We start from the raw sequence: 57,671 nt of genomic DNA on the forward strand, positions 1-57,671 counted from the left end.
TTCTGGTAAAGGTTTATAAGTATGATAAATGGCTGAAGCGAAGTACCCTACAGCCATCAAGGCTATAATCGTAGCGATATAACGGCGGCCTGACCAGTTCAGTTTATGATGAATTCGATGAAAGATACGCATATGATAAAACCTAACCCAATCGGTTCAGGCTAGGTTTTATCAGCTGATTTTTCAAGAGCTTTTTCGTGAGCCATTTTTATTTAAATAGCTCAAGCCTTTTATCTAAAAATTAAAATCCAGCCCGACAGTAAAGTTACGGCCAACCTGTGGAATATTTGAAAGGAAAGAAGCGTGGTTATAAACCGTTTCATCCAGCAGATTATTGGCTTTCACATAGATGCGGTAATCGGTTTTATCTGTCGCTCGTGCCGAATAGGCCAAGCCCAGATTGACCATGTTATAGCCTTCTGTTTCAGTTTCATACGCAGCAATTTTGTCTTGGGTAAAGACATGGTAATACTCAGCCATACCAGAGAAACCATCACCAAAGTCCGCATCAAGCTTGCTACCTAGACGTCCGCCCGGAATCCGTGGTGCATTACCTTCTGTTTCAATCTTGCCACGAACATAATCACCAAACAGACTGGCTTTATAGCGTGGCGACAGCTGATAGGATACTTCACCTTCAGCACCATAAAAACGTGCTTTATCTTGTGTATATTCAACCAGGCGGAAGTTTTCGAAGCGGTCCAGTGTCTGAGCATAAATATAGTCATCAAACCAGTTATGGTAAGCATGAACATGATAATTCAGCTTGTCGCCCTCATAATGAAAACCCAGTTCGATGTTATTTGATTTTTCTGTGTCCAGATTCTCATTACCGATTTCATAGGTATTAGTAGCCAAATGCTTGCCTTTGGCATAAAGTTCCTGAGCCAGAGGTAAACGCTCCTGATGCGAGGCAACCAGTGACAGTTTATAATCAGGCAAGAATTCCCAGTTAGCAGCGCCCGAATAAGAAAAGGCATGATCATCATAATTTTTTTGTGGTGAATCAATCTCAATCTTTTGCTGATCAAAACGTGCTGCCAGCTCAAAATGTACATCATTCCACTGGGTGTGTTCTAAAGCAAACAGGCTCCACTTATCTGTTGTGGTTGGCCCGGCAAATAAAGATTCTTCACCGGTAATATCCAGCTTCTGACGACCAAATTGCGTCCCGATGACGCCTTCCCATGCTGCGACCGGCTGATGCACCAGTTCCAGACGCGCATCATAACCCATACTTTTAAATGTGGTAGCGGCTTCACCCTCTTCAATTTCATCATGTTTATAGTCGGTATAGCTGGCTTGAGCACGTAATTTTTTAAATCCTGCAAAAGGATCATCCAGCTCGGTTCTAAAATCATAACGCTCAGATTTTAAATCAACCCAAGGACCGGCATGATCATGATCCTCTTCATGACTGTGCTCGTGTTNNTCACAGCTTTCATATTCATGACTATGTCCAGGTAAACCATACTGGTCCTGGCGGTTCGTATAGGAAAGGCCGGTAAACCCGCGATCATGAATCCAGGAAAGTCCGACGCTGGCTGTATCGGATTGTGCGAAGGTATTATCAACCCTGCGTTCTTTTACCAGATGGCTGTGGTCGCCATGACTATGCTCATGATAATAGTCTGGCGCAATATAATTGTTGGCATCACGTTTTAGCCCTTCAACCCGAAGTGCCACCTGTTCTCCCAAAGCCAATGTCACACCTGCTGTTCCAAGCTTCTCATCATTACCACTGTTGTAACGCAGCCCTGCACGGCCTTCATAACCATTATCAGGTATGCGTGTCGGAATTTTACTATCTGTAACATTAACCAGCCCTCCCACTGTACCGGCACCATACAGCAAGGTAGATGGCCCACGCACGATCTCTACCTGCTTGGCAAGCGCAGGGTCAACCATAACAGCATGATCAGGCGACAAGGTTGAAACATCCATAGTTTCTGAGGCATTTTGCAGTACCTTCACTCGTGCTCCCTCCTGACCGCGAATTACAGGGCGGCTAGCACCGGGCCCGAACTGGTTGGAATATACCCCCGCCTGATCACTTAAAGCTTCACCAATTGTTGTACCGCCCTGGACCAGTTGCTCTTTTTCAATAATATTATCTGCCGCCGCGTAATCTACAGCGCTTTGTACCAGCAGATGAGCTGTTACCTGTATTGTTTCCAGCTGCTGAACAGAGCTATTTTCTTCAGCAAAAATTACCGGAGAAACCACCGCCATAATCGATAAAGTTAGAAAGTTCTTAGAAAACTGCATCTTGTTGACTCAAGTGTACTTTTAATAGGATGTTATGTTATAACATTTCATTATTTTTGCAATAAAAAACATTCTAATAAAAAGTTTTAAGTAAACTGTAGTTCATTATTTTTAGTCTTTATCAGTTTTCATGCCTTTTACGCTCTCTCATGCAGTTTTGGCGCCACCACTAGCAAAACTTAGTGGTAACCGCCTGCCTCTGGCTGCATTAGCCATTGGCTGCATGGTACCTGACCTGATCCGTTTATTTGTTGCAGATGCTGCGGGTTATACTCACCAGTGGGCCTCAATACCGCATCCTAATTTATGGATTGGCCTAGCTTTCACACTGGTTTGGTATCTGATTTACCGGCCTGCGTTATACCGTTTTTTAGGTATCCATAAACCTCTAAATATTCATACCCCTTTGCAAGCTCTTATTTTTTTAATAAGCTGTAGTATTGCCATTTTACTGGGCACAGCAACGCATATCCTTTGGGACGGGCTAACTCATGTAGACAGTAGGACTTTTGCATTTCATAATTTTTTAAGCCAAAACATTGTCTTATTAGGCAGTAGCTATCCTCTACATATGGTGCTACAGATTGGTACTTCAATATTGGCATTACCTGTTCTGTTTTGGTTTTCCTGGCGTTATTACCTGCATTATCGGCAGCACTTGAAAGTGTCTTCTAAAATTAAAAATTATTTTTGGATATTATTTGGTTTGGCATTCCTAGCTGGTGCATGGTCTGTTTATGACTACCTGAGCTATTTCAAGCCAGAGTTAATCTCATCTGAGCTTTATTTTTTTACCGGTAAATCTATTAACGAGTTCAGTCAGGCCTCACTGGCTATTTTCAGCTTAGGATGTATCCTGTTTTTAATTTTAGATCGGCAACATCTTATGGATTAGTCATATTTTTTCTCTTAAATATTACTAATCTGACCAGAACCGATCCAAGATATTTCTCTTGCAAGCTATAAGCACAATTTATCAGGGTTTTTTGATCTAGTTCTTGTGACAGAATCTTCTAAGAGGCATAATCTCCCATTACCTTAAGGCGGTACGCTGTTTACGTATACGCTTTCACTAACCCATATAGTTGGATTTTAGACGCTATGATGCGAACTCATTACTGCGGTTCTTTAACCGAAGCTCAAATTGACCAAACCGTAACTCTGTGTGGCTGGGTACACCGTCGCCGTGACCACGGTGGTGTGATCTTCCTTGATATGCGAGACCGCGACGGTCTAGTTCAAGTGGTTATTGACCCAGATACACCTGAAGCGTTTGCAACAGCGGACAAAGCTCGTTCTGAATATGTATTGAAAATTACTGGTCGTGTACGTCGCCGCTATGCGGGTACAGAAAATGCCAATATGATCAGTGGCCAGATTGAAGTATTAGGTAAAGAAATTGAAGTTTTGGCTCAGTCTGAAACACCTCCATTCCCGTTGAATGATGAAAATACGAATATCTCTGAAGAAATTCGTTTGAAATACCGTTTCTTGGACATTCGCCGTCCGGAAATGCTGGACCGTTTACGTTTCCGTTCTAAAGTTACCAATCTGATCCGTAATTATCTTGATGAGAATGGCTTTCTTGATGTTGAAACTCCAATTTTAACTCGTGCAACGCCTGAAGGTGCACGTGATTACCTGGTACCAAGCCGTGTTTCAAATGGCAGCTTCTATGCCTTGCCACAATCTCCACAGCTATTCAAACAGTTATTGATGGTGGGCGGTATTGACCGTTACTACCAAATCGCAAAATGTTTCCGTGATGAAGACTTGCGTGCAGACCGCCAGCCTGAATTTACTCAAATCGATATTGAAACATCGTTCATGAGTGACGATGACATCATGGATTTGATGGAAGGTATGACTGTTAAGATGTTCGACGAACTTCTGGGCATTAAATTCGACAAATTCCAGCGTATGCCGTATAGCGAGGCAATGCGTGACTACGCGTCTGATAAACCAGACTTGCGTATTTCCTTGAAACTCGTTGACGTTGCAGATTTAATGCAAGACGTTGAGTTCAAGGTATTCGCAGGTCCTGCAAAAGATCCGAAAGGCCGTATTGTCGCACTTCGCGTCCCAGGCGCAGGCTCACTTCCACGTAGCGCAATTGATGAATATACCAAGTTTGTTGGCATCTACGGTGCAAAAGGCTTGGCTTATATCAAGGTCAATGAACTTGAAAAAGGTATTGAAGGCCTTCAATCTCCAATCGTAAAATTCATTGAGCCAATCGTGCTGGATCTGTTGAAACGTGTTGGTGCTGAAAATGGCGACATCGTATTCTTCGGTGCAGATAAAGCGAAAGTCGTTAATGATGCAATGGGTGCACTTCGGGTGAAAATTGGTCATGACTTGAATCTTGCGACATGCGAGTGGGCTCCGCTTTGGGTGGTTGATTTCCCAATGTTCGAAGAAACAGATGATGGCAAATGGACTTCTGTTCACCATCCATTCACGCTGCCTAAATCAAGCGTTGAGGAAGTGAAGAACAATCCAGGTGAAGCATTATCTGTTGCTTATGATATGGTATTGAACGGTACTGAAATCGGTGGCGGTTCACTTCGTATTTATACTTTAGAAATGCAAAAAGCAATCTTCGAAGCACTTGGTATTAATGAAGAAGAAGCAGAAGAGAAATTCAGCTTCCTGCTCAATGCCCTTCGTTATGGAGCTCCTCCACATGGCGGTTTGGCATTTGGTCTGGATCGTCTGGTCATGCTGATGACTGGTGCATCTTCAATTCGTGATGTGATTGCGTTCCCTAAAACTAAAACTGCCGAATGTCCACTGACTCAGGCACCTGCGCCGGTTGAGGCAAATCAACTACGTGATTTAGGTATCCGTTTACGTGAAAAACCAAAAGCTGAATCTCAAGAATAATATCTTGAAGATTTAAATAAGCCCCGCGACTTGCGGGGCTTTTTCTTGGATTGTGAACATACCTGAGCAATGGCATAATAAAGGCCATTCAAATTNNGAGGTTATTGCTCATGGCTATGCGTCCTGAAGTCCGTCGTCGTGCAATTGTGATTATTGTATTTTCATTTGTGCAGTGGCTTTTCATGCGTTATATCTTGGCCAATGATTTATGGTCTCTTGATACTAATCAGCGAATTCTTTATTTCTGTGTCAGCAGTTTAGGTGGCGCTCTTCTAATCTTTGTTTCACTGATTTATATGGTATTGAAAGGAAATTCGGATAAATAACTTTATTTATCTATTGGGGTCGTTATGGGCTTACGAAAATCTACAAGAAAATTATTCCGTTTTTTATTATTCAATTTAAGATTTTATAAAAATGTAAGATATAAAAATTTAGATTCAGAAAATTTTGCAGATCCTATTATTTTAAATCCTATAGATAATCATCAAGTTGATATTCCTAAAATAATATGGATGTACTGGGATTCAGAAGTACCCAAGCTGGTTAATAATTGTTTCAGACAAGTACAGCAGTTAAATCCTGAGTATCAGATTTATATATTAAATTCAGATCTTATCTCTGATTTCTGCGATCTGGACTTTTCTATATATGAAAACTTAACCCCACAGCAACGATCTGACCTATTAAGATTTTATCTTCTTTATCATTACGGCGGTATTTGGCTGGATGCCAGTGTGATTACCTATACAAATCTTGATTGGATAATTGATTACTGTATAGAGAATAAGACCTCTACTTTTGCTTATTATAGAGCAGCAAACGTTACTGTAAAAGAGTATCCTGTTATAGAAAACTGGCTTCTAGCATCAGAGAAGGGCAATATTTTTTTTAAACACTGGCTAGATGAGTTATCTTATGCCTTACAGTTGGGAGTTAGAAACTATATTGCAGAGATAAAAAATACAAGAAAAAACTATTCAGATTATTTCCAAAATATAGGATTATTAGAATATTTAGTTGCTTATGTAGCTTGTCAAAAAGTGTTACGTGAGACACCTGTTAGTATTTCTCTTATTAACTGTGATAAGAATGCATTTCTATACCAAAATATAGATTTAAAATGTAATATCTATTTTATTGAATCTTTAGTTTTAAAATACAGGCCAGAACGAATGCCTCATTTAATTAAATTAATTGGTTCAGATCGAAATCTATTAACACCCTATGTACTTAAAAATAAATTTAAAAATAATTCTTTCTTAGATTTCTGAAATTAAGAGGCAGTTAAACCGACTACCTCCTGTCCATTTCTAAAATTTATTTATTAAGAGGATATTTTTTATAGAATAGTTTAGACAAATTATAGTTCATAGATTCACCGTAGCGGCTTTTAGGTAAATCAGATGATTTTGCCCGCTCACCTTCAATTGTACTTAATTGAGTATTTTGCTCTCCAACATTAATTATAGGATGATCAATTAAATATGTCATTAAGATATTAGATTGATTATTAAAATCGTATAAATAACTCCAATCATCTGCTTTTCTAATTGGCTGATGGTAATTAATAAGATTTTCTGCCATTTCACGATCAACTATATACGCGACTGCATAATTTACCCGATTATAAAAATGAGGATGGACTTTCAATACTTCTCTTTCTAAAAACTTATCACTTCTCAATATTCCTCTAACTTTTAAACTTTCTTTCATTTGTATTCCCCCTAAACTAAATAATGTATTTTTAGGCAGATTTAATTTTTTAAGTTCTGTTTCTAACTTTTTTAAATCTAGATCATTTGGCAAAATAGCATCATCTTCAAGAATTAATGTGAACTGTTGATCCGTTTCCAGGAATTTTTTTAGAGCCAGAAGATGAGATAAGGTACAACCTAATTCTGCTGGGGTTAAAGGTTTAGCCCGTCCTTTTACTGCTTTTTCAAAATACTCTTTTGCTGATAGCTCTCCCCCTTTAACTCCTACTCTAGTTATAGGTAATTGCCCTTGCTCAAAAAAGTTTTGGGCAAGAAACTTATTCAAACGAGGTGAGTTCTCATTTTCAATACTGACAATATAAATATTCATTAATAAAACCCCTTTAACAGCAAATCAGATATCTAATGTAAAATAGAGCTAATATAGCTTTATTATTTTCTTGTATTGTCATGATTCGTTCAATTCAAAAAAAATGGTACAAGTACCAACAAGCAAAAAAAGCAAAAACTTTTGACTCCCATTGGTATATGCGTTTTGGCTGGTTAGAACAACCTTTTACTACACTTGAGCAATTAGATTCACTCTTTGAGATCCATTCCCCTAGAAAGTTTACATTTGCAGATAGCTTTCATGCTTATGAAAATGGCCGCCATTTCATTTTTTTTGAAGAAGTCGATGATCAGCATCCGGTAGGCTTTCTTTCGGTTTTAGAAGTCTTTAAGGATGGCACTTACACACCACCTGAAAGCATATTAAAACTCGATTATCATCTCTCCTATCCTTGCGTATTTAAAATAGATCACACTTGGTACATGATCCCAGAGTCTTCTGCCAATAAAACTATTGAGCTTTGGAAATGTACTGAGTTTCCGCTGAAATGGGAAAAACATTCGAACCTTATTGAAAATATTGAAGCAGTCGACAGTACCCCTTTTTATCATGAGGGCTTATGGTATCTTTTTACCTCAACGCGTCGTGATTGCAAGAAGTTTGGTGACCGTTTAGACCTGTTCTTTACCGAGAATATTTTAAATCCTAACTGGCAAGAGCACCCAATGAATCCGGTATGTCGTGGCAGTCAGCAGTTCCGTATGGCAGGCAAACCTTTTATTTATAAAGGGCAACTGGTTCGACCAAGCCAAGATTCTTTAAAACGTTATGGCGGCAATATCGAATTAAAGGCCATTATTCAACTTAGCCCGACAGCTTATGAAGAAAAATTACTAGAAGTGGTTTTACCCGAATGGAATCAGGCAGATGATGGTTGCCATACCATTAATGTCGAAGATAACTTCATGGTACTGGATGCCATCCGCCTGACGCCAAAAAATAATTAAGTTTTTAGCAGAGCTTTATAAATATTAAGCGTCTGCTCTGCCATGGCTGGTACAGTCAATTCAGCCTTGGCTTTTGCATATAAAGGGCCAAAGTCACTTTGCGCCTCAGGTCGAAGTGCACATTGAATCGCTTTTGCTAAACCTTGGGCATCTCCAATTTGTGCCAAATATTGTTCTGGCAGCCACTCAATTACACCATTTACTTTAGTTGAAGCCATCGCTTTATCGGCCTGTAAAGCTTCGACCATAACAAGTGGAAAACCTTCACGATCTGATGACAAAACCACGATATCTGCTAGTTGCACCAGATCTCGAGCATCGGTTCTCAATCCCAGAAAAGCGACCCGATTTTGCATGTTCAATACGCTGACTTGTTTTTCTAAACTTGCTCGAAGTGAGCCATCGCCAACAATCCATAAATTGGCATTGATCTGTTGCATCGACTCAATCAATAAACTGATATTTTTTACTGGTTCTAAACGCCCAATACACATAACAACTTTTTTGCTTGTATCTAGCTTAGCAAAATCTTTTTGAATCGATTGGAGTAACTTTTCTTTATTTTCAACTGTAAGTACGGGTTGAGGATATACACCGTTATAAACCACGTGTGCTTTAGACTCAGGAATACCTTTCGTGAGCGCTTGGCTTACTGCAATAACCGCATCACCAGCTAAATAAGCAGATTTATTCTTTTTAGTACCATGAACAGTCGTTACAAACTTTGGGCCAGATAAAAATGGCTTAATACGGGCAATCAGTTCAGCCGCTTTTCCTGCTTGTGCATGAACAATGGGGGGTTGGATTTGTTGAATTAGATTTTTAAGTTGCCAAAGTAAAAAAATATTCCAACGGCTACGTGCAAAATCGACAGCATGAAAATGTACTTGTTGGCTAAACTTGTCTACATAGCAAGGATGTGCAATCACATGTACTTCATGATTTAAAGCAAGCTCATTAACAAGATTAAAAGTGTGCTGCTCTAATCCACCAACTCCACCACTTGTTGCCAATACCTGAACAATTTTCATAGCTTGCCTACTTATTTTTATCTTTATTCATGGTCTGTTCAAACAGTTTGGCTTCTTTTAGAAATGCATAAAATGCGTTAATCATACTATTTACGAAACCACGCCAACCATTTAAGCAACTACGGCGAATAAAATAAGACTTCATAAAAGTCATAGGCATCACTAAAACCAATTTAGCAACGCTTGGAGACTTTCCTTTTTGGTATTTCTCTAATGCTTTTAAGTTGGAATATTGGTTATTTTTTTCGACCTTAACGAAAATACTCGACTCACCATAATGATAAATGTCGTGTTGGGCACGCTGAGATTGACCATCTACAACTACATTTTCATGAACTTTATTAGCAAGGTCATAATGCCCCTTGGACTTGCGGAAAAAACGCACCTTTGCATGTTTTTTAGTATGTTTACTGTTGGGAACACCTAAGAACACATCATTAATTGGTGTGATTAATGCATCAAACTTGTTTTGCTGAATGGTCTCAACAATCTCTTGTTTTAATTCCTTAGATAAGACTTCGTCGCCATCTAGGTTAAGCACCCAATCATTTCTGCATTTAGCTAAAGCTAAACTCTTTTGCCCGGCATAACCCTGCCAGTCTTGGTGAGAAATCTGCGTATTCTCAAAACGCTGAGCAATTTCATAAGTATTATCAGTACTGCCCGAGTCTAAAATAATAACTTCATCAAACTCACTGACACTTTGCAAAGTTCGCTCTAACCAAGCACCACAGTTTAAAGTGACGATATAGACACTACATGGAATTTTATTCATAACTTATAACGTCCTTTAGCAAGGGCGATACGCATCTGTAAAGCATTCATGGCACCATGCGTGCTGACACGTGGAATATTAAATTGGTTATTTGCTTCATACGCTTCGATTTTTTTACGAGTCGATACTGCGTTTTTAAAGCCAATCTCTTGAGCCATTTTCTGGTGTTTTTCGTTAAATCGACCAAATGGATAAGCAAAACTCGGGCACTTGCCAACTAATGCTTCAACATCACGCTTAGACTGAAGCATCTCGTCATAAGCAGTTTGATCATCAAGTTTAAGTAAGTTCACATGATGCTGGGTATGCGCACCAAACTCAATCAAACCAGAATTCGCCATTTCATGAATTTGCTCATGAGTCAGCTTTTCGATACCTTCAATTTGAGTTGCCAAATAAATAGTTGCTTTCGCGTTATATTTTTTAAGTAATGGATAAGCATAAAGATAATTATCCATAAACCCATCATCGAAACTTAAAGCCACCACATTTTTTTGATGACGATATTGTTCAAGCTCAGAGACAAAACAAAAAATAGCTTTTTTACGCGTCAACAACTGTAAGAGTTGCTCAAACTTTTCAGGAGGCATGTTCATGCCAGAGGCTGCATCTTTAGGGGTAACCTGATGTAGCATCACAATGCGTGGTAATTTGTTCGAACGGAACGGAAGCCAGAATGTATAATTACCCAGCATATATAACAATGCAGCAAGTACTAATAGGCCTACCGCAACATACAAAAACCACATCATGCATAAACCTCATGTGACCATTCATAATCTTCTGAAAGGGGCTGCTTAAATGTCACTTCAACCATAAATTGGGTGATACGTTTAGCATTGAAAGAATTGCGGGTCTTCTGCCATCCCTCTTTCGCTATTTTTTCAGCCTGCTCAGGATTTTGATCAAAGAATTGGATTTTCTTGGCCAAGTCAAACTGGTCATCAAAGTAAACCACTTCCTGCTCGGTGTAGAGTTTATCAAAACCTGGAATTCTTGGGCTAAAGGTGAGTAAACCATTACCTGTCAGCTGCACAATACGGTCAGAGCTATATAAAGTGACATCATTACGGCGTGAATAATTCAGTCCCATTTTAGTTTCAGACAGAACCTTATAATACGCTTTGCCATAAACACCTTGCTGTGCAAAACAACTATAGTATTGATAGTTGACCCGAGCCTGCTGTAATGCATCAGCTAAGTCTTTTAAAAACTTTTCACGCTCGGGCTCTTTATAAACCACACCGCAAAAAATAAAAGTTTTGTCAGTTTTAGAATTTGAAAACTGTTGCAGCGTTTCTACATTATGATGGCCAATATTTGGCATATAGGCTACGCTTAAATGGGGTTGCTTTAACTTTTGAAGATATTCGCCACCCGTCGTACAAAAAATAGCATCAAGATAGGGTGAAAATAATTTTACAAAGTCGAGTTTGCTTTCAAGATAAAGTGGATCGACATACCAAAATGCGATTTTAGTATTTGGATAAGATTCTTTAATTTGTCTTAAAACTTCTGGACTCATCAAGTCACTATGTCCAACCAAAACTAAATCAGGTTCAATATTATTAACAACTTTTAGGACTTCTTTATTAGCCCAATTAGCCCCCAGTTTTTTTGTCTTAAAAATCGTCCCCATTCGGGCCATATCCCGAAAACTGAAATCATAAACGAAATGGCCATTTTCAATTAATCCAGCCGAAATCTTGCGATCAGTACAATAAAAGTGCGCACCCTGTTTATTAAAACCAAAATTTGCAATATGCAATATTTTCATTTATTTACTCAGATATAAAATTTAATTCTTTGCTAAAAGGTATGTTGCCACACGCTCAGCCTCTTTAAAAGTATTCTGTACAGGTAGCTGTTGCAAAGTGGTAGTGGTACTGATGATGTGCTGTTGCAGTAAATTATCTACAGATCGGGTAATCCGGTCATGTTTTAAGCGGTCAAGCATCATTACACCCACCCGGCATCCGGCAGTTAATGCTTCATAGATCATAGAGACGCTATCTTCGGTTACCCAGACTGCCTGCGCTTTTTGCATTTCTTCAAAGATCCAGCCTTGTGGTGTCTGTTCTACCGGAAAAATCTGTATTTTCTTGGAAAAATCTTGCTCGCTCAAATAATTCAAAAAGTTTGAGGGCGTACGGCGGGAGGTCGTTAAAATAATTTCAGAGGCCGGATTATACTCTACAACGTCATGAATGGCTGTGAGAACTTTCTGTTCATTCCACTGATGACGTTTTGATGTGCCTCCCAGTGCAATCAAAATACGATCCGTCTGGTGTCGTTGTTCATTCACAATTGGGTTTAATGCACCTTGAGTGAGAATAATATTGTTTCGTTTAGCTAGCCCATCATGCTGTGGCACCACTACATAATCAAACCATATATATGGATAATTAGGTTTCATTAGAATAACAGTTTTAGCTTTTGGGTAAATTTTTCCTAAAAGCAGCACTCGAAGCTGGGTATGACTTCCCACCCCGACAATATAATTAGGCATCTGTTTTAAAAAAGGAGATTGTTTTTTGAGAATAGAAAGAAATAAGCTGATTAATGGCAGCTGTTCAATTGAAATTTCTTCAAAACTGACTTTATGCACAGATTGCCTTTCTATAGCGCGGTAAAGTCCCAGCGCCTGTGAACGGTGCCCCGCCTTTCCATCACTAACATAAAGAATATGCATAACCCAATTCCATAATAAAAAAAGGCGAAATAAAATTTCGCCTTTTAATCATATCGGCTTTACTTATTTTACGTAAGTTAACCAGTGTGCATATTTCGGATCTTTACCCTGCACTGCATTAAAGAATGTAGTCTGGATCTGTTCAGTGATTGGCCCACGTGCACCACAACCAATCTCACGGTCATCATATTCACGGATTGGTGTAACTTCAGCTGCAGTACCGGTGAAGAATGCTTCATCAGCAATATAGAATTCATCACGGGTAATACGACGTTCTACCACGTCATAGCCTAAATCCTTAGCAATTGTAATGACGGTCTGACGGGTAATACCATCCAATGCTCCACCCGCAATATCCGGAGTGTGCAGCACACCATCTTTAACCAGGAAAACATTTTCTCCTGAACCCTGACATACATAGCCTTGCGGGTCCATCAGCATAGCTTCATCATAGCCTGAATGTGCTACTTCCTGGTGCGCAAGAATAGACAGCGTATAGTTACCCGAAGCCTTGGCCTTACACATGGTCACATTCGGATGATGGTGAGTAAAGGAAGAAGTTTTTACACGAATACCCTTAGCCATTGCCTCTTCACCCAGGTAAGCACCCCAGCCCCAAGCTGCAACTGCCGCATGAATCGTATTATTGGTTGCAGCAATACCAAGTTTTTCAGAACCAATCCAGATTAATGGGCGTAAATAGCAAGACGCCAGCTTATTTTCACGAACCACATCGATTTGCGCCTGCTCTAATGTTGCCTGATCAAATGGAACTTTCATCTGATAAATTTTTGCAGAGTTTAGCAAGCGCTTGGTGTGGTCCTGTAGACGAAAAATGGCGGTGCCTTGTGGAGTTTCATATGCCCGGACACCCTCAAACACGCCCATACTATAGTGTAAAGTATGAGTCAGGACGTGAATTTTTGCATCACGCCAGTCAACCAGTTGTCCATCTTGCCAAATAAAACCATCACGATCAGCCAAGTTCATGGCACACACTCCAAATTTTTACACAGTCAGTCACTATCCAAAGCAAGTATTGCTGTGGGATCTATTAATCTTTGCCATAACTTGCAAACGATCTCGCGGGTATCGTGCCAGTCCGCAGCATTGACTTGCATGGATTGATTTGCAAGTGCTAAACGGTGGCTCTCGGCTCGTTCACTGAGATAAGCCTGAATCAGTGCTGTTGCATCGTCACTGGATAAGTAACCGGCTTTCGCAGCATCTTCTAGGATTCTTACATTGTCGGAATAGTGAGCGAGATCCGGTTTCGCCCCACCCCATGCCAACACAATATACTGTGCCATAAATTCGATATCAACGATACCACCCGCATCCTGTTTTAAATGAAAAATTCCACCTTTTTTCTGTTCTTTGGAAGAACCCAGGTGGGCTTTCATCTTCTGACGCATTTTTAAAACTTCAGTACGCACAAATTTTTCATCACGCGGCAGAGTTAAAATACGGCAGCGTAACGTTTCAAATTTTTGGCGTAAACTGTCATCCCCAGCAATCGAACGGGCCCGAACCAGTGCCTGATGCTCCCAAAGCCAAGCATTTTTTAATTGATATTGTTCAAAGGCTTTTAAACTGGTCACCAGCAGACCAGCTTCTCCAGAAGGGCGTAACCGTGTATCTACTTCATATACTCGTCCATCTAGGGTCTGAGTCGTCATAAGAGATATAAATTTTTGCCCTACCCGCATGGCAAACTCGAAACCGCTGATAGGTCTCAGGCCATCTGTATCCGCCTGTTCGCTCATATAATGAATAAACACCAGATCCAGATCTGAGCCATAACCCAGCTCAATACCACCGACTTTACCATAACCCACTACAGAAAATCCGAGATAGTCCAAGGAGCAGCGTCGTCCGTCAGCATCTAGTGGATAACCATGTTTTTTTGCCACGATCTGATAGGCCAGATTCAACGCAGCAATAATAGAAACTTCGGCAATGTCTGTCAGGGCATCAGATACTTTCATAAGCGGACTTTCTGCCAGTACATCGCTGGCTGCTACAGCCAAGACATTAGATTTTTTAAACAGGCGCAAGGCCCGCATCTGGTCTTCAACCTGCTCAAGCTCAATGCGTATGAGCTGCTGCCGTAGTGAATCTTCAAGATCACGGCGTTTGGGCAACTCGAAGTCCATTGTGAGAAACTCATCCAGCAATACCGGGTAATGAGTCAGCTCCTCCAGTATCCATGGACTCACTGTGGCCATCTTTACCAAACGCTGTAATGCTCCCTTACTTTCAATCAGCATTACCAGATAAACCGTACGGCGCATTACAGATTCAATTAAAGGCATTAAACGTAGTAATGCAACTTGTGGTTTATCCGACTGTAATACTGCATCGACCAGATAAGGCCAAAAGGTCTTTAAACGTTGAACGGCCTTAGCTGGTAACTTATTCAAGGCGTGGCCATGCCAAAACTCATGAATCAGTTTTTGTGCATTGGAATCAAGCACACTTTCCAGTTCTTCTTCGAGATGCTGAAAGTTCTCTACTGGTGTTTCCCTGTCACGCTCCTGAATCAGATGTGCAAACTGGTAAGAGACTTTAGACCGTTTCTGATTAAGGACTTCCAGAAAACTCTCCCAGCTATCAAAGCCCAAGGTATCAATCAATCGCTGCCGCAGCTCCGGCTCAGTCGGCAGGGACTGGGTCTGCTGATCATTCAGTGCCTGAATGGCGTGTTCCAGACGACGCAGAAACAGATAGGCATCTTCCAGATCCGCTACAGCTTCTGGCTCAAGCAGACCTGATTCGCTCAGATGCGTCAAATTTGCCAGACACTGGCGTTCCTGTAGTTCAAGTTTGGAACCACCATAAATCAGCTGAAAAACCTGCACAATAAATTCAACTTCACGGATACCGCCGGCACCGAGTTTAATATCGTCTTCAATATTGCGGCGCATAACTTCACGTTCAATCATGACCTTCATTTCACGCATGGCCTGAAACGCAGTGTAATCGACATAACGTCGAAACACGAAAGGACGGGTCATTTCCAGTAACTCTTCGCCCGCCCTTCCACCAGACACAATACGGGCCTTGATCCAGGCATAGCGCTCCCACTCACGCCCATGCTGGCTTAAATATTTTTCTAATCCTGCATGGCTAATAGCCAGTGCCGAACCATCTCCCCAAGGACGTAAGCGCATATCTACACGAAAGACGAAACCCTCAGCAGTGATATGCTCCAGCAAATAAATAATTTTCTGGCCCCACGCAATACAGAACTGTTGTACATCAATACATTTACGGCCATTGGTCTCGCCTTGCTCATCAAAGGCAAAAATCAGGTCAATATCGCTCGACAGATTAAGTTCCTGTGCTCCCAGTTTTCCCATAGCAATAATAATCAGGTCCTGGACTTGGCCCGAATAACCGATTGGTTCGCCATGCTTTAATACCAGTGGAATACGAGCAAAGGCCTTTGCTGCACAAATACAGGCATCAGCAAAATCTGAGAGTTCTTGTGTAAGTGTAACTACATCAGTCAGGTGGTTAGCATCTTGCCAGATCCAGCGAAACATGAGACGAGCACGAAGTATTCGGATTGCTCGCATCCATGCGTGCTCATCCTGAATTGAGTCAAGTACAGAAGACACCCGATCTTTAATCTGTTCATGTGATAGCGGGGTTGCAAACTGATCTAGAGTATAATCCTGTTCAAGTTCGTTTTGATAAAGACCTAGTATCTGTTCAGCATATTGACTGGCTCTTAAAGTCTTTTGCAACTGCTCCGCGTTCATAAACCACCCTTCACCTGTATTTATATGTAGTTATAACAGGTGAATTTGGCTTTAGGAAAATAATTATACTAAATTTGTAGTGCTGTCTGACTTCGCCACATCAAGTGGCAAAACCGTATGCTGGTCAGTTGCTTCCGGCAAAGTAACTTTGAAAGTAGTACCTTCACCTTCCTTAGACATGACACAAATTTCACCTTTATTCAGGTCTACAAACCGCTTACAGAGTGTCAATCCCAGACCTGTTCCTTTTTCACCCGCCGTACCTTTAAGGCTGACAGTAATCCGCGGCTGAAAAATATTCGCTATTTGTGCTTCAGACATACCTAGGCCGGTATCCCGGATATAAATTTCCACCCCATCTGGGCCGGGCTGTGCTTGAATGGTCACTTTACCCGTACCGTCCATTGGCGTGAATTTTAATGCATTTGATACCAGGTTCTGGATAATCGAAGTCAGCATATTAATATCTGCATATACCTTGAGATCATCCGGCACTTCATCAATTAACTGAATGTTTTTCTTAATCGCTAGTGTATTAAGTACATCACGAACAATTTTGGTGACCTGCTTTAAATTGAAGTTGATCGGATGATAGACAAACCGGCCGCCTTCTGCCATTGCCCAGTTGAGCAGGCTTTCTAAAAGGTTATAAGTCGACTGTGCAGTATCATAAAGATAATCTGCAATATTCTGGATACTGGAGTCGTCAAGCGTATTGCGCTCTTGTGACAATACTTCAGAGAAACCGAGCAACCCATGAAAAGGTGCACGCAGGTCATGTGCAATAATCTGGAAAAACTTGGTTTTACTAAAATTTAATGCCGATTGCTGTTCATATAATTCCTTAAGTTCAGCATGCTCGAATTTTAACTCTAAATAGCGAACCAGACGTTCACAGTAATCTTTAACTATCTCAATATCTTCATTTTCAAAAGGCTCAGAGCTGTCATCAAAAAACAGAATCTGTCCAATTGATTCTTTATCAGTCTTGAGCATATCAAAAGCAACCATGCGCTGATGCTCTACACCCAAGTGACGAATATGCTGACAAAAGCCATGATAATCAGAATGTTGCTGGTCTATATAAGGTTGACTATTGAAATAAGGTCCTAAATCTGCATCAGGATGGCTATGAAAAAGTCTCATACCCTTTGAAGAAAGATACCAGATATAAGGCTCTGCCTTAAAAGTTAAAATAGCGTTTTTACTTCTTAAAATACGTCGAGCAAAACGTAAACAGGATTCCACCTGGTTATGCGGTTCGAAGATACCCAGTAATAACGATAATTTACAAGCACTGAGCTGATCAGCCTGATCTAACTCTAATAATTGTAATGTCATGCTCGCCTCATTAAAAATATTGTAGGTAATAACCGCAACTTCAGTAAAAATCAGTTAAAAATAAATCTTTATTAAACAATTAGCAAACTTTAGACATAGATACAACGGCAATAATAACAATTAAGAAACAAAACATGTTATATACTGGTAAATATTTGAAATAAAGGAAATTATAATAATAGATATTTGGATCTAATTATAGTGGTCCCGAGGGTCGGACTCGAACCGACACGTCATCTCTGACAGCGGATTTTGAGTCCGCCGCGTCTACCAATTTCACCACCTCGGGAAGAAGAGTGGGTGTGTGTATAATAGCGTCTTTCCACATGTTGTCAATGTAAAGTACTGACTGTTTGCCTATTTTTAAATCACAATAAAAGCAATAGCTGAACAAAACCGTATTTTTTCCATCATTAATCAAAAAGCACTATACTAGGTACAATTTTTTAATTGTTTTGTGTCATGCAACTTTCTGACTTTTCTTTTAACCTCCCCGATGAATTAATTGCACGTTACCCTCTAGCACAGCGTAGTGCTTCAAGGCTTTTACACTTAAATAGTGAGGGCCAATATAGCGATCGTCACTTTACCGATATTCTGGAATTGTTTGAACCCGGTGATCTGCTGGTCCTGAATGATACCAAAGTTATGAAGGCTCGACTTAAAGGCAGGCGTGCAACTGGTGGAGCAGTTGAAATACTGGTAGAACGTATTTTTGATCAGACTATTGCCCACTGTCATATTAAAGCCAGTAATTCACCTAAAGCTGGTGCAGAGCTGTTTATTGGTGCAGATGAGGTTAAAGTCACTGTACAAGGCCGCCATGAGAACCTGTTCGTTGTCGAGTTTTCACAACCGATTTTGCAGGTCCTGGATCAGCACGGGCAATTACCCATTCCGCCTTATTTTAACCGTGAAGCAGAGGCGATTGACAGCGAGCGTTATCAGACGGTATTTCACGATCCAGAGAAAATTGCCAGTGTTGCTGCACCTACTGCCAGTCTGCATTTTGATGAAGTACTTTTAAACAAATTATCAGAAAAAGGTGTACAGCAAGCATTTGTTACCCTGCATGTAGGCGCTGGTACTTTTTTACCTGTTCGTAGTATAGACATTGAAAATCATATTATGCACAGTGAATGGTGTGAAGTGCCCGAGAATACGGTAGAGCTGATTAAACAGGTACAGGCTCGCGGTAATAAAGTTATTGCAGTAGGTACCACTGCTACACGTGCACTTGAAAGCGCAGCGCAGGCTCATAACGGTAAAATTGAGGCATGGACTGGAGATACCCAGATCTTTATTTATCCGGGCTATCAATTCTGTGTAGTAGACCGGCTGATTACCAACTTTCATTTACCGGAGTCTACCCTGCTGATGCTGGTTTCAGCACTTTCAACACGTGATCATATTCTGGCAGCGTATGAACATGCCGTAAGAAAACATTACCGTTTCTTCAGTTATGGTGATGCCATGCTAATCGATAAAACAGTGAACAGGTAAATAGTTATGCCGGTTGAAACTGTTAAATATACGCTACGTATTCATCGCAAGATCAACCGGCAGGTTCTGGATAATATCGCCCGGCTGTGGCAAGTGGGCCAACAGGCAAAAACCTATCAGGATATTCTAGATGAACTCCATCCCTGGGGAGATCATCCTGGCCTGAAATTTAATAATGTATTACCTTTCACACTGCTCGTTATAGCAAGTGGCTTTATATTATTTGGAATATTTTTTATACAGCACGGCCTTATTGCCGGATTAAGCTTTTTAACTGCCTTTGCTTTGGGATTATTTGCCTATTTCTGTTATGAGTCGGATCAGCCACTCACTGAAGTGATTCAGTTTCTGGAACAGCAAATACTCGAGAAAAAATATCAGCTCAACTTTCAGGAATTACCCCCTCATTTTCCAGATTCTACGCAGCCTTTTTTCTTCATCGCCCGGCTTAAAAACCTGTTTCCTGTATTTCAGCAGGGTTCTGTATCAAATATGCTACCTGTATATGCCAGCACCACTTGGAAAGATCAACAGGGCCGAGAGCGGCCAATCATGCTTTTTCAGTACGATTTCATCAATGAAATAAAAATCGCCGGGCAGGATACACAGCAAGTAGCGGTACAAAGAACGCAGAAGACTTTATGGGGAATCTTTGTTTTTGAAGCTCCCGCACTTGGGCTGGCAGTAACAACATCCAATAAAGAGTTTGATCCTCCGTATAGCTCTGCCTGGTATAGCAGTGACCTACAGATTAACCAGAAATTACGTATTTATGGTCTTGAACCGCTTGAGCTCGCTAAAACCATGACTCCAGCTATGACTTTACGTTTAGATCAGTTCTTTACACAACATTCTGGCGAGCTGCTGTTTCATCATGAACATCATATAATGTGCTTTTTAAACCGGCAGAACCTTTTTAAAATTCATACAAAAGCGCAAAATAGAGAAGATATCTCCAGTTTGCGCGGTCACTTGCGAACCTTGCGTTTAGGCGCCTATGAAAAACTGCTAAATAACTTAGAGCAACTTTTACAATAAATAGACTTGAGGAAAATAATGATGGGGTTAGGGCTCTTTATTTTATTTTTTGTGGTTTTGATCATTGCAGTGATCTATATCCGGAACTCGATTATCCGGCATTATAATGCTGCGCAGCGCGCCTGGGCAGATGTAGCCACCTATGAACGGCAGAAAGTCAAGGTTCTTGACGGACTGGCCCCTTTAGTCGAACAATACGCAGGCTTTGAAAAAAGTACCTTAGAGCGGGTTACTGAACTACGTCAGCAGATTATGCAACTTAATCTTAAAAGCACTGATATCTCTCAGCTACAACGGGTAGAAAGCTTGAGTCATGAACTCATGCGTAATCTGAATGTTATAGTTGAGAACTATCCTGAGCTTAAAGCTAATGAAATTTATCTGCGCATGATAAATGAAATTGATGAGCAAAATGAAAATGTCAGTGCCGCTATCAGTATTTTTAACCGTAATGTGGAACTGTTTAATAATCATATCCAGATATTTCCAAATAATATGATCAATACGCTGACTACAGGTAAAAAGGCTATTCGCCCGTTTCGCGACCAGTCTACCCTGCAAAACTTTGACTATCGTCCAAACTTTTAAATACGCACCGTTTTGCAACATATCGGTCTGTCTAGTTTTTCATATGCTGCGGCTACATTTAACAGTAGAACTCCATGACAGAATCAAGGACAATAGACCTCTTTTTTATTTTGCACATCAGCGAACTGTTTTTTCGCCTTGATTTGGACATGGTATGAAGTTTGAAAAATTGGGTCAGTCGGGTCGTGCCCGCCGTGGCCGTTTAACACTTGAACATGGGGTGGTTGAAACACCGGTATTTATGCCAGTGGGTACTTACGGTACTGTTAAAGGCATGCTTCCACGTGATATTGAAGAAATTCAGGCACAAATCATTTTAGGAAACACCTTTCACTTGTATTTGCGTCCGGGCCTGGATGTTGTAAAAGAACACGGCGGTCTGCACGAATTTATTAAGTGGGATAAGCCTATTTTAACTGACTCTGGTGGCTTTCAGGTATTTAGTCTGGGCGCCATGCGCAAAATCAAAGAAGAAGGTGTGACTTTTCGCTCACCTATTGACGGCTCAAAAGTTTTTCTCTCGCCTGAAGTTTCTATGGAAATTCAGAAAGTTCTGAACTCTGATATTGTCATGATTTTTGATGAATGTACGCCTTATCCAGCGACTCATGAAGAAGCGCAGAAATCATTGCAGCTGTCTTTACGCTGGGCTAAACGTTGCAAGACCCACCATCATGAAGTTCTGGACAATAAAAATGCGTTGTTCGGTATTATTCAGGGTGGCATGTATGAAGATCTTCGGGATGAATCACTAGAAGGCCTGCTTGAAATCGGGTTTGATGGCTATGCAATTGGTGGCTTATCTGTTGGTGAGCCGAAAGAAGAGATGATTAAAGTGCTGGATTATCTTCCTAACAGAATGCCGCATGATAAACCGCGCTACCTCATGGGTGTTGGTAAACCTGAAGATATTGTTGAAGGTATCCGCCGTGGGGTTGATATGTTTGACTGTGTCATGCCTACCCGAAATGCGCGGAACGGTCATTATTTTGTGACAGATGGTCTGGTCCGTATTCGCAACAGCAAATACCGTCATGATCAGAGCCCGCTTGACCCGCACTGTGACTGCTATACCTGCAAGAATTTTACCCGGGCTTATCTGTTCCACCTCGAGAAATGTGGTGAAATGCTGGGCTCCATGCTAGGAACCATTCATAACCTGCGCTATTACCAGCGCTTCACTCAAGACATCCGTGATGCACTCGACAATGGTACCTTTGAAGCTTTTGTTGAGGACTTCTATACACGTCGTGGAATGGAAGTACCGCCTTGCCCTGAAGATTGAGAAAGCAGTATTTGCGCTCAACAAAAAGACAAGGTAAATTGCAGGTCAACTCAATTTAAATGTCATGACAATGGCAACAGTTTTAATATTTAATAGGAAATCGACATGAGCTTTTTAATCTCTACTGCTCACGCTGCGCCGGCGGCTCAGCAAGGCCCGAGCATGATGGCTAACTTATTGATGATTGCAGTATTTATTGCAATTTTCTATTTCCTGATCTGGCGTCCACAGGCCAAACGTGCCAAAGAACACCGTACCCTCGTTGAAAGTCTGGGTGTAGGCAGTGAAGTGGTTTTTGCCGGTGGCTTGATGGGCCGTATTACCAAGCTTGAAGGCGATTTTGCAGTAGTAGAACTAAGCCGCGGTGTAGATGTAAAAATCCAGCGTGCTAGTGTCATTTCAGTTTTGCCTGAAGGCACCCTGAATAACCTTTAATCATAAAAACAGTCGTGCACCCCGCACGGCTTTTTCATTTTAAGAAGACAGCAAATGCGTTACCCTGCATGGAAATATCTGCTGATCCTGGTGGTTCTGGTGATCAGCACCCTGTACGCACTGCCTAGCTTGTATCCCGATGAACCGGCGGTCCAGATTTCTGGTGCAAAAGCCGGCACTCAAATTGATCAGAGTGTGATACAAAAAGCAGAGCAAATATTGAAAGAGGCGAACATTCCGTCTCATGACAATACCTTTACCAATAACGCTGCCCTATTGCGTGTAGACTCTACTGATGCACAACTCAAAGCAAAAGATGTGCTACGCCGCGCTCTGGGTGAAGAATATGTTGTGGCCCTGAATTTGGCGCCTACTACACCTGAGTGGCTACAGAAAATTGGCGCAAAACCAATGAAATTGGGCTTGGACTTGCGTGGTGGTGTACACTTCCTGTTAGAAGTGGATATGGATAAAGCCCTGTCACAGCGTATGGAAACATCCGCGACCGACTTGCGCCGTCAGCTTCGTGAAAATAATCTCAAGTTTAACAGCCTGACTCTGAATAATAATCAGATCAATCTCCAGTTTGCACAAAATGACGACCGTGAAGCTGTAATGGACTTTTTACGCCGCAATGGCAATGAGTTCACCCAGCAAGCACTGGCTAGCCGTACTGGTCCTATGTTGCGCCTCACGTATACTGATGCACGCAGACAGGAAATCCAGTCATATGCTGTTAACCAGAACTTAACCACACTGCGCAACCGTATTAACGAACTGGGGGTGGCGGAAGCACTGGTTCAGACCCAAGGCAGTAATCGTATCGTAGTCGACCTGCCAGGTGTACAGGACACAGCAGAAGCAAAACGGGTACTTGGCCGCACAGCTAACCTGGAGTTCCGCTTAGTTTCCGACTTAAATGATCAGTATATTGATCCCTATACCGGGAAATCTAATGGCCAGCCGTTACCTCCTGGTACAGAACTGTTTGCTTATGAATCGCTAGACAGCGGTCGCCAATTACTGTTACAGCGTAACCGTATCTTGACAGGTGAACGGGTCCAAAATGCCTCTTCAGGCTTTAGCCAGGATACAGGTGGTGCTGAAGTTAATATTACTTTAGACAGTGCTGGCGGCAAACTGATGGCAGATGCCACCCGTAATGCTGTGGGTAAACGCATGGCTGTACTGTTTATCGAAAACAAACAGCGTATCAGCTATGTCACTGATCCGGTTACCGGCACACAGACCGAAGTACGTACACCTTATGCAGAATCTGTAGTGATTAACGCTGCAACCATTCAGGCCGTACTAGGTTCGCAGTTCCGTATTACCGGGCTCGATTCTCCACAAGAAGCGTCTGAATTGGCACTTATGCTACGTGCAGGTGCACTTGCTGCTCCAATGTACTTTGTTGAAGAGCGTGTAGTTGGCCCGTCATTAGGTCAGGAAAATATCGACAAGGGTGTGCTTTCTACTCAAATCGGTTTCTTGCTGGTCGCTATCTGGATGGTGGTCTTCTTCCGTTTATTTGGTCTGATTGCTAACTTTGCTTTGGTTTTTAACCTGGCAATGACTTTAAGCATCATGTCATGGATTGGTGCCGCACTAACCTTGCCGGGTATTGCAGGTATTGTTATTACAATCGGTATGGCCGTCGATGCAAACGTACTGATCTGTGAACGAATCAGAGAAGAAATGAAATGGGGGGCCTCGCCCAAACAGGCCATTGTGGCAGGTTATGATCGAGCCTATAACACCATTTTTGACTCAAACCTGACCACCTTCCTCGTCGCCTTTATCCTGTTTGCAATCGGTACTGGTCCAATCAAAGGTTTTGCTGTAACACTCATGATTGGTATTGCCTGTTCGATGTTTACTGCAATTACGGTAACGCGTGCGATCGTACAGATCATTTATGGCAAGCGTCGTAACTTGAAGAAGTTGAGCATTTAAGGAGATCGATGATGACTGAGAATACTCAACCAAAGCAAAAACAGTACGGCCGTCCTGATAATGAGCGCGTTATCGACTTTATGAAAATTGCCTTACCGGCAGCTATTATCTCGATAATCCTTACTGTTGGTAGCCTGTTTTTTATCGTTACTAAGGGCCTAAATCTCGGGCTAGACTTTACAGGCGGTATCTCTGCCGAGCTGAACTATAAACAGGCAGCCAATCAGGGAGAAGTTATCCGTGCGTTAAATGACGCCGGTTTTAAAGATGCAGTTGTACAAACCTTGGGAAGCAATAGTGATCTCTTGATACGTATGCCCGCACAAGACATAAATGTTGAAGACCTCAACAGTGCCTTGACTAAAGCAGCCCAACTGCCAAATAACCCTGCTGAAGTTAGCAAGATTGATTCGGTAGGGGGACAGGTTGGTAATGAACTGTATGTACGCTCAGCAGGTGCAGTAGCGCTAGCACTTGTCCTGATGCTGATTTATGTCACCATCCGTTTTGAGTTCAAACTGGCAATCGGGGCAGTATTATCCTTGTTTCACGATATCATCGTGACAATCGGTATTTTTGCCATGATGCAGTGGCCATTTGACCTGACCGTACTGGCAGCACTTCTGGCACTTATCGGCTTTTCGCTAAATGACAATATTGTAGTCTCTGACCGTATTCGGGAAAACTTCCGTAAAATTCGTGGTGCCGAGCCACACGAGATTGTTAATATTGCGCTTACCGAAACCTTGCGCCGTACCGTTCACACCTCAATGACCCTGTTACTCGTGGTTATTGCCATGATGCTCATGGGTGGTGAAGGTCTGCACTGGTTCTCTGTAGCCATGTTTGTAGGTGTATTTGTAGGTACTTATTCTTCTATTTATATTGGTACTTCATTTGCACTATGGCGTGGTCTGAACCGTCAGGACTTTATCGTACAGGTAAAACCAGAGTTCGAGGATGAAATTCCATAATTTCATCCCGGAGCAACATTTCATTAAAGCCTATCTCCGGATAGGCTTTTTAATGCCGATAAATCTGAATACGCGGGAAAATAAATTCACCACAGCCCTGTCCGGTGCGCCAAGCGATGGTAATCAGGCTCTGGGCAACTTCAAAATGCTGGTAAGCAAAATGCCCAAGAGATTCATGCTGCATCTGTGAGTTGTCATACATGGGATGGACTCTGGTATTTATATCTTTCAGACTTAAACGGATGCCTAAACCACTGGCCTTTAAAATTGCTTCTTTCGCTGTCCAGACTTTAAACCAGTACAGCCTGTCTTTATCCATAGACTTCCAGGTTTGATATTCTTCTTCATGAAATGCATGTTGTGCCAAAGCATCCAGCCTTACTTGACGTTCCAGATCTTCAACATCAATTCCTATGTCCTGCTGCTCAGAACTGGTTACTAATGCATAGATTTTTTTACTATGGGTATGATTGATTGCCAGATTATGTTCTTTTAAGTACGGTTTACCGTGGCATGTACAAGCAAAACTTAAGGCAGTGACAGGCTGTCCCAGTATTTCACTAAGCAGACGATTTCGATAAGCGTAAATAGCCTGCTTACGCTGCTGGATTTGCTGGCGCAGTTCCTGTTGTGGATCAACCTGTTCGAAACGCTTCATAGCACAGATATCAACACGCAGCATATTTTATCCGGTTCACTAAATTACAAGCAGTATAACGGTTCATGATTAAACAAAAAAACCCAAATCGAAATTTGGGTTTTTAAATTATGTTAAAGCACTGTTTAGCTTAACGCTTGAATTTTTTCTCAGCTTTTTTAAATTTCTGGATATAACGACGGCGTCGTGCAGCAGTACGCTCATCAAGCTGTGATTTACGTCCTTCGAATGGATTTTCTGAAGTTTTAAAATCGATTTTAACCGGTGTACCTTCAAGCTTATAAACTTTACGGAAAACATTTTCCAGATAACGGCGATAATCTGCAGGAGTCTTGTCGACCTTGTTACCGTGAATCACAATCGTTGGCGGATTTTGTCCACCCATATGAGCATAACGCATTTTAATCCGGCGGCCACCAACCATAGGTGGCTGATGTGCTTCGGTTGCATCATTAAGTATCTGTGTTAATTTAGCTGGTGATATTTTCAGGTGAGATGAATCGTAAGCCCGATGGATTGAAGGATAAAGATCACCTACACCAGTACCATGTAATGCTGAAATCAGATGGATACGCGCCCAAGGAATAAAATCAAAACGGCGGTCTACATCCAGTTTACACTGCTTGCGATCATATTCAGACATGTTGTCCCATTTGTTGATCGCAATTACCATGGCCCGGCCAGCTTCAAGTGCATAACCGATCAGGTGTAGATCCTGCTCTACCACGCCCTCACGGGCATCGAGTACTACTACCACTACATGTGCGTCTTTCATGGCTTGCAAAGTCTTTACTACCGAGAATTTCTCGATCATTTCATCGACTTTACCTTTACGGCGCACACCAGCAGTATCAATGAGAGTATATTGACGGCCATCACGCTCAAACGGAATATAGACTGAATCGCGTGTAGTTCCAGGCTCATCATATGCAACTACGCGCTCTTCACCAAGCAACCGGTTAACCAGAGTAGATTTACCGACATTCGGACGGCCAATAATAGCCAGACGCAGGCCTGTAGCTTTATCATGTTCTTCCGGATTCTCATCTTCAGGTACATCTGCCAGCACTTCTTCCAGCATTTGTGCCACACCGCGACCATGACTTGCTGCAACATGCATGGGCTCACCAAGACCGAGTTTATAAAACTCGACCACAGCTGCTTCTGCATGTACGCCATCTACCTTATTGGCTACCAGAAAGACTTTTTTGCCAAGTGTGCGTAGTTCACGCGCAATCTGTTCATCAGAGGCCAATAGCCCCGCACGCGCATCAACTACAAAAATAATGAGATCGGCTTCATGAATTGCAGTTTTAGACTGCTCTGCCATGTAAGAGTCAATTCCCTGTTCGCTTTCGCCAATACCGCCTGTATCGACTACGATAAAGGATTTGTTTTGATACACAGCATCGCCATATTTGCGGTCACGTGTTAGGCCGGCGAAGTCGGCTACAAGGGCATCACGGCTCTTGGTAATCTGGTTGAACAACGTTGATTTTCCGACGTTCGGACGACCAATGAGCGCAATTACGGGTTTCATAGATTAACCTTTATTCAAGATCAGCCAGTTGGTCTGGTCTGAACATCAGAAACTTTGGAAGAAAATAATAGATCACAGATCTAAATAAAAACACGGGGCATTGAAATTTCAATTACCCCGCGTTTCAAAAAATACGGTTGGGTTTATTTTAGCACAAGCAGAGAAGAATTAACGATTCTGCCAGACGCTTAACGCTCCCTTTCTGGTAGAAACGTAGAGCTGCCCATCAATTACCTGTAGTGAACGTACTTCGCCACCGGTTTTAGAGCGACCTACCAGTTGCCCAGAGGCTGGATCAATCAAATGTAATACGCCATCCAGATCACCAACCACCAGATCTTGACCAAGTATCACCGGATTACTTAACCGACGGTTGAGCAGGCTATCATTCTGCCAGAGCTGTTCACCTGTCGTGAGATTAAATGCCGTGACTTTACCATCGTTTTGTGCAACAAAAACCGTGTTGTTAAAAACTTCCGGACGCTGTGTACTGCTGGCATCTTCACTCCAGACTACCTGTTGTGATGCCAGATCAGTTACAGTAACTTGCCCCTGATAACTGGTCGTCACCAAAAACTGGCCAGCCATCACAGGATCGCCATCAATATCAATCAGGCGCTGCACATCCGAGCGACCGCTACTGACCGCTACACGGCGCTGCATTCGCGGCACACCCGTTAATACATCCAAAGCATAAATATAGGCATTAGATGAAGCAATCAGTACTGTACGCGGATCAGCAGAAACTGGGGCTGCCTGGCCACGCAGACTAAACTGTGCATTTGGCAACCGGTATGCCCAGACCTCTTGCCCAGAGGCCAGGTCATGTGCAAAGACATTCCCATCATTTGCCACAGTAATAACACGACCAGCTTGTATCAGTGAGGGGCTGAGTAAAGCCCCTGATAACTGCGCAGTCCATAATTGCTTGCCTGTTGCCTGTTCCAGGGCAAACAGCTGACCTTTACGGTTACCGACAACCACCACGCCATCAGCTGCCTCAGCTCCGGCACTTAGCCCTTGCTTGCTGACACGAGTCTGCCAGAGACGCTGTTTACCACGAAAAGCTGTTACTTCGCCTTTAGGATCTACTGCAAAAATAACACCGTTATCGACTGCGAGTCGTAACCGGAGTGGATCAGCTTCATCGGTAGAAGAAACATTTTGCGAAAATACAGGCACCAGACTTTTTGCTTGCGCAAGTTTTGGCAGTGGATTCGGTTTGGCCTCTTCTACTTTAATTTTATTACTTGAGCAACCGATCAGCGCAGCTGATAATACTGCCATTGCAAATGATATTTTATATTTTCTATCCATTAAGACTCATCCACTTGTGTTTCCAAAATAGGGCGTTCGATTTCAGGATCATCAACTAAAACGCCTACACTTTCGAGTTTAATTTGTAAAATTTGTCGTTCTTTTTTACGCTCAGCAAGTGCATCCCATGCGCTCTGATAAGCTTTTCTTGCTGAGGCAATATCATTTTTTGCCACATACACGTCGCCACGTGCTTCTTCAGCAGTAGCTTTAAAAGCCGGATCAGTTACGTCAGCCAGGGTTTTAAGTGCCGCATCATATTTGTTTTGAGCCAATTGGGCGTAAGCCAAGCGCAGTTTCAGCACATGAACCAGACCTTCATCCTTGAGTTTAGTGGCTTCTACCCGCTTGAGTGCTTTTTCTGCTGCAGCATAATCACCACGGTCATAAGCCTGCTTAGCCATTACAAACTGGGCCTGAAGTGCGTGTACAGAATCAGGCGCTTCTTTCTCAATTTTGTCAGCAGATTGTGAAAGTGCATTCAGGGCATTAATATCCTGACTATTTACATTTCTGGCTTCATCCATAAGCTGCTGCACCTTGGCAGTACGCATCTGGTTCTCAGCCAGAGTTTTCTTTTGCCAGTATTCCCAGCCAAAAAAGGCAATTAACGCAATTAAAATACCGCTAATAATGGCAGAGCCATATTTTTTGGTAAATGACTTTAAATTATCTAGCTGGTCTTCATCACTTAATGCGTTCATGTGATTATCCTTTTTTGTTTATATTCTCGGCTTATTCAGAGGCAAGCTGTTCAATCAGGTACGGCGTAAGATTGTCTATTTCAACTTCAACCTGCTCTGCATTTTCCAGACGTTTTACTGTCAGCTTCCGGTTTTCCCATTCGCGCTGCCCCAGAATCACGGCAAAAATTGCTCCAGACTGATCGGCCTTTTTCATTTGGCTTTTCATGCTGCCCTGTGATCCGGTTTTTAGGCGGAATGGACTGCTAGCTACCTCAAACTGGTTACGGAACTGTTCTGCCATGACCAAGGCTTTCCCCTGATAAGCAGGTTCTGCCAGCAAGAATATCTCGCAGTCACGCACGGCAGTATTATCTTCAACCTGTTCAAGCAGAAGTAATAAACGCTCCATCCCCATAGCAAAACCCACAGCCGGTACAGACTGGTCTGCTTTACCTTTAAGCTGGCCTACTAAACCGTCATAACGGCCACCGGCACACACTGTGCCCTGTGAGCCTAAATGAGTAGTGGTCCATTCAAAGACAGTTTTGTTGTAATAGTCGAGGCCCCGTACCAACTTTTGATTAATGACAAAACTAATGCCTGCATCATTCAAATACTGTTGCAACAGGTTAAAGTGCGCCAATGTTTCCTCACCCATAAAGTCATGAAGTTTTGGCGCATTTTCTAAAATAGATTGAGTTTTAGCATCTTTGGAATCCAGAATCCGCAAGGGATTCGTGGTTAAACGGCGCTGTGAATCTTCATCCAGATCTGCTTTATGTGATTCTAGAAATCCGACCAATGCTGCACGATAAGCTGCACGTTCATCAGCTTCACCCAAGGTATTTAGCTCTAACTGAACTTTGTCTGCCACCCCCATACGTTTCCACAGACGTGCAGTCATCAGAATCAGCTCTGCATCCATATCTGGCGTTGCTACACCAAAAGTTTCGACCCCAAACTGATGAAACTGACGATAGCGGCCTTTTTGCGGTTTTTCATAACGGAACATCGGACCGATATACCACACACGAGGCGTCGCTCCGCGCAGCAGGTTATGCTCAAGCATTGCACGCACACAGCCTGCCGTTCCTTCAGGACGTAATGTCAGAGACTCCGGCGGATTACCTTTGTCCAGAAATGTATACATCTCTTTTTCAACAATATCGGTTGCATCACCGATCGAACGTTTAAACAGATTCGTCTGTTCAACTATCGGCAAACGGATTTGTTGATAGCCATATGCATCCATCAAAGATGACAGATGCTGCTCTAGACGTCTCCAGGCCGGGGTCTGTGCTGGAAGAATGTCATTAAAACCTTTGATTGCGACAATTGAACTCATGATGAACTACGAATGATCTCTTTAGATTTAGCTTCTTCAAGCTCGGAAACACGTTGACGAACCATAGTTTCGATTTCATCAACCAGCTGATTGGTATTAATTAAATGACTTTTTTCACCATTACGGTACACCAGTGAACGTGGACTTGCACCCACTACACCAATATCGGCTTCTTTAGCCTCGCCCGGACCATTGACCTTACAGCCTATTACGGAAACATCCATAGGTGTACGGATATCTTCCAGACGCTCCTCTAAAGCCTGCATAACTTTAATCACGTTGAATTCCTGACGTGAGCAGCTTGGACAGGCAATAAAGTTGATACCATTGGAGCGCAGACTGAGCGATTTTAAAATATCAAAACCGATTTTAATTTCTTCTTCAGGTTCAGCCGCCAGGGAAATACGCATGGTATCTCCGATGCCTTCCATTAACAAACCGCCTAGCGCAATGGCGGATTTGACAGAGCCTGTCCGGTAGACACCTGCCTCAGTCACACCTAGATGCAGCGGATTATCAATCTGCTGTGACAAGAGGCGATAAGCATCCATAGTCAGAAACACATTAGAAGCTTTAACCGAAACTTTAAACTCCTGGAAATTCAGGCGATCAAGAATGTCAATATGGCGCATCGCTGACTCAAGCAATGCCTGCCCGGTCGGCTCACCATATTTTTTCTGAATGTCCTTTTCCAGTGAACCAGCATTTACTCCAATACGCATAGAGATATCATGATGTCTGGCTGCAGCGACTACTTCACGGATTTTGGTTTCAGAACCAATATTTCCAGGATTAATACGCAGGCAATCTGCGCCAAAATCAGCAACAGCCAAGGCAATTTTATAGTCAAAGTGAATGTCAGCCACCAAAGGCACACTTACTTGCTTACGGATTTCACCAAATGCCTTTGCCGCTTCCATACTTGGCACTGAAACCCGCATGATATCCGCTCCTACATCTACACAGCGCTGAATCTGTGCAACTGTTGCAGCCACATCACAGGTTTCGGTATTGGTCATACTCTGGATACTGATGGGAGCATCACCTCCCACATACACTGAACCGACACGGATTTTACGTGTCGGCCGGCGTTTAATCGGATTTTCAATCATTGCATCGCTCTACTGTTGCGAATTAGCGAGACAAACGGAATTCTGCTTTTCCGTTCACCGTATATGGAGACAATGAAATCTGCTCACTATTTAAACTGAGTGATACTGCGGTCGCATCATCAAGACGGATCTGATATGGGCTTTCACCGCTTAGTGTCAGAGTGGAATCCTGACGTCCTGTCGCCAGCACCTTACCTGTCGCATCAACTATATGAACAGAGGTAGGCTGGGTAAAATTCAAGACCAGCTGATCACCAGATGCTGCTGCATTAAGACTGTTATCCAGATCAACAATCTGAACCTCTGACTGGGCTACAGCTGGACGCTCAGTTTCGTCCTTTTTACCTGATGTCCAGTTCTGGATAGCAGCCACCACCAGCCAGACTAGCAGTAGAATCACAGCTGCCACAATAGCCCGTTTTATCCATTTTCGGTTACGGTCACTGTTAGAACCAGGCAGTTTACCCATAATTTTAATCGGGGAGTTATTCAGTGCATGATTTGGCAGCAGGCCGGTATCATTGGCATAAATCTCATCAAACCGCTGGATAATGGCAGTTGCATCTGTACCCAGATATTTAGCATAAGAGCGGTAATAACCTTTAATAAATGCTGCCTCAGGCAGGGTTTTATAATCATCCTGCTCAAGCGCCTTCAAAGTCTTTAAAGGTATTTTAAGGTCAGCCGCCACAGTTTCAAGTTCAAGGTTTTTTGCAATACGGATATGGCGTAAATACTCACCAGGACGCTGAACATTTCCTAACGCATTCGGCGCTACGTTAGAGCTAGAACCAGTAGGTTGCTGTGAATTAGGATTTACTTCCATACGGCCTCAGTACTGTGCTGTAATTGCAAATAACGTTGATATTCTTGGCTGTCCGGGAACAAGGCACGTAACTGGTTCACCAAAACTTGTGTTCCCATTTTATCATCATTGGCACGCGCAATTCGAATTCCGATCCAAAGAGCACGCGCACCCTGATTCTTTTGCCCTACACGACGCACATATTGTTCATAAAGCTGTGTAGCAGCAGGAATCTGTTGCCGCAAATAGAAAATTTCCGCTAACTCTAACATTGAAATGGAAGAATCACGGTTAGCTTGCAATGCCTGTTTGAATGTTTTTTCAGCATTCGCAACATTGCCGAGCTTAAGATAAATTCGTCCCAGATTTTCAAGCGCCTGGTAACGCTGCTCATAGCCTAAAGTTGCACCAGCAATTTCCAGTTGTTCGATCGCATCTTTATAACGACCGATCTGGTACAAATAGGCACCATAATTATTACGCGCCTGTGCATTTTTAGGCTCAATTGAAATAGAGCGTCTGAAATAACTCTCAGCCTTGTCCAGATTTAGCTGACTTCCCTCTTGCTGGAGCAGTACTCCCATCATCATGTTCGCAGTGGCGTCTCTGGAATCAACTTCAAGTGCCTGGTCAAGTGCTCGTTTAGCAGCATCCAGATCACCCGATTTAATATATTCCGCTGCCAGCTGGGTTCGAACTTTGACTGCCTTTTCTGGATCCTTACTGAGGGTATCAGGAGTCTGGCAAGCAGTAACAAGCAAGGCCGACAAAGTCACTGTAAGTAATACAAATGTTTTATACACCGGCTTTCTCAACTGCTTTTCTCCTCTCAGGTTTATCTATCCATGAGAGCGCATAATTTCATTGCGCTCTGCTACTTTCTTTTTCCACTGTTCAGCACGACGAGTACGGTCTGCAACCTGTCCCACCAGCTGGCCGCAGGCTGCATCGATATCATCACCACGAGTCTGACGAATCGTACACACAAAACCCGCATCCGACAAAGCTTTTTGAAAAGCAATAATACGGTTGCGGCTAGAGCGGCCATAAGGAGCATGCGGGAACGGATTAAACGGTATGAGGTTAATTTTGCTTGGCAGGTTCTTTAACAGCCTGATCATCTGCTGGGCATGCTCAAGTGAGTCATTTACCCCGTCCAGCATGACATATTCAATCGTAACGTGTTTGCGTGCACTTTCATTGCCATCTTTATTGATGTAACGCTGACAGGCAGCAATCAGCTGCGCCAACGGATACTTTTTATTGATGGGAACCAGCTCATTACGCAGTTCATCATTTGGCGCATGTAAAGAAATTGCCAGGGCTACATCAATATCCTGTGCCAGCTGATCAATTTTAGGCACTACGCCTGAAGTCGACAATGTGACACGGCGCTTAGACATCCCATAAGCAAAATCATCCAGCATGATATACATGGAGCTTAAAACCGCATCATAGTTTAAAAGCGGTTCGCCCATTCCCATCATGACCACATTGGTCACGGAGCGGGTGCGTTCAGCTACCGGTACATCTTCCATATAAGACTGGTTAGCTACCCATAACTGCCCGATAATTTCATCAGGTGTTAAGTCACGCTGAAAACCCTGTTTACCGGTAGAGCAAAACGAGCAGTCCAAAGCACAACCAACCTGTGAAGAAATACATAGGGTTTTGCGCAAACCGGTCTTATCTTCTGCTGGAATCAGTACGGTTTCTACCAGTGAGCCTGCGCCATCTCCAACACGAAAAACCCATTTACGCGTACCGTCTTTAGAATAATGACGATGCACCACTTCAGGTGCCTTAATTTCACATAACTGTTCTAGCTTAGCACGCAGCTTTCCAGAGATATTGGTCATCTCGGCAAAGTCGGTCACAAAATATTGATGCATCCATTTCATCACCTGACCGGCACGGAACTTTTTCTCTCCAAGCTTTTCGAAAAAATTTTCCAGCTCAGCACGAGACATGCCCAGCAGATTCACCTTTTTCAGCGCACTATTTGAGGCTTGAGTAGCAGGTGAAGGCTGTTGTTCATCTGTTGACGGAGATGAAACGACCACTTCAGAACTCATGTGTATTACCTAACTCATGTCAGAGATCAATGGGAGTTGCTCAATATTCAAGCAATAAATTCTTTAGAGAATAAAAAAACCAGATAAGTATAATAACACTTATCTGGTTTAAATGCTGTCAATTAACGAGTGCGTGGGCAGATCTCGTTGTCAGCAAAGAAGTAAGCAGTTTCACGCTCAGCAGATGCAACTGAGTCTGAACCGTGAGCAGCATTTTCATCAATAGAAGTTGCGAAATCTGCACGGATAGTACCAGGAGCTGCTTCTTTCGGGTTAGTGGCACCTAGAATGTCACGGTGAGCAAGCACTGCATTTTCACCTTCAAGTACAGATACAACTACTGGACCAGAAGTCATGAATGCAACCAGGTCACCAAAGAAACCGCGTTCTTTATGTTCAGCATAGAAGCCTTCAGCTTCAGCTTGAGTCAGGTGTTTCATTTTAGTTGCAACGATTTTTAGGCCAGCTTTTTCAAAACGAGCAAAAATATCACCGATGTGGTTTTTAGCTACTGCATCTGGCTTAACAATAGATAGAGTACGTTCAACTGCCATGATTGGCTCCTTAACTGAAAATTTAAACGTCAAAAAATTTGGCGCATTATACCTGAGGTCATACGCGATAAGCAGCTTTGAATATGTAAAAAGTTTAGGTTTTTTTAGCTATTTTTAGCGGACTTCATCAATCCAGGCCATTTGAATCGCTTCAAGTAGTCCTTCATTTGATTTTTCTGGATTATCACTAAACTCAGGTAATGCACAAACCCAGGCATGCAGGTCGGTAAAGCGTACCCATTGTGGGTCCACTTCAGGGTGTGCTTCAGAGAGCTCAATGGCAATATCAATGGTATCTGTCCAGCGTAAACCCATAATCCAAGTTTCCATCATTTATTTACTGTTACGCTACTTTATCAATTCCGTCTGGGTAGAGATAGCCTGGAAATAAAAACTTATAACTTAAAGTATAAGCTCAAACCAGGGAGCACAGTAGATCAATACTCCTGCAACGCCCGCACCCAGAATAGCGCCAACCAGTACATCACTCGGATAATGCAGCCCTAGAACCATGCGTGAAACAGCTACCAGTACCGTAAAAGGCAGCATAAGTATCATAAGTACAGGCTGTACATAGCCCAAACTTACCGTCGCCAATACTGCATGTAGCGTATGTCCTGAAGGAAAGCTGAAGTGATCCAGAGGGCGCTCACCCAGAATGATGACCTGATGTACCTGATAAGGTCTGGGTCGAGTAGTTTTACATTTTAAGAACTTATAGAGACCTGTTCCAAGCAGCCCACCCAATGATAAATAGATAATTTGCAGACTATAAGCCAATCCTTTAAGCATCCAGACAGCTGCCAGCATTACATACCAGAAAGCTCCATCGCCTAGCCGGCTGATTATTTTGAAAAACAGGGCTATACGCTGTGAATGGGAAAAGTGATTAAGATATAGGCAACCTTTTAAATCAAGGTCTAATATTCTAATTTTGGCATTTCTAAATCTCATTATTATTCTCCTCTTTAGAAAAAGGATGCTAGGTGGTCATGACGGACTCCTGCACGACTTGGTAGAGCGCCTGCTCAAGCTGTTGTACTGGCTGCTGCCAGCCTGCATGCTGAACCCGCTTGCGGGCGTTTAGGCCCATTGTTCTTAAAACAGCATTCTCAGGCAGGTTCTCAATTGCCCTGCTTAAATCATTTATATCTTTTAAAGGGCTGAGCCACCCCGTTTGCCCGTGTTCAACATATACATGGGCACAAGCATAATCATAAGCGATTACAGGTAAACCGCTAGCCATTGCTTCTAAAACTACATTTCCAAATGTTTCGACCTGGCTGGCAAAAGTAAATACATCAGCACTGGCGTATGTAGTCGCCAATACTTCTCCACTTAGATTACCAGTAAAGATCACATTCGAATTCTGGACCATTTTTTGTAAGCGTAAACGGTCCGGTCCATCGCCAACAATGACTAATTTAGGTGATGACTCTTTATTGCTATAGAGCCGTGCATGACTTTCAATCAGCACATCTACTTCTTTTTCAGGAGAAAGCCGCCCCACATATAACAGAACTTTCGTATCGGCATTTACTCCCCAGCTTTTGCGCAACTGCTCAGAGCGTTTCTCCGGATTAAATTGTTGTGGATCTACTCCACGCGCGATCACTTTTAAAGGGCAAGAGACCCCCATATCTTTTAGCAACTGCTCGGTATCCTTGCTGGGTATACAGGTCAATTGGGTACTATTATGAAACCAGCATAAATATTTCTGGACAGGTTTCACCAGAAAAGCCAAATCAAAGAAACGGCTAAAATCCTGAAAAGGAGAATGAAAACCGCTTGAAACAGGAATACCAGCTGACTTTGCCGCCTGTAATGCTGTTAATCCTAGCGGCCCTTCTGTCACAATATGCACCACATGAGGCTTGAAATCATCTAGTGCCTGGGAGACCTTTAAATACTGGGGCCAGCCAAAATGCAGTCCCGGATAGCGTGGAATCGCTTGCGAAACCACCAGACATTCCCGGTTGGGAGTAAAATGTGGACATGTCTGATGCTGATGTGGCCGGATGAGTAAAATTTTATGGCCTTGCTGTTGCAGACCTTTACAAAGCTGTAGCAAAGATAAAGCTACGCCATTAATTTCGGGTGGCCAAGTTTCGGTGACCAAGGCAATTTTCAGGCGTGGACGGACTATTCCCTGAATCAGCTCAACTTCAGAGGTAGAATTAAGCTGCTGGTTTTTAAAATAGAATCTGAAATTTTCTGGAAAATCCTGCTGCTTGAAGGCTGTAGCGTATGGATTAGACATACGTCACCTGACTGATCTAGTTATTCTCATATATTCACTATAGAAGTCATGCTTGACAGAAATATGATCAGGTCATGACAGTTTTCTGACAGCTCATATAAAAAGCACGCCGAAGCGTGCTTTTTTCACTGATACACCCTAGTGTTTTAAGCTTGACCTTTTAACTTGGCATAGTCTAAAAGCACATTTGCAGCTTCAGAAACGAAGGTTTCTTCCTCGGGTAATGGTGGACGTTGAGTAGCTTTCATCTTGGCACGTGATTCTGCTAATGCTTCCAGTGAAGCCTGATAGCTTTCCCAATTAGCATAAGGTTTTTGGCCTGCGATTTGGCGACGGGCATTTTCAGCAGCCAAGGTTTTCTGTTCAAGATCCTTTAACTCAGCCTTGCGTTGATCAATGTCCAGCGCAAGCTGTTTTTTCTCTTTGCCGGCCTGAGAGATGGCTTTACGTTGATCCAGATACTTAAATTGTGGATCAAGCTTTACGCGCTGGCTGGATAACTGGGCCAGTTGGGCAACATAAGGCTGAATAGATCCTTCACGCTTGAAAGGTGCAGTTGGAATAGTATCCCACTTTAAGGCATTTTTAGCTTTACGCTCGCCAAATTCCTCATCATAAATATCGACCAGTTTAATATCAGGAATGACACCCTTATTCTGGGTACTGCCACCTGTAACGCGGTAGAATTTACGCTGTGTCAGTGTAGCCTGTCCATATGCCAGAGTATCCAGCTGCACTTGAGCAGTCCCCTTACCGGTGGTAGTACTGCCAATTACAATACCACGCTCATAATCCTGAATAGCTGCTGAATAGATTTCACTTGCTGAAGCAGAAGCCAGATTGACCAGTACCGCCAATGGGCCGGCATAGGTTTGTAATCCACCATCATTATCTTCAAAGACGCTGACATTACCGTTACCATCACGGATTTGCACTACCGGGCCTTCCTTGATGACCTGACCCAGCATACGTGCGACTTCTTCTAGTGAGCCTCCAGGATTATTGCGCAGATCAATAATTATTCCTTCTACATTTTTAGCAGAAAGTGCACGTAATGCATTATTGGTATCCTCTGAAACCGAGCGATACTCCGTACCTGCACGACGTGCGCGGTAGTTCAGGTAGAATGACGGAATTTCAATTACACCAAACACATGTTTTTTACCATCACGGTTGATTTCAACCGTCCGTGAACGGACTCCTGCATCTTCTTCCTGAATGACATCACGAACTAAAGTGACGGTACGGGCCTGTCCCATTGAAGCTCCACTACCTAAAAGCTTTAAGGTTACTTTGGTGCCACGCTTGCCTCGAATCAGTCCAACAATTTCTGCACTTGGCCAACCAATGACGTCAATCATTTTGCCGCCATCTTGTGACACCCCGATAATTCGGTCACCAGATTTCACTTGTCCCGATTTACCAGCCGGACCACCTTCTACAATTGTTTCAATTTTAGTGTAGTCTTCATTACCACGTTCCGGCCGGATTGATACCCCGATGCCTTCAAGCTGTAAAGTGGTCTGACGGTTCAGCTCCATTGCATCAATTGGCGGAAAATAGTTACTGTGCGGATCATAAGTTGCCAGCATAGCATTCAAGGTTTTGTCCAGCACATCGTCACTCTTAATGCGACTGATACGTTCCAGCTGACGGGTATAACGTTTGGTGAGGGTCTGAACCGGGGACAAGTCCTCAAAACTGGAAAGATCCTGACCGTTTGCCAGCTCCGGGTTATCTTTAATCGCTTTTTGCTTGGCCAGTTCTTCTTCTTTAGTGATAGTCAGGTTAATCAGCTGGGACACCAGCATTTTCCGCCAAAAATCTTGCTGCTCGGCAGTTGTTTTAAAATAAGGTGCCTTCTCTCGGTCCGTTTCAATGAAGACATTCGGCTGCTTCAAATTCTGCGGTTTCTTGAGTTCATTAAGCATGAACTGGTAAAACGCAGCTAGACGCTGACGGTACTGTGCATGAATTGTATAGGGACCTGACAGGTCTCCCGCCTTTAAGGATGCGCCAAAATTTGAGCCGTATTTATTTTTATATTGCTCGACTTCCGGCTGTAGAAATAGTGAATGGTCTGGATCAAGACTGTCCAGATACATCTCCAGAATCCGATTGGATGTCTGGGCATCAAGACGCATATTTAAGTAATGCTGACGGTCTACCAAAGTTGCCAACTGACGTGAAACCAGAGCCTGTTCCTGGGTCGGCTGAAGCGATACAGAAGAAACAGCCGTTTGATTGGTTGCAGCAGTTGCCTGACTAATGGCATGTGAAAAGAACAGTCCCCCAGTTGCCACTGCAACTGCACAAGCGAGCATTTGAAGTTTCATAAATAATTAATACTTCCTTGGATATTCCCAATTACACCACGATGTTTCCGAAATGAACAAAGCGAATTCAATATCTTAAACAGGCCGAAAAGTTGTATCGTGTAGTTTTATCATATTCTGTACCCACAAAATGTAGCAAAACATTGCTGAATTCAGGTATTGTTTTAATTAAAGATCTTAATACGGAACCCCATATGATTGGCGCACTAATGCTCGATATCGCCGGTACAACCCTGACCTTAGAAGATATTGAACTATTAAAGGCTCCGCAAGTCGGCGGCATGATTTTATTTTCAAGGAATATTGAGTCTCCTGAACAGGTCCGTACGCTGACTGATCATATGCGCCTGATTCGTCCAGATATTTTAATTGCGGTAGATCAGGAAGGTGGCCGGGTACAGCGCCTTAAAACCGGCTTCACCCTGCTACCTGCCATGGGCCGTTTTGGTGAAGTGTATCAGCAGAATCCGGAAGTCGCTCTGGACCTCGCAGAAAAATGTGGCTGGCTTATGGCAACTGAAGTTCTTGCTGTAGGGATCGATTTTAGTTTTGCGCCCGTGCTCGATATCAATGCCATTAGTGATGTCATTGGTGACCGGGGCTTTGCTTTGACCCAGGCTGATATTATTCCTCTTGCACACGCTTTTATTCAAGGTATGCACCGTGCCGGTATGGCCACTACAGGCAAACATTTCCCAGGCCACGGTAATGTCAAAGCAGACTCTCACGTGGCCGCTGCCATTGATAACCGTAGTTATGATGAAATTTATCAGAATGACATGCAGCCCTTTATTCAATTACAGTCCGAACTGGATGCACTCATGCCGGCTCATGTGGTTTATGAGCAGGTTGATTCTAAACCAGCCGGTTTTTCCGAGTTTTGGGTACAACATATTTTGCGTAAAGAACTTAAATTTGATGGTGTATTATTTTCAGATGACCTGACCATGCAGGCCGCTTGTGTAGCTGGTGGTGCTGATGCGCGTATACAAGCTGCACTGCAAGCTGGCTGTGATATGGGTCTGGTTTGCAATGACCGTACAGCTGCCCGTCTGGCACTGAGCGCTATTCAGGATTTCCCATTACCAGACCAGCAACGCCTGGAACGGATGCGCGGTAAAATTCCAGATATTTTACCTAAATCAGGACTTGAACTGGGTACCGAATGGCAACAAATCAAACAGGAAATTGAAGCATTTAAAGCCAATAGCTGCCATTAAGCGGTTAAAGTCAAAAGAGCATTACACATGCTCTTTTTTCTTATATAAATAGCAACTGATTAAAATAAAAATGAGGATTTATTCATGACACGAGAGCTGTCTAGACACCGGCATATTTCTTTTACTGCTCATTATACTGGTTATATTTGGTATCAGATGGGAATTTCACATCCTGAACTTGCTACGTCCAAGGGTAAAAGTCTGGCGATGCTGGTTAAACCGGTAGAAAGCTGGGCAGAGAAATTTATAGGCGCCAGTATGCGCAGTTCTTTGAAACAGCGTCATGAAATGCTAGATGATGCGCTTAAACAGTTGCTTGAGCAAACACCAGATTTACAGGTTCTGGAAATTGCCTGTGGATTATCACCACGTGGTTGGTGGTTTAGAAAACATTATCCACAAATCGACTATCGTGAATTGGACTTGCCAGCAATGGCACATATCAAGCAACAAGCACTACAGCAGATTGACCCTAATAGCCCAGAAGTTTTATCTGTTGATTTATTTAGTGAAAATTTTAAACAGGTTTTTGAAATTTTTGATCCTAAACGTCCCTTAGTCGTTATCAGTGAAGGATTAGTCAACTATTTTGACCTAGCTCACTTAAAACAGCTGATCAGCAATATTTCTCTTTATGGCAGTAAGTTTAGAACATTACATTATCTGACCGACCTTTATCCCCAGCCCCAAGGCAGACGTCTGGCAAAGGTCATGTGGAGCAGCAGTAAATTATTAAAATGGATGTCACGTAGTGCTTTTACTTTCCATTTTCAAAATCCGGCTGAAGTGCAGCAATTTATACAGAACGCAGGTTTTGATGAGGGCGAGGTTATTCAACCTGCAGATTCTCTTTATTCAAAAGGCTCCAAGCCGGCTCAAGAGGCCCGGTCACACGATATTGTCTGGATGGTTCATGCACAAAAAAAACAGCGTATATGACGCTGTTTTTTTAATATTTTAAATCAAGCTAAAGTCATGGCTTCCTGCTGACAGGCAATAAAATGAAGTAAACGTTCTGCCAGTTCAAAACTGCCATGCTTGAACAGTGCACGTATACCCTGCTGTTCTGCTTCAAAAATCAGACACTCTATTTGAAACACTCCCTGATCATCTTCAAGGTGAAGTGCCAGATCACGTGGATATTGCTGTATCAGGCTTAGTTGCTGCGGGTCAGGAATTTTTAAATACACACCAAAAAAGCTGATGTCAGAAATATTCACTTGAAATTCTACAGGCAGGTAACGGTGTGACAGCTGTGAAAGTTGACCGTACATAGAGATACGTCTTTCTCCACGTCGCTCCATCGTCAGGATTTCTTCACGAGTCATGGGAATAATGCCTTCGAGTCCTTCCAGCACTTCGGCATTTAGGAAGGCTGAAAAGAGACGCATAGTTTCTTTACGCCGCTGTAACTGTGGAACATGGTCAGCATTGGCAATCAGGGCAAACTCCATATCCGGACATTGCAAGGCAAAATATGCGTTTTCATGAGGTAGTGTAAAACTGTCATATTGTCCAGCGGCAACCAGTGTTTTACAGGCAGGAGCAGGAACATGCTGTAATCTGAGTAATCGACTGCAATTAATCGTATAACGCTCACGTTCAGTAGACTGAAACTCAGCCATTTGTCGAAAGAACAGACGTTTGGCAGTAGGTGACATACGGGTCTTGTCTAGCTTGGCATGATTAACCAGATACAGAATCACCGCCTGACCGAACTCTTCCATCCGGTCTTCCTGCATAAGTTTGAGTGATTCTTCTAAAATCATGCGCCAGCTTTTCCGGGTTTTTTGCATTACGCCCATCAGAATCATACGCTCTACCAGTTCAGGTCGCTGCTCAGCAAAATAAGCTGCTACTACAGATCCGAGGGACATCCCCATAACTGATACTTTTTCCAGTCCCTCAATGTCGAGCCATCGACCGAGCATAGCCGCCAGGTCTGGCAATTCCAGACTTCCGGCAGACACACCGCTGTCATGATTCACAATTTGCTGGTTAGCCCCCATAGAAGGTAAGTCAATCAGAATAATGGGACCACTAGCAAAAAGCTGTTCAACACAATACTTGTAGGAATTGAAATTCTGAAATGCTCCACCCACAATAACGATAGGAGTTTTATGCACTGTCACAGGTTGGGCGATAGCCATATACTCAACTTTCCAGCCGTCAATCCAGGTCATGCGTGGAGGTTGTTTAAAAATATCCTTATGGTAAAAATCAAAAAAATGACGGTGTTGCTTCCCTTCGGCATCCATGTCCAGTTGGATAATGGAATTCATACTTCCTCCTCAACGCTTGCTTTATTTTTTATTGTGCAAGTCGGTTTTTAAAACCAAGGTATTCCTCTACCTTTTATAGACGTTTTGTTTTCTATAATTTTTTATTCATTTTATAGAATGCATTTCATAGTATACAAATGCTTTATTTTTGGGCAACTGCTTTCGTTACCGTTCATCTAGTTTTAGCGCTGAAAGTATTTCCAAAACTTTTTTATACTGCACTACATGACAGTTTTTTTTGAGACAAGCCTTCATTGCGCAGGCGGAGACTGTTACTATCAAAGAAAATTCTGAGTGATCAAACCGCTATGCACAATTCGATTGAACAGTATATGCAAACGGTCGGACAACAGGCTCGTCAGGCTTCGCGTCTGCTGGCCAGTGCTTCTACCGATACTAAAAACAATGCCTTGTCCGCAATCTACACAGCGCTTGAGAACAGTGAAACACAAATTCTCACGGCTAACCAGATGGATATGACCAAGGGCCGTAACAATAATTTGGACAGTGCACTGCTCGATCGCTTGGAACTGACTCCCAGCCGTTTCAAAGGTATGCTGCAGGGTTTAAAGGATGTCATCGGTCTGGTAGATCCGATTGGTGAAATTACTGATATGTCGTATCGTCCCTCAGGCATCCAGCTCGGTAAAATGCGTGTGCCCTTAGGCGTAGTCGGTATGATTTATGAATCCCGTCCGAATGTTACTCTGGAAGCTGCTTCCCTTGCGCTTAAATCAGGTAACGCCATCATTTTACGTGGTGGCTCTGAAGCATTCGAATCAAATCAGGCGATTGCAGCGGCTATTCAACATGGTTTAAAAACTGCCGGACTGCCCGAACATGCGGTTCAGGTACTGGAAACCACCGACCGGGCTGCTGTAGGCCAACTGATTACCTTGACCGAATATGTCGATGTTATTGTTCCACGTGGTGGCAAAAGCCTGATTGAACGAATCACAGAAGAGGCACGTATTCCTGTGATCAAGCATTTAGACGGTAACTGCCATGTATTTGTAGAGGCACAGGCAGATTTGCATAAAGCCTTGCCAATTGCTTTAAATGCAAAGACTCATCGTTACGGCGTATGTAATGCCATGGAAACCCTGCTGGTCGATGAACAGATTGCTGATGACTTTCTACCCCATATTGCCGAGCTGTATCAGGAAAAGCAGGTTGAGCTACGTGGCTGTCCTGAAACCCGTCGTATTTTGGGTACTTCAGTCAAGGCCGCCACTGAAGAAGACTGGTACACTGAATATCTTGGGCCAATTCTGGCAGTAAAAGTCGTGAGTGGTATTGATGAAGCAATTGAGCACATCAATAAATATGGCTCGCATCATACTGATGCCATTATTACTGAAAACTTCTCTCTGGCACGTAAGTTTCTGGCCCTAGTAGACTCAAGTTCAGTGATGGTCAATGCATCGACCCGTTTTGCTGACGGCTTTGAATATGGTCTGGGTGCCGAGATCGGCATTTCAACTGATAAGATTCATGCCCGTGGTCCGGTGGGCCTCGAAGGGCTAACCTCACAAAAATGGATCGTTTTAGGTGATGGACAAATCCGTCATTAATTTCCTGTTTAATTAGGATTACCTGTATACAAATCCTGATGTTTAGCATCAAACTCTGGTGCTAAACAGCCCAAATACTCCAGAATTTCTCTTTTCAGTCTAATAATTATAAAAACAAGGAGATGGATATGTTCTTTTATTTAATGTTGAGTACTTTCATTTTAGCACTGCTGGTTTCCTTCATTGTGATGCGAATTTTTTCCAGCTCTATTAATACTATTTTAGCCCGTATCATTCATGATCCTATTTATACAGCTTGGGCCAAATATACAAAATTTGCCGGCATGGTCGTAGGTACCTCTTCCGGAGTTCGCATCTACGATATGGAAAAATATATTAATCCTGTCAACTACGGCCCCAAAGATGAACATTTTATTATTGAATTGACGAATGAGCGCTGGTTTCTGGAAATTTACCGGACAATTATCGAAACTCTGCAAGGTTTAGCCTGGATGATGCTGGTATTTTTCATGGTGGCACTAATTGCCTATGTTCTAGTGAGATGGGCCGAGATGAAATATAAATCTCAGGGGCAAGAGTAATAAATAAAGAAATGAACTATAGATGAAATTTGCAACGATACTTTAGCTTTGCGTAAAACCGAATATGATTTTTTTATTCCTGTGCTACGCTATAACAATTAACTGATTAATATTAAATATTATTGAATAGACCATCCATAGTGCTTAAGTCTAATCGGCTAAAGTCTAGGTTGGACAGAAAAAATACACGTGTTAAAACATACTCATGATCTCTAGCCTGTACACTGGTTCAAGATCAGAGGGACAAGATTATTTCAATTAGAATTCGGGTATCCAACGTGTCTACATCAGTATTAGTCATCAATTGCGGTTCTTCATCTATTAAATATGCCTTAATCTCTGAGCAGGCAAAAGATCGTATCTATGGTTTGGCAGAAAATCTGGGCTCTGCTGATGCACGCATCAAAGGTGTTACCATTGGTGGACAACCACTTGAACTTTCGATCCCTCATGCTGATCACGAACAGGCACTAGAAACCATTTTAAGCCGCCTGTCACAATACAAACCGCAAGCAATTGGTCACCGGGTAGTTCACGGCGGCACACTAACCAAGGCCGAACTACTGACCGATACGATTGTAGAACGTATTCGTGAAGCAACTCCGCTCGCACCATTGCATAACCCGGCTCATCTGGTAGGTATCGATGCCACCATGCGCCTGTTTCCCGAGCTTCCTCAGGTTGCAGTTTTCGACACTGCTTTTCACCAGACAATGCCGGCGCATGCTTATCGCTATGCCGTACCAAAATTCCTATACACAGAACATAATGTCCGTCGCTATGGCTTCCATGGCACCAGTCATGCTTACGTTTCTGAGCGTGGTTCAGAACTGGCTGGAAACCTTAAACAAGGGGGCTGGCTAACTGCACATCTGGGTAACGGCAGTTCAACTTGCGCCATTTGGAATGGTCAGAGCGTAGATACATCAATGGGGCTTACCCCTCTTGAAGGTGTAGTAATGGGCACACGCAGTGGCGATGTTGATCCAAGTCTGCACAGCTTCTTAGCAGCCAACCTTGGCTGGGATGTCTATAAGATTGACCGCATGCTAAACAAGGAAAGTGGCCTGCTGGGCTTATCTGATCTTTCTAATGACATGCGAACTTTAATTGAAGCTTCTGAACAGGGCAATGAAGATGCCACGCTGGCAATTGAAGTATTCTGTTACCGTCTTGCCAAATCTCTTGCTGCCATCAGCTGTGGTCTGCCACGTATTGACGGACTGATCTTTACTGGGGGTATTGGGGAAAACTCAGCTTATATTCGTGAAAAGACGCTCTCCTATCTGCCACACTTTGGCTTCAACTTAAATAAAACCCAAAACAATGAATTAAAACGTGGTACTGAAGGTCGGATTGACCAAGGCCATGGCCCACAAATATGGGTGATTCCAACCGATGAAGAGGCACGTATCGCCCAAGAAACCCGTCAGGTAGCTGCACAGACGAGTTTACTATCAAAAAAGTCTGAACTTGCTGTAGAGCCTGCTTAATTGCGGGCTTTAACCTCCTGTGATTTATATTTTGTTTAATTTTTTAAGGCTCCTATGAATACAATTCTACTGATTCCAACTGGAGAAGGTGTCGGTCTGACTTCAGCCTGCCTGGGAATGATCTATGCACTGGACTGTAATGGTATTAAGGCAGGATTTTTAAAACCTTTTTCTGAATCTTTTCAGGAAAATGATCAGAACCGTACCACTAGCCTGTTTGAACATTTATTCCAGACCAGTACGGTTGAACCGATTGCATATGAAAGAGTTAGCCAGCTGATCGCACTGGAAGAAATGGATGAACTGCTTGAAGAAGCAGTCAGCCTGCATCGCAGTGTTGCCGCCAAACATGATGTGATTATTGTAGAAGGCTTACTGCCAAATCATGAGGACCAGTTTGCAGGTGAGTTAAATGCCGCCCTTGCACAGGCACTAGATGCCAAGGTAATCCTAGTCAGTACTGCAGATGTACAGAATCCGCGTAAAACTGCTGAAAAAATTGAAGCACATCTACGCCAGTTCGGTGGCGCTGCTTCAGAGCGTACGGCAGGTGTGCTGTTCATGCGGACTAAAGGCTTACCTGAAGAAGTTGCACAGATTCCGGTGACCATTGACCCTTCACTGCGTTTAAGTGCAGAAATTGCAACCTTCACGATCGAGCTGCAAAAATATAACCGTTATTTAGGGACTGCTGACTTACCGATTATTGGTCTGGTTCCATTTAGCAATACCCTGAGTGTTCCACGTACACTGGACATTGCCCGTCTGATTCAGGGCGAATGGATTCATCAGGGAGAAGCACGGCAGCGTCGTATATTACATAGCAGCCTGATTACCTCAAGTATTGAATATGAGCTGAACAAATTTGTTGCCGGTGAACTGATTATCAGCGCTTCCGAACGTACCGATGTACTGCTTGCCAGCAGTTTAGCTACCAGTCATGGTATACCGCTAGCAGGCCTGGTACTAACCGAGCGTCAGGCACCCAATGCCCAGATTCTGAATTTCTGCCAGAATACTATCAAACAGGGACTGCCCATTTTACATACGCAGCTGACTACTCTGGAAACAGCACAGCGTCTGGCAAATCTGAGTAATGAAATACCGGTTGACGATACAGAACGTGCCGAGCAGGTTACCCGTTTTGTCTCCAGTCATATTGATCTGGACTGGCTGACCCAGCAAATCAATGGCAATGCAACTCCCCGCCTGTCCCCTTCAGCTTTCCGGCATGAACTGGTCCAGAAGTCGATTGCTGCGAAAAAGCGCATCGTTCTACCAGAGGGTGATGAACCTCGTACTATTCAGGCTGCAGCGATCTGCCAGTCTCGCGGAATTGCTCACTGTATTTTGCTAGCCAAACCAGAAGCAGTTTTAGAAATTGCCAAAGCCCGTAATATTGAATTACCAGACGATCTTGAAATCATTGATCCGGATACTATTCGTAGCCAGTACATTAGCAGTATGGTCGAGCTGCGAAAAGGCAAAATCAATGACATTCAGGCCAAAGAACAGTTACAGGATACTGTAGTGCTGGGCACCATGATGCTGGCACTGGATCAGGTTGACGGACTGGTTTCTGGGGCGGTACATACCACGGCTAATACAGTGCGACCGGCATTTCAGCTGATTAAAACAGCTCCAGAATATTCGCTGGTCTCTTCAGTATTCTTTATGCTGTTACCAGATGAAGTCTATGTATATGGGGATTGTGCTATTAATCCCGATCCAGATGCCCAGCAGCTTGCTGAGATTGCCATCCAATCCGCAGATTCAGCCAGGGCCTTTGGTATTGACCCGCGTATTGCCATGATCAGTTACTCAACCGGAACCTCAGGTACCGGTGCCGATGTTGATAAAGTTCGTGAAGCAACAGAGATTGCCCGTCAACGTCGCCCTGATCTGTTGATTGATGGTCCTTTGCAGTATGACGCTGCGTCTGTTGAAAGCGTGGGCCGCCAGAAAGCACCTGAGTCACCTGTAGCAGGGCGCGCCAATGTCTTTATCTTCCCAGACCTCAATACTGGCAACACAACTTACAAGGCTGTACAGCGTGCTGCAAATGTCGTAAGTGTTGGCCCAATGCTGCAAGGACTGAACAAGCCGGTAAATGACCTGTCACGCGGCGCTTTGGTTGATGATATTGTTTTTACGATTGCTTTGACTGCCATTCAGGCAGAACAACAGGCGACAGTATAAATTTTTAAATAAAACAGCCCCAGTATTTCAATTGGGGCTGTTTTATTTTGCTCTAAAAACACTTTCCTTTACATTAACTGGGCCAACCATATGGTATGTCGGGCGCAGTCAGGATCTTCAAACCGCATATTTACCACCCTAAAACCGAACGTCTCAAACAGATTCTTATATTCATCGGGGTCCAGACTTGCATGATATAAAACCTCACCCTGCATTTCCCCTAGAGCTGTGCCATGACTCGGACCAGTGGTTAACATTAATGCCGTACCGGTTTTTGCATGTTTCTTAAAAATATGAAACATTGCTCTCTGGTCATTATGAGTCAAATGAAAAAAGCTGTCCCAAGCGATAATGCCATTAAAGCTTTGCTTCAAATCCAGTTGACGCATATCAGCTTCTAACCAGTTATGCTCAGGAAAACGGTTCCTAGCTATTTCGAGCATGGCAGCTGAACTATCTATACCTGTAATTTGACATTTTTTTGCAGAAAAATATTGAGCGGTTGGTATACCAGCACCGCAACCCAGGTCAAGAATAGACGATTGCTCAGGAATCAGATTTAAAAACTGTTCAAGCCAGACTTGTTCATAAAAATGCTGGGAGCGTACCTTATCCCATTCGATCGCATATTTTTTATAGATCGGAATAATATTATCTGCATATTGTTGATCTGACATACCTGATTATAGTTTTAAAATTCAGGAAAAGAATAGCAGAATGCCAAGAGAGATTACAGGCTAGAAGCAGATGAAGAAGAGAACACTCTAGAAAGAAGATAAAGCTTAGGCTTGATCTTCTAACTGACCATAGAACCAGGTTGCAGCAATAAATATCATAAATACAATAACCATGAGAATGCTAGATACTGTCATTGTTGATGACTCTATGTAGTGGATACCGGCATTATGCGAAAGTTTTATGACAACTTTATGACAATTTTCTTAAAACTTATATTACTAAAATAATTTTATATAAATCAAATAATAATGACTAACAACCCTTGATTTTCAGGTTATGTAACTATCCCCCGAGTGCCATATCACAGAAAATGCATTTAAACGACCTGCCAAGAATTCATTTTATGCCATCCTGCGCTACCTTTCTTTTTACTATTAAACTTTCGCCCAAAACCTTGCCGGAAATACCCACAGCGGATGCTTTTTGTCTTATAATTTTGGCCGCTAGCTAACAGCCCGCTCAAGAGACATTTGATATGACAACTATTATCAAGCAAGACGACTTGATCACTTCGGTCAAGGATGCGCTTCAGTTCATTTCGTACTACCACCCGCAAGACTTTATTCAGGCAATGAGCCGTGCGTATGACCGTGAAGAAAACCAGGCTGCTAAAGATGCAATTGCGCAGATCCTGATCAACTCACGCATGTGTGCTGAAGGTCATCGCCCAATCTGTCAGGATACAGGTATTGTCAATGTATTTCTTGAAGTGGGTCTGGATGTTAAATTCGATTTAACCATGAGCCTGGACGATGCCATTAATGAAGGTGTACGTCAGGGTTATTTGGAAAATACCAATGTCTTACGTGCTTCCGTTCTAGCTGATCCGGCATTTGGTCGCAAAAACACCAAAGATAATACCCCGGCAGTGATTCACTATAAACTCGTTCCGGGTAATAAAGTAGATATTACGGTTGCAGCAAAAGGCGGTGGTTCAGAGAACAAATCTAAACTGGCAATGCTCAATCCATCTGACTCAATCGTGGACTGGGTTTTAAAAACTGTCCCAACTATGGGTGCAGGCTGGTGTCCTCCTGGAATGCTCGGAATTGGTATCGGTGGTACTGCTGAAAAAGCCATGATGCTTGCTAAAGAAGCTCTCATGGAAGAAATCAATATGGATGAGCTGCTACGTCGTGGCCCACAAAGCAAGATGGAAGAGCTGCGTATTGAAATCTTCGAAAAAGTTAATGCCTTAGGTATTGGTGCACAAGGTCTGGGCGGTTTGACTACAGTACTGGATATCAAGATCAAGGATTATCCTTGCCACGCTGCTGGCAAGCCAGTAGGCATGATTCCAAACTGCGCCGCGACCCGCCATGCACACTTTACACTAGACGGTTCAGGTGTAGCGCATATTCAGGCGCCGAGCCTTGAAGACTATCCTGCTGTAACTTGGGATTCCTCAACTTCTAAACGTGTTGATCTCGACCACATTACTCAAGAAGAGATGAATTCCTGGAAACCGGGCGATACCCTACTTCTTAATGGTACAATTTATACTGGCCGTGATGCTGCCCATAAACGCATGGTTGATATGCTGAACAACGGCGAAGAGCTTCCTGTTGATTTAAAAGGTAAGTTTATTTACTACGTTGGTCCGGTAGATCCTGTAGGCGATGAAGTGGTTGGTCCTGCCGGTCCGACAACAGCAACACGTATGGATAAATTCACCCGCCAAGTGCTAGAAGCAACTGGTCTCTACGGTATGATCGGTAAAGCAGACCGAGGTCCTGCTGCGGTTGAAGCGATTAAGGATAATAAAGCGACTTACCTCATGGCAGTCGGTGGCGCTGCATATCTGGTTTCTAAAGCTATTCGTGAAGCAGAAGTGGTGGCTTTTGAAGACTTAGGGATGGAGGCAATCTATAAATTTGTGGTAAAAGATATGCCTGTATCTGTAGCAGTCGATGTAAACGGCACTTCAGTGCATGCAACTGCACCTAAAATCTGGCAAGCTAAAATTGGTAAAATCCCGGTGGTGGATGCTGCTGCGGTTTAAACTGGTATAAATTAAAAAAGCATCCAATCATGGATGCTTTTTTATTTTTTTAATTAAAATATTTTCTCTAATCCTGTGCTTTTATTTGCTTAGTTAGATATTAAGAAAAGAAAACTAATTTTACCAAGTTAAAGGATTCCAGAGTTTAAAACGCTTCTTTAAAGCCAGCTCTTCACCTTCTTCATAATTTTGTTTGACAATTTTACGCTTGGGTTCAGTTAATTTACCCTGTGCATCAGTAAAAGCAGCGAAATTAAGTCCGGGACTTTTAAGCTGGGTAGTGCGAATTTCACGGAGTCCCTGTTTGACAGGCATTTGTATTAATGGTCCTGCGCGCAATAAACCAAGATTATGGTCAGGTGAGCCCCGAAATTTCTCTTCTTCATACTTCAGAAAATACTGCTGACCAGCACTCACTTTAAAGTCAGCCACTATCGGCTTTTGAAAATGTATTACGCCTAAGGGCCGGCTAATAGTCAAGCGGTAATGACCCTCGGCCAGTTCCAGCCAATAATAATGATTACTGATCAGACTCGGAATACGCTCACCATTCAGAAAAAAATTAGGTGCTACTACTTCCTGCCGGTTCCAGCGGCTATCCGGACGGTACAGATATACCACTGCAGCTTGCGGATGTTGGGGCTTAACTCGCTGAAAAAGCTGTCCCGGTTTCTGGTTTACCCAGGAACCAACTGAAAACATTCCAACCCGGTGCTGCTCTAGCATAGAAGGCGACTGACTCAGATCTATATTTTTTAACGTAGAGACCAAAACCGGAGTTGGAGGCGAAACAGGTCGAGTATGACATCCCCATAGCATTCCGCTACCAAGTATTGTCAGCAATAAATAGCGCATAATTATCCCTTACCATGTTTTTCTTGTTTTAAATTTTTATCATGTTGCATTAACATTCTATTGAGCTTAACACCCGCATGTAAATTTGAAAATAAAAAAACGTGCCCAGTGGATTACACTCGGCACGTTTCAGATGAATAGCCAATCAGACTCAGGCAGATTTGGTATTCACAACCTTCAGCTCAGATTTAGGGACTGCCCCTTCTTCACCTTCTTGACGCGGCAAACGCTCAGAACGATATTCTGGCTCAGCACCATCATTGATTACTGCCTCATTAATGACCACTGTCCCGACATCGTTACGGCTTGGCAGGTCATACATGGTTTCGAGCAGGACATTTTCCAAAATAGAGCGTAGACCACGTGCTCCGGTATTACGTTCTAGTGCCTTTTTAGCAACAGCACGTAGGGCAGAATCTTCAAATACCAGATCCACATCTTCCATATTGAAAAGATACTGGTATTGACGGGTCAATGCATTTTTAGGCTCTGTCAGAATCTGCATCAGTGCATCTTCATCCAGCTCTTCAAGTGTTGCAATCACTGGCAGACGACCAATAAATTCTGGAATCAAGCCAAATTTAACCAGATCAGCCGGTTCTACCTGACGGAACAGCTCGGCAAGCTTTTTAGTTTCATCTTTGCTTTTTACTTCTGCAGTAAAGCCGATTCCACCTTTTTCCTGACGATGCTGTACAATTTTTTCCAATCCGGAGAAAGCGCCGCCACAGATAAACAGGACATTTGAGGTATCTACCTGGATAAATTCCTGCTGTGGATGCTTGCGTCCACCTTGAGGTGGAATAGAAGCCACTGTACCTTCAATCATTTTCAGCAAAGCCTGCTGGACACCTTCACCAGAAACATCACGGGTGATCGATGGATTTTCAGACTTACGAGTAATCTTATCAATCTCATCGATATAGATAATACCCTTCTGTGCTTTCTCGATATCGTAATCAGCTTTTTGCAAAAGCTTCTGTACAATATTCTCGACATCTTCACCCACATAACCGGCTTCAGTTAAAGTGGTGGCATCTGCCATAGCAAATGGTACATCCAGAAGACGGGCAAGAGTTTGTGCAAGCAGGGTTTTACCTGAACCTGTCGGTCCGATCAGCAAAATATTACTTTTGGCAATTTCAACCTTATCTTCTGTTTTATGTCCATTCTGGCTGACTTTCAAACGCTTGTAATGGTTGTAGACAGCTACAGACAATGTTTTTTTAGCAATATCTTGACCAATCACATATTGGTCAAGCGCAGCACGAATCTCGTGCGGTTTTGGCAAAGGACGGCTTGCCCAGTCACCAGTTTCGACTTGCTGGCTGGTTTGTACAAGGTCCAAGCATACGTCCACACATTCATTACAAATATAAGCGTCCTCGCCTGCAATCAGTTTCCCGACTTCAGACTGCGTTTTACCGCAAAATGAACAATGCTTTTGTCCTTGAGGATGTTCGGACATATTTACTCCAATACTTGAATCTTAAAAATTAAGGGCGCTTGCTGAGAACTTCATCAACCAGGCCATATTCTTTGGCAGCTTGAGCTGTCATAAAGTTATCGCGGTCAGTGTCACGTGCAATACGTTCATAGTCCTGACCACTGTGTTCAGCCATCAGACGGTTCAGGCGTTCTTTAATAAACAGTATTTCACGTGCATGGATTTCAATGTCTGAAGCCTGACCACGGAAACCGCCCAAAGGCTGGTGTATCATGACACGGGCATTTTCCAGACAGAAACGCTTACCTTTGGCACCGGCATTTAATAAAAATGCCCCCATTGAAGCCGCCTGTCCCATACAATAGGTCACTACATCTGGTTTAATAAACTGCATGGTATCGTAAATTGCCATACCTGCAGTGACTGATCCCCCTGGTGAATTGATGTAGAGATGGATATCCTTGTCAGGATTTTCTGCCTCTAAAAACAACATTTGTGCCACAATCAGATTGGCCATGTTATCTTCAACTTCACCAGTTAAAAAAATTACACGCTCACGCAGAAGCCGTGAAAAAATATCAAAAGAACGTTCACCACGAGATGATTGCTCAACCACCACCGGAACTAAAGCATTTTCAATACTTGGGACATACATAGGGCTATTTATTCCTAAAATTCTTATGACTCAGCTCATAGCCACAATATGAGGGATAATTTGCAAAAATGCAAAATTTTCCCTAGTGAATATTGAATAAAAAACGGGGAAATATCGTGTATATAAACTAATTTAACAAATTTACGACGTGTATAAAAAAAGGCGCATTAAGCGCCTTTTTCTGTATCAGTCAGATTTAAGCACGACGAGCTTGCTGTTCTTTTAACAAATCTTCATAGCTCACTTCTGTATCTGAAACCTGAGCTGCAGCAAGAATATAGTCAACAACCTGGTCTTCAAGCACAACAGCCTCGATTTGAGCACGTTGCTGTTTATCATTTTTGAAGTACTCAATAACTTCAGTTGGGTCTTCATAAGAAGAAGCCATATCTTCGATATAAGCCTCTACACGAGCCGGATCAACTTCAAGTTTAGCATCAGCCAAAACCTTGCTTACCAGTACACCAAGTTTTACTGATTTTTCTGCCTGTTCTTTAAACAGTTCATCAGGAAGCATGCTCTTGTCAAAAGTTTGCGCGTTTGCACCACCAAACTGCTGGGTAAACTGCTGGATCATCTGTTGACGTTGGCGGTCGATTTCCTGAGCAACCATGGCACTTGGAACTTCAACTTCATTTGCTTCAACCAGTGCATCAAATGCAGCCTGTTTTACCTGGTTACGAAGACCGTTACGAACTTCACGTTCCATATTTTTACGAACGTCAGCTTTTAACTTGTCAATTCCTTCTTCTTCAGAAACACCAAAGGTTTGCAGGAATTCAGCATCCAGTTCAGGAAGTTTTGCTTTCTCAACCTGCTTTACAGTAATTTTAAATTGTGCCGCTTTACCTGCCAGATTTTCAGCCTGATAGTCTTCAGGGAAAGTAACATCAATCACTTTCTCTTCGCCTTTCTTCATGCCAATGATGCCATCTTCAAAGCCAGGAATCATACGGCCTGAGCCTAAGACCAGTTTAAAGTCAGTTGCAGAACCGCCTTCAAATTTTTCACCATCGATTGTTCCTTCGAAGTCAAAAGTGACCTGCATGTCTTTTTTCGCCATACCTTTGGTCTCAACCCAGGTTTGACGCTGTTTTTGCAGGTTTTCAATCATCTGGTCAACATCTTTATCTTGAATTTCAGATGTTTTACGCTCAACAGTAAGAGTATCTAGAGCTTTAACTTCTACTTCAGGATAAACTTCTACAGTGGCTTCATATACCAGCGCATCATCTTTATTTTCAACTTTATCAATATTTGGCATGCCAACAGCATTGATTTTTTCTTGTTGAATCGCTTCAAATACAGTGTCACGAATAATATCGTTCACCACTTCCTGATAAATACCAGCGCCATATTCACGGCGTACAACGTTTACAGGCACTTTGCCCTGGCGGAAGCCGTTGATCTTCACAGTTTTGGCAGTGCGTTTCAAGCGAGCTTCAAACTGCTCGTTAATACGGCTCGTCGGTACAGAAACATTTAAACGACGGGCAACGCCCGAAACCGCTTCAGAAGTTACTTGCATGGCTTCCTCGATATGTGTGTTAGTAATAACAGTTTTAAAAAGTGCCACATTATATGACAACATTTAAAGATATACAAAATACACCGAAGAAACTACCTGAATTCGCCTGATTTGCATGAAATTAAGAAGATTATTTTAAATTTGGTCCCGAATTAAATATTAACTTCCTTATTTAATATCGATAGAGAATTAAAAATATTGGAAACTCTGTCAAATTTGCCCTTTTAATAAAGCGCTAATCAATTTTAATTTTTATAAAGAAGCATTTATCAGAATATTTAGTTTTTATTTAAATATTCTATTAAGAGCTATAAACTCCCATATGTAATACAAAACATTAATTATCAAAAACTTATAAAGTCTAAGTTACTATATAACATTAATTTATTGAATTAAATATATAAAATTTATTGCCAATACCAATACAAAAATATGGTGATAAAAAATAAGAATCATTATTATTCGCATACAATTTCACACTATACATTTTGAGTAAGAAATGGCTTTCATCAAAACACGTAAGAAAATCGTATCTTCTGCGATTGTCTCATCACTTTCAGTGATGGCGGGGCATGCTGTTGCACAAGATCAAGTTGCTCAACTTGAAACTATTCACTCCCAAGCCACCACAGAACAACAAAGCTTAAAGGTAGACCAGTCTGCAAATAGCAAATTTGTTGCTCCTTTACTAGATACCCCTAAATCAGTTTCTATTATTTCGAATCAGCTGATTGAAGATACTAAAGTAACGACTTTAAGTGATGCCTTACGCACTGTGCCTGGAATTACCCTAGGAGCAGGTGAAGGTGGAAATCCAAATGGAGACCGACCATTTATTCGGGGTTATAACTCT

General features: G+C 42.7%; 51 protein-coding genes and 1 tRNA gene (2 of these 52 running past the window's edge). 20 read left to right on the top strand and 32 right to left on the bottom strand.

The features are described from left to right. Both B3R63_RS10975 and znuD read right to left on the bottom strand, forming a co-directional pair. Positions 1–132 carry the 5' end (the start) of a phospholipase D family protein gene (locus B3R63_RS10975; protein ID WP_151838679.1) on the bottom strand. It extends 1,332 nt beyond the left edge of the window, so the window shows 132 of its 1,464 coding nt (coding positions 1–132); the start codon lies at positions 130–132; its stop codon lies beyond the left edge, outside the window. Positions 133–234: 102 nt separating this feature from the next. Then, on the bottom strand, positions 235–2,268 hold the full coding sequence (gene znuD / locus B3R63_RS10980; RefSeq protein ID WP_286731107.1) for a zinc piracy TonB-dependent receptor ZnuD: 2,034 nt from the start codon (positions 2,266–2,268) through the stop codon (positions 235–237). 130 nt (positions 2,269–2,398) lie between these two features. Between znuD and B3R63_RS10985 the strand changes: the two genes are divergently transcribed. From B3R63_RS10985 to B3R63_RS11000, 4 genes are all read left to right on the top strand, one after another. Beyond that, positions 2,399–3,163, top strand: a complete 765-nt coding sequence (locus B3R63_RS10985) for a DUF4184 family protein (RefSeq protein WP_151838681.1) — start codon at positions 2,399–2,401, stop codon at positions 3,161–3,163. Positions 3,164–3,369: 206 nt separating this feature from the next. Further along, on the top strand, positions 3,370–5,154 hold the full coding sequence (gene aspS, locus B3R63_RS10990) for an aspartate--tRNA ligase (RefSeq protein WP_151838682.1): 1,785 nt from the start codon (positions 3,370–3,372) through the stop codon (positions 5,152–5,154). Positions 5,155–5,264: 110 nt separating this feature from the next. After that, positions 5,265–5,480 carry a hypothetical protein gene (locus B3R63_RS10995; protein WP_005405695.1) on the top strand — a complete coding sequence of 72 codons (216 nt, stop codon included), beginning with the start codon at positions 5,265–5,267 and terminating at the stop codon, positions 5,478–5,480. A 24-nt stretch (positions 5,481–5,504) separates the two neighbouring features. Beyond that, positions 5,505–6,428, top strand: a complete 924-nt coding sequence (locus B3R63_RS11000) for a glycosyltransferase family 32 protein (RefSeq protein WP_005405780.1) — start codon at positions 5,505–5,507, stop codon at positions 6,426–6,428. Positions 6,429–6,474: 46 nt separating this feature from the next. Here B3R63_RS11000 and B3R63_RS11005 read toward each other — a convergent pair whose 3' ends face one another. Further along, a complete protein-coding gene (locus B3R63_RS11005) occupies positions 6,475–7,242 on the bottom strand; it encodes a glycosyltransferase family 25 protein (RefSeq protein ID WP_005405920.1) in 768 nt (255 codons plus the stop codon). Positions 7,243–7,322: 80 nt separating this feature from the next. Here B3R63_RS11005 and ghy point away from each other — a divergent pair, with 80 nt between their 5' ends. Beyond that, positions 7,323–8,210, top strand: a complete 888-nt coding sequence (gene ghy / locus B3R63_RS11010; RefSeq protein ID WP_005405890.1) for a glycosyl hydrolase Ghy — start codon at positions 7,323–7,325, stop codon at positions 8,208–8,210. Here the strand turns inward: ghy and B3R63_RS11015 are convergent. The 9 genes from B3R63_RS11015 to B3R63_RS11055 all read right to left on the bottom strand — a co-directional run bounded on the left by B3R63_RS11015 (position 8,207) and on the right by B3R63_RS11055 (position 18,105). Next, complete coding sequence (locus B3R63_RS11015; protein WP_005405881.1) at positions 8,207–9,241, bottom strand: glycosyltransferase; 1,035 nt, start codon at positions 9,239–9,241, stop codon at positions 8,207–8,209. The two genes, ghy and B3R63_RS11015, sit on opposite strands and share 4 nt — an antisense overlap. A 7-nt stretch (positions 9,242–9,248) precedes the next feature. Next, positions 9,249–10,016, bottom strand: a complete 768-nt coding sequence (locus tag B3R63_RS11020) for a glycosyltransferase family 2 protein (RefSeq protein WP_005405882.1) — start codon at positions 10,014–10,016, stop codon at positions 9,249–9,251. Continuing rightward, the gene (locus B3R63_RS11025) at positions 10,013–10,768 is read right to left on the bottom strand and encodes a polysaccharide deacetylase family protein (RefSeq protein ID WP_034675117.1); all 756 of its coding nucleotides are present in this window, start codon (positions 10,766–10,768) and stop codon (positions 10,013–10,015) included. The genes B3R63_RS11020 and B3R63_RS11025 overlap by 4 nt, the downstream gene beginning before the upstream one ends. Next, positions 10,765–11,793, bottom strand: coding sequence for a glycosyltransferase (locus B3R63_RS11030; protein WP_075040838.1), 1,029 nt, complete (start codon positions 11,791–11,793; stop codon positions 10,765–10,767). The genes B3R63_RS11025 and B3R63_RS11030 overlap by 4 nt, the downstream gene beginning before the upstream one ends. Positions 11,794–11,814: 21 nt before the next feature. Next, entirely contained in the window at positions 11,815–12,708 is an 894-nt protein-coding gene (locus tag B3R63_RS11035; RefSeq protein WP_151838571.1) for an ELM1/GtrOC1 family putative glycosyltransferase, read from the bottom strand. A gap of 63 nt (positions 12,709–12,771) precedes the next feature. Beyond that, entirely contained in the window at positions 12,772–13,698 is a 927-nt protein-coding gene (locus tag B3R63_RS11040; RefSeq protein ID WP_005016466.1) for a branched-chain amino acid transaminase, read from the bottom strand. 26 nt (positions 13,699–13,724) lie between these two features. Then, positions 13,725–16,475: a bifunctional [glutamate--ammonia ligase]-adenylyl-L-tyrosine phosphorylase/[glutamate--ammonia-ligase] adenylyltransferase gene (glnE, locus tag B3R63_RS11045; RefSeq protein WP_151838572.1), complete on the bottom strand. Its 2,751-nt coding sequence runs from the start codon at positions 16,473–16,475 to the stop codon at positions 13,725–13,727. A gap of 63 nt (positions 16,476–16,538) precedes the next feature. Beyond that, positions 16,539–17,816, bottom strand: a complete 1,278-nt coding sequence (locus B3R63_RS11050; RefSeq protein WP_005016470.1) for a sensor histidine kinase — start codon at positions 17,814–17,816, stop codon at positions 16,539–16,541. A 202-nt stretch (positions 17,817–18,018) separates the two neighbouring features. Further along, positions 18,019–18,105, bottom strand: a tRNA-Leu gene (locus B3R63_RS11055). Positions 18,106–18,278: 173 nt separating this feature from the next. Between B3R63_RS11055 and queA the strand changes: the two genes are divergently transcribed. The 7 genes from queA (at position 18,279) to secF (ending at position 25,595) form a co-directional block, all read left to right on the top strand. Beyond that, positions 18,279–19,319 (top strand): tRNA preQ1(34) S-adenosylmethionine ribosyltransferase-isomerase QueA, encoded by a 1,041-nt coding sequence (gene queA / locus B3R63_RS11060; protein WP_005405763.1) that lies wholly within the window; start codon positions 18,279–18,281, stop codon positions 19,317–19,319. Positions 19,320–19,325: 6 nt separating this feature from the next. Then, positions 19,326–20,357 (top strand): hypothetical protein, encoded by a 1,032-nt coding sequence (locus B3R63_RS11065; RefSeq protein WP_017400725.1) that lies wholly within the window; start codon positions 19,326–19,328, stop codon positions 20,355–20,357. Positions 20,358–20,378: 21 nt separating this feature from the next. After that, positions 20,379–20,945, top strand: a complete 567-nt coding sequence (locus tag B3R63_RS11070) for a LemA family protein (RefSeq protein WP_034433146.1) — start codon at positions 20,379–20,381, stop codon at positions 20,943–20,945. A gap of 154 nt (positions 20,946–21,099) precedes the next feature. Next, positions 21,100–22,230, top strand: a complete 1,131-nt coding sequence (gene tgt / locus B3R63_RS11075) for a tRNA guanosine(34) transglycosylase Tgt (protein ID WP_017400723.1) — start codon at positions 21,100–21,102, stop codon at positions 22,228–22,230. A gap of 105 nt (positions 22,231–22,335) precedes the next feature. Further along, positions 22,336–22,665, top strand: a complete 330-nt coding sequence (gene yajC / locus B3R63_RS11080) for a preprotein translocase subunit YajC (protein WP_005016486.1) — start codon at positions 22,336–22,338, stop codon at positions 22,663–22,665. Positions 22,666–22,719: 54 nt separating this feature from the next. Further along, a complete protein-coding gene (secD, locus tag B3R63_RS11085; RefSeq protein ID WP_151838573.1) occupies positions 22,720–24,621 on the top strand; it encodes a protein translocase subunit SecD in 1,902 nt (633 codons plus the stop codon). An 8-nt stretch (positions 24,622–24,629) separates the two neighbouring features. After that, the gene (gene secF, locus B3R63_RS11090; protein WP_286731127.1) at positions 24,630–25,595 is read left to right on the top strand and encodes a protein translocase subunit SecF; all 966 of its coding nucleotides are present in this window, start codon (positions 24,630–24,632) and stop codon (positions 25,593–25,595) included. A 49-nt stretch (positions 25,596–25,644) separates the two neighbouring features. Here the strand turns inward: secF and B3R63_RS11095 are convergent, their stop codons facing one another. The 14 genes from B3R63_RS11095 to B3R63_RS11160 all read right to left on the bottom strand — a co-directional run bounded on the left by B3R63_RS11095 (position 25,645) and on the right by B3R63_RS11160 (position 40,283). Then, positions 25,645–26,277, bottom strand: coding sequence for a 4'-phosphopantetheinyl transferase family protein (locus tag B3R63_RS11095; RefSeq protein ID WP_151838574.1), 633 nt, complete (start codon positions 26,275–26,277; stop codon positions 25,645–25,647). Positions 26,278–26,383: 106 nt separating this feature from the next. Next, positions 26,384–27,793, bottom strand: coding sequence for a ribosome biogenesis GTPase Der (gene der / locus B3R63_RS11100; RefSeq protein WP_151838575.1), 1,410 nt, complete (start codon positions 27,791–27,793; stop codon positions 26,384–26,386). Positions 27,794–27,961: 168 nt separating this feature from the next. Next, entirely contained in the window at positions 27,962–29,110 is a 1,149-nt protein-coding gene (bamB, locus tag B3R63_RS11105; RefSeq protein WP_005405755.1) for an outer membrane protein assembly factor BamB, read from the bottom strand. Next, entirely contained in the window at positions 29,110–29,814 is a 705-nt protein-coding gene (locus B3R63_RS11110; RefSeq protein WP_151838576.1) for a YfgM family protein, read from the bottom strand. The genes bamB and B3R63_RS11110 overlap by 1 nt, the downstream gene beginning before the upstream one ends. Before the next feature lie 31 nt (positions 29,815–29,845). Further along, positions 29,846–31,141 (bottom strand): histidine--tRNA ligase, encoded by a 1,296-nt coding sequence (gene hisS / locus B3R63_RS11115; RefSeq protein ID WP_151838577.1) that lies wholly within the window; start codon positions 31,139–31,141, stop codon positions 29,846–29,848. Next, a complete protein-coding gene (ispG, locus tag B3R63_RS11120) occupies positions 31,138–32,253 on the bottom strand; it encodes a flavodoxin-dependent (E)-4-hydroxy-3-methylbut-2-enyl-diphosphate synthase (protein WP_151838578.1) in 1,116 nt (371 codons plus the stop codon). The genes hisS and ispG overlap by 4 nt, the downstream gene beginning before the upstream one ends. 22 nt (positions 32,254–32,275) lie before the next feature. Next, complete coding sequence (locus B3R63_RS11125; RefSeq protein WP_151838579.1) at positions 32,276–33,079, bottom strand: helix-turn-helix domain-containing protein; 804 nt, start codon at positions 33,077–33,079, stop codon at positions 32,276–32,278. Next, positions 33,070–33,873, bottom strand: coding sequence for a type IV pilus biogenesis/stability protein PilW (gene pilW, locus B3R63_RS11130; protein WP_005016505.1), 804 nt, complete (start codon positions 33,871–33,873; stop codon positions 33,070–33,072). The genes B3R63_RS11125 and pilW overlap by 10 nt, the downstream gene beginning before the upstream one ends. A gap of 24 nt (positions 33,874–33,897) precedes the next feature. Then, positions 33,898–35,133, bottom strand: coding sequence for a 23S rRNA (adenine(2503)-C(2))-methyltransferase RlmN (rlmN, locus tag B3R63_RS11135; protein WP_005016509.1), 1,236 nt, complete (start codon positions 35,131–35,133; stop codon positions 33,898–33,900). Between the two features lie 122 nt (positions 35,134–35,255). After that, the gene (gene ndk / locus B3R63_RS11140) at positions 35,256–35,687 is read right to left on the bottom strand and encodes a nucleoside-diphosphate kinase (protein ID WP_151838580.1); all 432 of its coding nucleotides are present in this window, start codon (positions 35,685–35,687) and stop codon (positions 35,256–35,258) included. 114 nt (positions 35,688–35,801) lie between these two features. Next, a complete protein-coding gene (gene iscX, locus B3R63_RS11145) occupies positions 35,802–36,002 on the bottom strand; it encodes a Fe-S cluster assembly protein IscX (RefSeq protein ID WP_005023385.1) in 201 nt (66 codons plus the stop codon). Between the two features lie 87 nt (positions 36,003–36,089). Beyond that, positions 36,090–36,641, bottom strand: a complete 552-nt coding sequence (locus B3R63_RS11150; RefSeq protein ID WP_005023384.1) for a phosphatase PAP2 family protein — start codon at positions 36,639–36,641, stop codon at positions 36,090–36,092. Between the two features lie 28 nt (positions 36,642–36,669). After that, positions 36,670–37,947, bottom strand: a complete 1,278-nt coding sequence (locus B3R63_RS11155) for a glycosyltransferase family 4 protein (protein ID WP_151838581.1) — start codon at positions 37,945–37,947, stop codon at positions 36,670–36,672. Between the two features lie 146 nt (positions 37,948–38,093). After that, the gene (locus tag B3R63_RS11160) at positions 38,094–40,283 is read right to left on the bottom strand and encodes a carboxy terminal-processing peptidase (RefSeq protein ID WP_005016527.1); all 2,190 of its coding nucleotides are present in this window, start codon (positions 40,281–40,283) and stop codon (positions 38,094–38,096) included. Between the two features lie 194 nt (positions 40,284–40,477). On the opposite strand from B3R63_RS11160, the gene nagZ reads away from it, so the two are divergent. Both nagZ and B3R63_RS11170 read left to right on the top strand, forming a co-directional pair. After that, on the top strand, positions 40,478–41,503 hold the full coding sequence (gene nagZ, locus B3R63_RS11165; protein ID WP_151838582.1) for a beta-N-acetylhexosaminidase: 1,026 nt from the start codon (positions 40,478–40,480) through the stop codon (positions 41,501–41,503). 84 nt (positions 41,504–41,587) lie between these two features. Continuing rightward, a complete protein-coding gene (locus B3R63_RS11170; protein WP_151838583.1) occupies positions 41,588–42,442 on the top strand; it encodes a class I SAM-dependent methyltransferase in 855 nt (284 codons plus the stop codon). A 23-nt stretch (positions 42,443–42,465) separates the two neighbouring features. On the opposite strand, the gene B3R63_RS11175 is transcribed toward B3R63_RS11170, so the two are convergent. Next, positions 42,466–43,785 (bottom strand): alpha/beta fold hydrolase, encoded by a 1,320-nt coding sequence (locus tag B3R63_RS11175; RefSeq protein ID WP_151838584.1) that lies wholly within the window; start codon positions 43,783–43,785, stop codon positions 42,466–42,468. Positions 43,786–44,093: 308 nt separating this feature from the next. Here B3R63_RS11175 and B3R63_RS11180 point away from each other — a divergent pair, with 308 nt between their 5' ends. From B3R63_RS11180 to pta, 4 genes are all read left to right on the top strand, one after another. Next, on the top strand, positions 44,094–45,359 hold the full coding sequence (locus tag B3R63_RS11180; RefSeq protein WP_005405421.1) for a glutamate-5-semialdehyde dehydrogenase: 1,266 nt from the start codon (positions 44,094–44,096) through the stop codon (positions 45,357–45,359). Positions 45,360–45,487: 128 nt separating this feature from the next. Beyond that, positions 45,488–45,901 carry a hypothetical protein gene (locus B3R63_RS11185; protein ID WP_005016539.1) on the top strand — a complete coding sequence of 138 codons (414 nt, stop codon included), beginning with the start codon at positions 45,488–45,490 and terminating at the stop codon, positions 45,899–45,901. Between the two features lie 278 nt (positions 45,902–46,179). Beyond that, positions 46,180–47,394 (top strand): acetate/propionate family kinase, encoded by a 1,215-nt coding sequence (locus B3R63_RS11190; protein ID WP_005016542.1) that lies wholly within the window; start codon positions 46,180–46,182, stop codon positions 47,392–47,394. Between the two features lie 54 nt (positions 47,395–47,448). Continuing rightward, complete coding sequence (pta, locus tag B3R63_RS11195; protein ID WP_151838585.1) at positions 47,449–49,593, top strand: phosphate acetyltransferase; 2,145 nt, start codon at positions 47,449–47,451, stop codon at positions 49,591–49,593. 68 nt (positions 49,594–49,661) lie between these two features. Here the strand turns inward: pta and B3R63_RS11200 are convergent, their stop codons facing one another. Continuing rightward, positions 49,662–50,270, bottom strand: coding sequence for a class I SAM-dependent methyltransferase (locus B3R63_RS11200; RefSeq protein ID WP_151838586.1), 609 nt, complete (start codon positions 50,268–50,270; stop codon positions 49,662–49,664). A 536-nt stretch (positions 50,271–50,806) separates the two neighbouring features. Between B3R63_RS11200 and B3R63_RS11205 the strand changes: the two genes are divergently transcribed. Then, entirely contained in the window at positions 50,807–52,333 is a 1,527-nt protein-coding gene (locus B3R63_RS11205) for a fumarate hydratase (protein WP_005016550.1), read from the top strand. Between the two features lie 120 nt (positions 52,334–52,453). Here the strand turns inward: B3R63_RS11205 and B3R63_RS11210 are convergent, their stop codons facing one another. The 4 genes from B3R63_RS11210 to tig form a co-directional block, all read right to left on the bottom strand. After that, positions 52,454–53,188, bottom strand: a complete 735-nt coding sequence (locus tag B3R63_RS11210) for a DUF2846 domain-containing protein (protein WP_151838587.1) — start codon at positions 53,186–53,188, stop codon at positions 52,454–52,456. Between the two features lie 151 nt (positions 53,189–53,339). Next, a complete protein-coding gene (gene clpX / locus B3R63_RS11215; protein WP_017400714.1) occupies positions 53,340–54,656 on the bottom strand; it encodes an ATP-dependent protease ATP-binding subunit ClpX in 1,317 nt (438 codons plus the stop codon). Between the two features lie 28 nt (positions 54,657–54,684). Then, entirely contained in the window at positions 54,685–55,290 is a 606-nt protein-coding gene (gene clpP / locus B3R63_RS11220; RefSeq protein ID WP_005016556.1) for an ATP-dependent Clp endopeptidase proteolytic subunit ClpP, read from the bottom strand. Between the two features lie 196 nt (positions 55,291–55,486). Next, positions 55,487–56,818, bottom strand: a complete 1,332-nt coding sequence (gene tig, locus B3R63_RS11225) for a trigger factor (RefSeq protein WP_005023356.1) — start codon at positions 56,816–56,818, stop codon at positions 55,487–55,489. A gap of 499 nt (positions 56,819–57,317) precedes the next feature. Here tig and B3R63_RS11230 point away from each other — a divergent pair, with 499 nt between their 5' ends. Further along, positions 57,318–57,671 carry the start of a TonB-dependent receptor gene (locus B3R63_RS11230; protein WP_005405988.1) on the top strand. 1,875 nt of this gene lie beyond the right edge of the window, so the window shows 354 of its 2,229 coding nt (coding positions 1–354); its start codon is at positions 57,318–57,320; the stop codon falls past the right edge of the window.

Source organism: Acinetobacter sp. UBA1297, assembly GCF_002307755.1.
GTDB lineage: Bacteria > Pseudomonadota > Gammaproteobacteria > Pseudomonadales > Moraxellaceae > Acinetobacter > Acinetobacter radioresistens.

What these genes read in the sequence shown, in the direction of transcription:
- B3R63_RS10985 (WP_151838681.1), top strand. Translation starts at nt 2,399, where the DNA reads ATGCCTTTTACGCTCTCTCATGCAGTTTTGGCGCCACCACTAGCAAAA.
- aspS (WP_151838682.1), top strand. Translation starts at nt 3,370, where the DNA reads ATGATGCGAACTCATTACTGCGGTTCTTTAACCGAAGCTCAAATTGAC.
- B3R63_RS10995 (WP_005405695.1), top strand. Translation starts at nt 5,265, where the DNA reads ATGGCTATGCGTCCTGAAGTCCGTCGTCGTGCAATTGTGATTATTGTA.
- B3R63_RS11000 (WP_005405780.1), top strand. Translation starts at nt 5,505, where the DNA reads ATGGGCTTACGAAAATCTACAAGAAAATTATTCCGTTTTTTATTATTC.
- B3R63_RS11005 (WP_005405920.1), bottom strand. Translation starts at nt 7,242, where the DNA reads ATGAATATTTATATTGTCAGTATTGAAAATGAGAACTCACCTCGTTTG.
- ghy (WP_005405890.1), top strand. Translation starts at nt 7,323, where the DNA reads ATGATTCGTTCAATTCAAAAAAAATGGTACAAGTACCAACAAGCAAAA.
- B3R63_RS11015 (WP_005405881.1), bottom strand. Translation starts at nt 9,241, where the DNA reads ATGAAAATTGTTCAGGTATTGGCAACAAGTGGTGGAGTTGGTGGATTA.
- B3R63_RS11020 (WP_005405882.1), bottom strand. Translation starts at nt 10,016, where the DNA reads ATGAATAAAATTCCATGTAGTGTCTATATCGTCACTTTAAACTGTGGT.
- B3R63_RS11025 (WP_034675117.1), bottom strand. Translation starts at nt 10,768, where the DNA reads ATGATGTGGTTTTTGTATGTTGCGGTAGGCCTATTAGTACTTGCTGCA.
- B3R63_RS11030 (WP_075040838.1), bottom strand. Translation starts at nt 11,793, where the DNA reads ATGAAAATATTGCATATTGCAAATTTTGGTTTTAATAAACAGGGTGCG.
- B3R63_RS11035 (WP_151838571.1), bottom strand. Translation starts at nt 12,708, where the DNA reads ATGCATATTCTTTATGTTAGTGATGGAAAGGCGGGGCACCGTTCACAG.
- B3R63_RS11040 (WP_005016466.1), bottom strand. Translation starts at nt 13,698, where the DNA reads ATGAACTTGGCTGATCGTGATGGTTTTATTTGGCAAGATGGACAACTG.
- glnE (WP_151838572.1), bottom strand. Translation starts at nt 16,475, where the DNA reads ATGAACGCGGAGCAGTTGCAAAAGACTTTAAGAGCCAGTCAATATGCT.
- B3R63_RS11050 (WP_005016470.1), bottom strand. Translation starts at nt 17,816, where the DNA reads ATGACATTACAATTATTAGAGTTAGATCAGGCTGATCAGCTCAGTGCT.
- queA (WP_005405763.1), top strand. Translation starts at nt 18,279, where the DNA reads ATGCAACTTTCTGACTTTTCTTTTAACCTCCCCGATGAATTAATTGCA.
- B3R63_RS11065 (WP_017400725.1), top strand. Translation starts at nt 19,326, where the DNA reads ATGCCGGTTGAAACTGTTAAATATACGCTACGTATTCATCGCAAGATC.
- B3R63_RS11070 (WP_034433146.1), top strand. Translation starts at nt 20,379, where the DNA reads ATGGGGTTAGGGCTCTTTATTTTATTTTTTGTGGTTTTGATCATTGCA.
- tgt (WP_017400723.1), top strand. Translation starts at nt 21,100, where the DNA reads ATGAAGTTTGAAAAATTGGGTCAGTCGGGTCGTGCCCGCCGTGGCCGT.
- yajC (WP_005016486.1), top strand. Translation starts at nt 22,336, where the DNA reads ATGAGCTTTTTAATCTCTACTGCTCACGCTGCGCCGGCGGCTCAGCAA.
- secD (WP_151838573.1), top strand. Translation starts at nt 22,720, where the DNA reads ATGCGTTACCCTGCATGGAAATATCTGCTGATCCTGGTGGTTCTGGTG.
- secF (WP_286731127.1), top strand. Translation starts at nt 24,630, where the DNA reads ATGATGACTGAGAATACTCAACCAAAGCAAAAACAGTACGGCCGTCCT.
- B3R63_RS11095 (WP_151838574.1), bottom strand. Translation starts at nt 26,277, where the DNA reads ATGCTGCGTGTTGATATCTGTGCTATGAAGCGTTTCGAACAGGTTGAT.
- der (WP_151838575.1), bottom strand. Translation starts at nt 27,793, where the DNA reads ATGAAACCCGTAATTGCGCTCATTGGTCGTCCGAACGTCGGAAAATCA.
- bamB (WP_005405755.1), bottom strand. Translation starts at nt 29,110, where the DNA reads ATGGATAGAAAATATAAAATATCATTTGCAATGGCAGTATTATCAGCT.
- B3R63_RS11110 (WP_151838576.1), bottom strand. Translation starts at nt 29,814, where the DNA reads ATGAACGCATTAAGTGATGAAGACCAGCTAGATAATTTAAAGTCATTT.
- hisS (WP_151838577.1), bottom strand. Translation starts at nt 31,141, where the DNA reads ATGAGTTCAATTGTCGCAATCAAAGGTTTTAATGACATTCTTCCAGCA.
- ispG (WP_151838578.1), bottom strand. Translation starts at nt 32,253, where the DNA reads ATGATTGAAAATCCGATTAAACGCCGGCCGACACGTAAAATCCGTGTC.
- B3R63_RS11125 (WP_151838579.1), bottom strand. Translation starts at nt 33,079, where the DNA reads ATGGAAGTAAATCCTAATTCACAGCAACCTACTGGTTCTAGCTCTAAC.
- rlmN (WP_005016509.1), bottom strand. Translation starts at nt 35,133, where the DNA reads ATGAGTTCTGAAGTGGTCGTTTCATCTCCGTCAACAGATGAACAACAG.
- ndk (WP_151838580.1), bottom strand. Translation starts at nt 35,687, where the DNA reads ATGGCAGTTGAACGTACTCTATCTATTGTTAAGCCAGATGCAGTAGCT.
- iscX (WP_005023385.1), bottom strand. Translation starts at nt 36,002, where the DNA reads ATGGGTTTACGCTGGACAGATACCATTGATATTGCCATTGAGCTCTCT.
- B3R63_RS11150 (WP_005023384.1), bottom strand. Translation starts at nt 36,641, where the DNA reads ATGAGATTTAGAAATGCCAAAATTAGAATATTAGACCTTGATTTAAAA.
- B3R63_RS11155 (WP_151838581.1), bottom strand. Translation starts at nt 37,947, where the DNA reads ATGTCTAATCCATACGCTACAGCCTTCAAGCAGCAGGATTTTCCAGAA.
- B3R63_RS11160 (WP_005016527.1), bottom strand. Translation starts at nt 40,283, where the DNA reads ATGAAACTTCAAATGCTCGCTTGTGCAGTTGCAGTGGCAACTGGGGGA.
- nagZ (WP_151838582.1), top strand. Translation starts at nt 40,478, where the DNA reads ATGATTGGCGCACTAATGCTCGATATCGCCGGTACAACCCTGACCTTA.
- B3R63_RS11170 (WP_151838583.1), top strand. Translation starts at nt 41,588, where the DNA reads ATGACACGAGAGCTGTCTAGACACCGGCATATTTCTTTTACTGCTCAT.
- B3R63_RS11175 (WP_151838584.1), bottom strand. Translation starts at nt 43,785, where the DNA reads ATGAATTCCATTATCCAACTGGACATGGATGCCGAAGGGAAGCAACAC.
- B3R63_RS11180 (WP_005405421.1), top strand. Translation starts at nt 44,094, where the DNA reads ATGCACAATTCGATTGAACAGTATATGCAAACGGTCGGACAACAGGCT.
- B3R63_RS11185 (WP_005016539.1), top strand. Translation starts at nt 45,488, where the DNA reads ATGTTCTTTTATTTAATGTTGAGTACTTTCATTTTAGCACTGCTGGTT.
- pta (WP_151838585.1), top strand. Translation starts at nt 47,449, where the DNA reads ATGAATACAATTCTACTGATTCCAACTGGAGAAGGTGTCGGTCTGACT.
- B3R63_RS11200 (WP_151838586.1), bottom strand. Translation starts at nt 50,270, where the DNA reads ATGTCAGATCAACAATATGCAGATAATATTATTCCGATCTATAAAAAA.
- B3R63_RS11205 (WP_005016550.1), top strand. Translation starts at nt 50,807, where the DNA reads ATGACAACTATTATCAAGCAAGACGACTTGATCACTTCGGTCAAGGAT.
- B3R63_RS11210 (WP_151838587.1), bottom strand. Translation starts at nt 53,188, where the DNA reads ATGCGCTATTTATTGCTGACAATACTTGGTAGCGGAATGCTATGGGGA.
- clpX (WP_017400714.1), bottom strand. Translation starts at nt 54,656, where the DNA reads ATGTCCGAACATCCTCAAGGACAAAAGCATTGTTCATTTTGCGGTAAA.
- clpP (WP_005016556.1), bottom strand. Translation starts at nt 55,290, where the DNA reads ATGTATGTCCCAAGTATTGAAAATGCTTTAGTTCCGGTGGTGGTTGAG.
- tig (WP_005023356.1), bottom strand. Translation starts at nt 56,818, where the DNA reads ATGCAAGTAACTTCTGAAGCGGTTTCGGGCGTTGCCCGTCGTTTAAAT.